This is a genomic window from Nocardia sp. NBC_01377, from assembly GCF_045040005.1.
GTDB classification, from domain to species: domain Bacteria; phylum Actinomycetota; class Actinomycetes; order Mycobacteriales; family Mycobacteriaceae; genus Nocardia; species Nocardia noduli.
The window spans coordinates 8,456,752-8,514,422 of sequence record NZ_CP109566.1 but is presented as its reverse complement, the minus strand read 5'-3'; the positions used below and the strand labels follow the sequence as shown (position 1 = coordinate 8,514,422).

The window sequence follows — 57,671 nt, the reverse complement described above, 5'->3', positions numbered from 1 at the left end:
GGGGTACTCCGTCGCGCGGCACTCTCCCCCCGAGCGGACATGGGACGAGTCGATGTGCTGTGTACACGCGAGTCCGTGGCGGCTGTCTCCGCGAGCGTGGTAGCCGGACTCAACGATCGGAACAGCGGCGATCAATGAACTCGTACCCGCCCTGCGGTGAAGTACGCGGCAGCGTGATCAACTGCCGAAACCGGCTGGTCCAAGTTTCGCAGAGCGAAGCGCAATCCCTTGGTGCCGAATATGTGTTTACGCAGAGCTCTCTGCACGTCGGGCGCCTCCAGCCCGATCACGCCAGGAGTCTTCGCGTCGACACCCGGGAAGATGTCGACAACGATGAAATGTTGACGCCTCCACTGGTGCGACCGAAACCCCTGAACGGTGCCCCACGGCAGGAAAACCGATTCCGAGTCGGCATCGCTGTTGATCTCCAGGCCGTGGCCGGACATTCGCATCGCCCATGGCGGAATGCCTCCGGCCCGCCACGTGTCACGCAACTGCCTGAACGCGCGCAGTCTGCGAATCGCGAAATAGGCGAAGAAGGCGGCGAGCACGAACGACGGGACAGCACTCAGTACAGCGATCGGTTGATTCAACGAAACGAGTAGCAGCCCGACCATTGCCGACGCAGCCACAACAAATACATCGCAGACAAAAGAGAACATACTCGCGGCGAGCGTCCAACTCCGAATGCGTTGTAGTGCTTCGGAATCTATGCCGACTACGAACTCTCCCCCAGTGTTCACGCAAACGAGGATACCCGTGGGTACCTCGACACGGTCACCTCGATCACTCCCATACGCGCGACCAACCGGCAGAGCACTCGCCCACACCCGACAAGATCGAAGCTACGGCCACCCGACCTCGTGTACACAAAATGTGTACACTGGAGATATGGCAGACGAAGCGCTGACAATTCGAGAGTTCCGCGCAGGCCTGGCAAAGGCAGTGGACAGCGCTGTCGAAGACGGCGCTGTCACCGTGGTGACCCGCGACGGCGTTCGCGTAGGTGCCTTCATCCCCCTTTTCATGCTGGAGAAACTCGAGGAATGGGAGGACGAGGAGCTCGGTCGGATGGCAGACGAAGCCCGGGCGACCGACGACGGTTCCGGCGTAAGCCTCACGGAAATGTATGCCCAGGTTCTTCAGGAGCCGAATGCCGGAGCAGCGTGAAATACGCGTTCGAGTTCCGTCCACTCGCGCAGCGGAACTTGCGTTCGATCCCCCCGCGCGACGCGATCGCTCTTTTGAATGCGTTAACCGCGTTGGGAGATGACCCGTACACCCCGAACCAGGCGGTAAAACCGATGTCGGGCGCGTCGGGACAGTTCAGACTCCGGTGTGGAAACCACCGTGCGTTCTATGAGATCGTCGGTGGTCGATTGATCATCCTGGACATCGACGTCGGCCATCGGAGCGCCATCTATCGTCGACGGACGTAATGGCCGCTGTCAGGTTCACACAAGCGAAATCCCCTCAACGTTGTTGTGGTCCAACGTATTCGACACCCGACCAACCGGTGCCGCACCTACTCCGAGGCTCATGGTGCACGCCCTGCTGTCCTTCGCGGTCGTCGCGGGTCTGCTCACTCTCGTTCCCGGTCTGGATACGGCACTCGTGCTGCGGGCGGCGGTGAGTCGTGGCCGCCGTTACGCGTTCGCCACCGCGATCGGGATCGGGAGCGGCACGCTGGTGTGGGGCGTGGCAGCGGCCGCCGGTGTCTCGGTGCTGTTGACCGCGTCGGAACTGGCCTACACGGTGTTGCGGATCGCGGGTGCGACGTATCTGGTGTGGATGGGTCTCGTCATGATCAGAGACGGACTCCACCGCCGGAAGGTGAATCCGGCGGACGCGGTGAGTGATTCGCCGCCGAGTGTGTTCGGCGCGTGGGCGCGTGGGCGCGGCACCAATCTGCTCAATCCGAAAGTCGGCGTCTTCTATGTGGCGATGCTGCCGCAGTTCCTGCCCGACGGTGTGCCACCGCTGCTGATGGGCTGCGCGCTCGCGGTGGTGCACAACATCGAGGGCATGCTGTGGTTCACCGCGATAATCACCGTCGCGGAGCTGGCGCGGACCTGGTTGAGTCGAGATTCGGTACGGCGTGCGATGGACGCGGTGACCGGAGTGGTCCTGGTCGGGTTCGGCGTGAAACTGGCATCCGGTCACCGGTGAGACCGGCGATCGAGACCGACCCCGGTGCTCGCAGTTCCGGACCGGTGGACGGGTCTCACGAAAACCAGTGGCGGCAATCGGTGTCTGTCGAGAATTGTTGTCCCCGTTGTGAGCAGCGATGTTCGGGATGACGCGACGGCCGAACGCTACGACCGGGATTCGGCTTTCATGTTCGCGCCCGAAGTGCTCGATCCGGCGGTGCGGTTCCTGGCGGACGCGGCGGGCGACGGTCCGGCGTCGGAGTTCGCCATCGGCACGGGTCGGGTCGCGATTCCGCTGATCGAGCGGGGTATCGATGTGAGCGGGATCGAACTTTCCGCGCCGATGGTCGACCGACTCCACAGGAAGCGCCCCGACGTACCGGTGGTCGTGGGCGACATGACATCGAGTCGGGTGCCGGGCGAGTTCTCACTGGTGTACCTGGTGTGGAACAGCATCGGCAACCTGCGAACGCAAGCCGAGCAGGTCGAGTGCTTTCGCAATGCCGCACGGCATCTCGCGCCGGGTGGTCGATTCGTCATCGAGCTGTGGGTTCCCGGCATTCGGCGATTTCCGCCGGGTCAGGCGGCCGTGCCGTTCCATGTGGGGCGCGATCACACCGGATTCGACACCTACGACCTCAGCACCCAGCAGGGCACATCACATCACTACCGGCACCACTCCGACGGCACAGTCACCTACGGGTTCAGCAACTTTCGATACATCTGGCCCGCGGAATGCGATCTGATGGCCCAGTTGGCCGGGATGTCGTTGGAACTGCGCAGCGAGGGCTGGCTCGGCGGCCCTTTCAGCAACGACAGCGAAAGTCACGTGTCGGTCTGGCGTAAACCGGCGAGGTAGAGGGTTCGCCGACCGATGCACTGCAACGGAGCACGTTGTGGCTGAGCGACGCCGAGGTCATGTCCGCTGCCACGAGTGCCCGAAACTGTGTGCGGACTTCGCAATCATCCAGGAAGACGGCATCCGGACGTTCGAGCAAGACTTCAACTCGCGATCACAGCAACCTCGAATTCGTGGCGCACTCGAATCGCACCTCACGAACCGTAACCACTAGGGCAACCCATTGGCACTAGACCCCACCCTCACGGACGTCCTCGATCTGTTCCAGCTGCCCCTTCTTTCCGGAGTTCGGAAGTTCGAGACAGTTACCCGGCTTCACATCGGATTCCACGTTCCCACAATGCACTCCGTGCCAGGCCCTCCGAATTTCGAAACTCCAGCGGCCCGCGCGCAAACCCTCGACCTTCGGTATCGGACCGTGACCTTTCACCCACGCGAATCCGTTAGGATCGCAACAGTTACCGACTGGCGTCGGTGACCGGGGAGGAAATTCGATGACCAGCCGACGGTATCCGCATCTCTACAGCATTCGATCCATCGCTGTGCGCGATCCGCTGTGGGCACTATCCCTCCGATATGTCGCCGGGACGACAATCCGTGAGCTACAGCCCATTCGGCATATCACCGGCTGAGCACATCACCCTTCTTCGAGGCCGTATATCTCGCGGCGAGCTCCGCGCTCGCCGCGCCACACGCCTCTGAATTCGCCCTGCGATAACCACGCTCACCCCACCGTCCGTTCGACGTCGGAATCGTCGAGCGGGCTGCTCAGTGCGCGTATCTCACCATCCACCGAAACCCGAGGAATCCAGCACAAATGAGTATGAAGAAGTATGCCGTCACCGCCCTGCTCGCCATCGCGGCGCTCGGCATCACCGACGGAACCGCTTCCGCCGCACCGGATCTGGCCGACACGGCACCGCACGTCGCGCAGGGAACAGATCAAGGCGTCGGCTTCACCTTCCAAGGAGGTAAGCGCACCACACTGGACGCGACGCTGACCGGCGGCTCCTTCCGTCAGGCACAGGACGCCGTGGAAATCGTCGCGGGCGACGGCACGGTGGTGGCGACACTGCCCCTCGCGGTCTCCGTGGAAGACCAGGTCGTCACCCTCGCTCCCCACATCTCCGCGGACGGAACGACCATGGTCGCGGACGTGTCCGCCCAGGACGTCGGCTACTGGCGCAAGACCTCCCCGCGTCAGCGCAGTATCGAGGCAGGCGCGGGCATCGGAGCCGCGTTCGGCACCATCGCGGGCTTGTTCGTCGGCATGGCGCTCGGCGTCGCCACCGCGGGCATGCTGCTGCCCATCACCCTTCCGGTAGGTCTCATCGCGGGCATGATCGGCGGTATGGCGCTCGGAGCCGCCGCGGGCGCGTCGATTCCCAACTCCGATATCCCCGACCAGTGGCACTACGAACTGGAATGCCGCGGCTCCGGCAATTACCGTTTCTGCTGGTAGTAGGCACGATTCGTTTCGCGAGGGCACGGAGTTCATCGGGCTCCGCACCCTCGGAGACAGGCCGACCTGCCGGATGTCGGTTCGCGTCGTCGGCACGACACACCCCGATTTGGTCTGACGAGGCCAGGTATCGACCCGCGAGAATGCGAAATCGGTGACCGAGCCACCCGAGTGGACATCTGGCAGGGTTCGCTCCGACATCAGGGTCACAACCTGCTCGACCAGCGTCGACAATGCTCCGGAGTGCCACGCCGTCGCCCGGACTGTTCAGCATCGTGGGATGACCGTGCGCCGAGCCAGCGATCCGAATGGCGCCGATGAGCATGATTTCCGGAACAGGCCAGACCGCTCGTCAGCTGCTCTACACGACACCGACGGTCGATTTCGGTAGTGGCTGCGGCGCAGCGGTTCTCGGCATGGAACGACGCAACTCCGATGCTCACACGACCATTCGCCGCCGAGGCCGCACCGGCTCGAACGGACAGACTGTCTCCGAGGGAACTCTGCGACCTGGCGTGGTTGGCAGAATTGGACGTCGATGATCGCGCCGAAGCGGCGGCGGATACGCTTCCAGGACCGTATTGCGGCCAGCGGACCCCGCTACTCCGCTCGCCGCACTCCGGTGTCGGAAATGGAGAGGTGATCACCTTGGATGCGTCCCGATGCGTCGTACTGGTCCCGACCACCGGAGACCTCGGGCTCGAGTTCTCTCGCACGCTGAGCGAACTGGAGAAGCGCGGCTATACGGTGCGCTGCGTGGCCGGTTACGCCGCGATAGATCAGGGCCGCAGTCAAATCGCGACCGACGCGCTGCGCGACGGCTTCGATGCCTTGATGTGGATCGACTCGGATATCGGCTTCGATCCCGATTCGGTGGACCGACTGCGCGAACACGACCTGCCGCTGGTATGCGGAATCTATCCGAAGAAAGGTCTCCGCGAACTCGCCTGCCATCTACTGCCAGGCACAGAACATGTGCTGTTCGGTGCGGGGGGCGGTCTGATGAATATCAAGTACGCGGCGGCCGGTTTCCTCTATACGCACCGCACCGTCTACGAGACGATGAGCGAACACGAGAAGCTGCCGGTGTGCAACGAACACTTCGGCCGCGCCACCGTGCCGTACTTCTTGCCGATGATCGTGTCCGATGGCGAGAACCCTTGGTACCTGGGCGAAGACTACGCCTTTTGCGAGCGCGCACGTCGCAGCGGCTTCGAGATCGTCGCCGATACGGGATTCCGGCTCGGCCATATCGGTCGGTACACCTACAGCTGGGAAGACGCCGGATCGGACTTCCCACGCTATGCCGACTACAAATTCACCGTCGAGCAATGACGACCGAGTAGAACGCACGACGCTGGACGCGACGCTGACCGGCGGATCCTTCCGTCGGACACAGGACGCCGTGGAGATCGTCGCGGGCGCGGCGATCCCCAACTCCGACATCCCCGATCAGTAGCAGTACGAGTGGAGTGCCGAGGCTCCGGCAACTACCGTTTCTGCTGGTAGCAGACGGAATCCGTTTCGCGAGGGTACGGAGTTCATCGGACTCCGCGCCCTCGGAGACAGGCTGACCTGTCGGATGTCGGTTCGCGTAGTCGGCACGACACACTTCGACCTGGCCCGGCAGAGCCAGGTATCGACCGGCGAGACTGCGCAGGTGATCGAGCCACCCGAGTGGCATCAGGCAGAGTTCGCTCTGACGTCAGGGGGCACAACTTGCCCTGACCAGCGTCGACAATGCTCCGGAGTACCGCGCGCCGCATCGCACTGTCTAGCATCGTGGGATGACCGAGCGCCGAGCCGACGATCTGAACGACCCCGATGAGCACGAGTTCCGGAGCAGGGCAGATCGCTCGTCGACGGCTGTACGCGACACTGACGGATCGATGTCGGTAACGCCAGCGGCGCAGCGGTTCTCGGTACTGGACGGCGCGATACCGATGCCCGCACAACTATTCGCCGCCGAGGCCGTGTCGGCTCGAACGGACACGCTGTCTCGGACGGAGCTCGGCGGACTGGCATGGTTGGCAGAATTGAGACGTCGATGACCGCGCCGAAGCGGTGGCTGAGATCCGCAATGCCCTCGCTATGGCGATGAACTCGAAAGATTCGGCCCCGCTGCGAAACATGCTCCACGCGTGGGCCACTACGGCGACCGTTGTGCGCGATCCTCTCCGTCGCGCGGTGCATACCCACCGCGCTGACGACAACGATTTCGTCGATGTCGAGATCCCACGACGGAGCGGCGATGTCCGACCATGATCCGTGCCAGGATCTCGGGTGGAACGGCGGGACGCGGTGATCGGGTGGAACCGATCATGGCCAGCGTGCGTCTAATTGGTTATTGGCAGAGTTGCTGTCGTGTCCGAGCGGGTAGGAGTGCTGTGCGTAGCGTTGTGGTGATACGGGCTGTAGTCTGCGGTGCGGTCGCGGCGGCGGCTCTCACCGGATGCGGGGAGTCGGTGGACGGGGCGGCTGGGGCGACGACGACGGTGCGGGATCCGGACACGATCGAGGTGTTCAATCCGTGCCGGGGGGCGTTATCGGATGATGCGCTGCGAGGGGCCGGCCTGGATCCGACGACCAAAGGCGTGCTGACGGATCCGCCGAGCGGCGTATCGGCTTGGCGGGTATGTGACTGGATGCCGCTCGATAACCGGTACGGGACCGGCACGCGAAGCGTCAGCATTTTCTCTACCAGCCACACGCTCGCGGATGCTCGTACGAAGGAAAGCGCGACCGTAATCGGCGAGACTACCGTCAATTCCCGACCAGGACTGGTTTCGAAAGAGAAGAGCGACACCGATAGCTGCTATGTCTCGTTCGAGGCGGACCAAGGCATGTTCGAAATCAACGTGCGGTGGCTCAGCACGGAGGGTCCGCGTATCGGCGACACGTGCGATATGGCCGCCAAATATGCAGCCGCCCTCGAACCGCATCTGCCGAAGTAGTCAGCGAGGAGGATCGACGATGATACAAGACCATTCTGGCTACTGGCGTGACATGAAGAGCAAGGCGATCAATGGCGAGTTCAAGATCGAGGCCGACGTCGGCGAGGCCATCGCTCAGGTTGTCAGCCAGTACATCACGGACCTGGAAAGGCAGAAGGGCTACGCACAAGGGCTCCAACGCTTGACGGGTTGGGGTGGCCTTCCCTCAGCTCAGGCGATCCGCCAGAAGCTCGAATTCAAAGCGGTCGCCGGTGGTTCCGACCCCGACGATTCCGCGGTAAAACGGCTGGAACAGCACATCTCCATCGCCCGCGACCAACGAGATACCTTCCTCGCGGCGATCGGAAAATTGCAGACTGTCGATCAGCAGAATGCGGGCGACCTCGGCACGAACGGGCAGGGCATCTGATGGGGTTGGGCGACTTCGGCGAGTTCTTGGGCCACGTGGGCACTCTCGGTGGTTTGAAGATCTATGACAACTACCAGACCTCCGGTGACGCGGACGATGATCGCGGCAGGCTCGATGACGCGGGCAAGCTGGCATGGGACGGCGACCGCACCATTATCGGCAACGAGTGGACGCGGTTGGACGGCGGCTCGGACGTGTCGATGGCCAAGCCCGCCGTGTCCGATCCCGAAGCGTTCAGCACGTGGTCGCACGAGCAGATCTGGAACGCGCTCAACGGCGGGAACGGTCAACCCGAAGTCAGATCTGGCGATGTCAACGCCGGTGCGGACGGGTGGCGACGACTCACGACCGGAACCGAGACGGCGGTGACCAACTACCGGAACAGTTTCGAACGTGTGCTGTCCGAGAAATGGTCGGGCACATCGGGAACCGCGGCGATCGACGCGGTGAAGAGTTACACCACCGAAGCCGCGGCACTTCCCACCTCGTTCCAGATGGTCGCCAACGGCATCGACTACATGGAAGGTCTTCTGGGACAGGCGAAGATGACCATTCCGAAGCCGGACAAACTGTCCGGGTTCGATGAATTCCTCGGCCATATTCCCGGCAATGGCCTGGTCAAGGCGGCCAAGCACCGGGCAAACGAGGCCGAGGCAGACGCTCAGCGTTTCATGATCGGCACCTATCAGCCCGGTTCGGTCACCGTCGACAACCAGACTCCCGTGCTTCCCGTTCCCCGCAATACCGTCGCCGACCCGGGCACCGTGCCGGGTGGCAACGGGAGCGGGAACGGCGGCAACGGTAATGGAACCGGCAACGGGGTCGGAAGCAATGGGAACGACAGCGGCGGCACACCGACTGCGAATCCCACCGGCACGCAGGAGAACCCCGCCACCGACCCGCAGTCGAACGGCACCGACGGCAGTCAGGGCAACAACGACGGCAGCACGAAACCCAGTAGCACCGACCCGTCCGGGTCCACACCCACGGGGACCACGCCCGCCGGGACCGACAAGCCGACCACGCCCGGCGACGGCAAACTCGGCGGTTCCGGATCTCCGGGAACAGGATCTCCAGGATCGGGATCGTCCGGGTCGGGTTCACCCGGTTCCGGCGGGCTCGGCGGGACAGGCACCCCCGGCGCGGGTCGCAGCGTCATGGGTACGCCGGGCAGCACGGGCGGTTCCGGGTCCGGCTCCGGCGGCTCACGGACGTCGGGTACCTCGGGCACGCGAGGGATGAACGGTATGCCGGGAATGGGCGGCCGCGGTGGCGGCGGCCGTGACGACGAGGACGAACACAAGACTCCCGACTACCTCATCCAGGATCGCGAGAACGAACTCATCGGACAGCTGCCCGCGACCCTTCCTCCAGGTGGGGTCATCGGCGGATGAATCGGTTCCACGATCCCTCGGGGAGCGAATACGCCGAGAATCGACAGCGATCTTCGGGCCGCTGGGAGCTCGACCCGCACGCGTTCACCCTCGCGCTGGAAGCGCACGGCCGTGATCGTCTGCCCTACCCGCTGACCTACCGGCACGAGTTCGCCGAATCCGTCGACGTCTACCGCGAACGTCGCGAAGCCGCCGTGCGGAGGCTGCTGGGTGTTTATGACGAAGAGTTGCACACGGCGTTCGGCGCGCTCCTGGAACCGCAGGTCCGCGTCGAGATCGAAGGCCTGCACGGTCCGGGGCAGACGGAGGTCGTCCGCGTATACGCGGGAATAGTCGGCGACCGGTGCACGCTCGTCGTCCAGGCCCCGGGTCCGACCCGCGAACACGGCGGCGCCGTCACGATCAGCACCGTGGCGCTGCACGCGCTCGCCGCGGAGATCGTCGCGCATCTGCCCCGCGCGCAGGGCGGAACCACGCCACGCTTCCAAGGCCGCCGCGGTGACCTGCGCTCCCCCACCTACGGCCGACATCCGACCCGACTCTCCCCCACCGAACAGGTGCAGCGGTTCTTCCTCCGCCCCCGCTCCGGCACCGGCGAAATCACCGTATTCCCCGGCTATCAACTGGACGCTCGGCCCACCTCGGACGGCAGGGCCTTCCTCTGGCTCGACTATCCCGACGACGGCCGCTACCTCCTTCAACACAATGGTGACGACGATTTCACCGTGATCCCCGGACCACCGGCGGAACTGCGACATCGCCTCACCAACCACATCGCGATGTTCACCGACCGGCGCCAATTGTCGAGGTGACAAACCCGGTTGCCGAGGCAGCGATCCGGATTACCATGGCGCCATGCCCGCCCCGCATGTCGAGCGACCCGATCTCCCGGAGCACATGACCTGGGAAGAACTCGAGCAACTGCCCGAGGAAGTCGCGGCACGAATCGAGCTCTGGGAGGGCCGTGTGGTGTGGTTGCGGCGCGGGCCCGCAGAACATCAGGCATTCACGTTCGCGTTGACCAGCGCGTTGAAACGCTGTGCGAAGTCGGCGATGTCCGAGGAACCGGGAGCCTGCTGGCGTGTCGACTTCGAGACGAACGTGTTCTTCGGCGATCACGGAAAGTCCGATTTCGTCACCCCGGATTTCCTGGCCTACCGCTGCCTCGACGAGCCGTATCAGGATATTCGTGCCGATGATGCACTCCTGGTAGGCGAAGTCCTCTCACCCTCGAATAAACAAACAGATATCGAAGCCAAGAAAGCGCGTTACGCGGGCGGCGGCATTCCCTGGTATTGGGAAATCGAACTCGCTCCGCATCGCAGTGAGATCGCGTTCGTGCACGCCTATGCGCTGGAGACCACGCACGGCACGCTGCCGCCGGGCGTGACTCCCCTGCACCAGGCCAACTACATTCTGGCGGGCAAATGGTCTCCTGACGATTCCGAGGTCATCGCTATCGACTTCCCGTTCCCGATCACTATTCCGTGGGCAGAACTCGAATTCTGAGCCCGGCGCCCGGCGACGCGGGCAGCGCTGCCGGGAGCGGGACAGGCTCGCATGCCCCCGCTACCCCCACCGGTCGACGGGCGTGAAGAACCCTCCGCGATCGCTGCTCACCTTGCCGTCCTTCATCACCAGCAGGATGTCGTCGGGGCGGCCGACGGATTCGATGTCGTGCAGTGGATCGCCTCGGACCACCACGATGTCGGCGAGTTTGCCGGATTCGAGGGTGCCGAGACGGTCGTCCACCCCGCACAGGGCGGCGCTGTCGCGGGTGGCGGCGACAATCGCCTCCATCGGGGTGAGGCCCCCGAATTTCACGAGTAGTCCCAGTTCACGCAGGTTCGTGCCGTGATCGGGTGACAGGCCCGCGTCGGTGCCGACGGCGATACGAACACCCGCGGCGGCGGAGCGGCCGACGGCTTCCTGGGCGAGGCGGTGCCAGGTGACGCTCTTGGCGTGCGCGGCGGGTGAGGTCTTGTGCGGGTCGAGGTCCTCCATGGTTTCCAGCAGTGTCGGCACCAGGAATATGTCCCGGTCGACCATGCGGCGGCGGAGTTCGTCGTCGAGTTGGTAGCCGTGTTCGACGCTGCGGACACCACCTTCGACGGCGGCCTCGATACCCGCGTAGCCGATGGCGTGCGCGGCGACGGGCTTATTGCCGTAGGCGCGGCATTCCTCGACCACCGCACGCACCAATTCCGTGCGCAGGCCGAGCCATTCGGGTTGATCGTTCGGCGAGGCGACCCCGCCGCTTGAGGCGACTTTGATCAGATCCGCGCCGAGCCCCAACAGTTGGCGCGTGCGTTTGCGCGCCTCGTCGACACTGTCGATCAACGGCGACGGGGTCTCCGGGCCGTGTAGATACGACATCGGGTCGAATCCGGACAGCTGGGTCAGGTCCGCGTGCCCCGCGGTCTGGCTCAGCATGGTGATCGCCACCTGTAGACGCGGACCTTCGACGAGGCCCTGCGCGACGGCCATCCGGACGCCCGCGTCGATCCCCATCAGGTCGCGCGCGCTGGTCACCCCGTTGTGCAGGGTGACGCGCAGCCGTTCCAATACGGCCAACGTCCGGTACGAGGTGGGCACCGACACCGCTTCGTACGGATTCCCCGACCCACCCGGCAGCGCGAAATGCACGTGGCAGTCGAAGAATCCGGGGCACACCGTGTTGTCCCGCAGATCGACGACCGTCGCTTCTCCGATATCGGGGGCCGTCGAACGTTCCCCCACCCACGAAATGGTATTGCCCGAAATCAATAGAGCACCGTCACGAAGTGGATTCCGCCCGCTCCCGTCCACCACCCGCACGTTCGTCAAGAACAACTCGGCCATGCAAACCCCCTTCTCGTCAGGGTCACGCCTGTGCGCGAACAGCGTAACCATCGCCCCGGCAACATTCGCGCGACTTGCGCCGTGCCGCGGGACTTCGTCGAATCCGACCGGTTCGTGTGTCACGACAGCACCGGCCCGCACGGAGACGACCGTGGTGATACTGCCCGTTCATCGATGGTCGCGGTACTTCCCCCTGGCGATCCGGCGAGAACGGTTGCGGCACAGGCTCGGTCGGCGCGGGGCGCAACGAATCACCATCGGCAGCGCGCATCGCATCGACTACAGGTAGAGAACCTGCGTGAGGAACGACGAGCTCACAGCGAAATTGGTTGAGGCAGAGGCTATCCGAGTATCCGAGGGGCGACCATCAGATGCCGACCGCGCCGTGTCGCTGCTGGAAGCGACGCTCGAACTCGATGACGAAGACCGACGGAGCCACCGAGGACGACGACTGTTCGAGCACACCGTCGTCAGCGATGTAGAAGATCGCGCGGGCGATGGCGATCTCGTCCGGGCGGGTCGGCGCGTAGACCATCCAGCCCACATCGATGCGATCGGCGCGCAGGTCGGAGACCGGGTATCCGGCGGCGTCCAGATTTCGCTCGGTGATGAAACGCCGCACCTTCGCCAGCGCGTCCTCCCGCGGCATCGGCTCGGGGATCGAGACCGCGACACCTGCCATCGTCAGCTGGTAGTACGCGCTGTCGACGTCCGAGTCGTCATCGAAGACCGCGGCGAGGGTGTCGCGGGTGACCACGCCGATTTCTGCCGCGGAAACGAGAGTCAGCACGGCTGCGCGCCGCGGATCGGTCGGAGACTCGGCGAGCAGACCGCAGATCACGTCGGCGACGGTATCGGTGGTCCACATTCCCGGCACGGCGTCCACGAGCCGCTCCGCCGTCGGGGATTCGCCGCGATACCAGTCCCCCGCCTCCCACCAGTAGCAGAACGACAGCAGACCATTGGCGGCACGCGGATTCAGCACCGGATTGGCCACCCATTCCGGCGCACTCGCGTACAGCCGCGGGGTGGGCGCGCCGCCGTTGTAGGTCGCGTCCAGTTCAGCGGCATTCCAGACGCCGCCCGACAGTACGGCGCGACCGCCGGGCAACATGTACAGCGTCGCGCCGCTGCGACGCGATCCCTCGAAAACACCCAGCGCGGGCAGGATGCGCGGACCTCGCTGAGAACCCGTCGCCACGAAGGCCGCGGCCATCACGGCCCAGCGCCCCCACATCACCGCAAGCGCGGGGAAATCGTCGCCGCTGCGTATCGGGCGCACATCGGCCTGCCGATCCGCACGCGCGTGAACGGCGGCGACACGTGCCGGACGGTTCTGCCTGCCGCCGTGATGGATGTAGGCGGCCAGCCAGACCGGTAGCGCGGAGCGCGGATACACCTCGAGGTCGGCGGCGTAGGCCTCGGGCGGGAAGAGTTGGTCGCCGGGGAACGGGTCGTCGCCGTAATCGAAGTCGACCTCGATGGCGCCCTCACGATTCAAGGTGAGAATGAGACGCCACCACGGTCCGTCACCGAGTTCCGCGGAAAGGCGACGATGCTCACGCACCGTGGACAGCACATCGGGTCCCGGATGCACGCGCAGTGAACGGTCGTGCTCGTCCGAGAAGAACACCTGCACCATCTCGGTGAGGGTGGTCAGCGTGAAGACCGCGTCCAATCGCGTCCAGCCGTGCGGTCCGGTGGCGGCGAGGTCACGGGCGAGCTTGTGGCACAACCGTTTCGCACGCTCCTGCACGTCGTCGGATTCCTCCGCGACCGTGAAGCCGACATCGGGGGCATCGTTTTCGGCGGGCTCGGTTGTCGCGGCGGACCTCCGATCGGGCCCGTCCGAATCGACCTCCGGCACATCGCCGGATGCGGATTCGATATCGGGCAACTCGCCGCCCCTGTAGTTGCTGTTGTCGTCCGGCGTGTTCACGTCGCCGCCCTCTCCTCGATCGCGTGTCCGCGTCTCCGTTCGACACCGAAGTCCCCGTACAGCGCTGCCACTGGGGAGCGCGGCGATGACGAGCCGATCACGGCTGCCGAATCCCGCCGCATCACGTGAAGACCTCCGGGCGTCGTGCCGTGTCCGCCCAGAGATCCCGGATGTAGCGGCCGATATCCAGTTCCTCGGGCAACGTGCGATAGATCAGTCGGCACAGGACCGAGGCACCGTCGGTGACAACGAATTCCGTCTGCCGCTGCGGGCCCTGGACCCACTCCACCCTGATCGGCCCGTCGAGGTCGAACCAGAATCCGCCGATCCGCGCTACCAACCTGGAGTCGTGTCGATACAGCACGACCATCACGTCCGCGAGTTCGCAATAGACGCCCGACTCCTGCCGGTAGCGGATCGCGGTCGCTTGCAGCGCACCGGTGTTCGGATCGAATTCGGCGGAGACGCCGTAGCCCGCGAACGGGCGGACCAGCAGGGGCGCGTCGGTGTCGTTGTGCCCGTCCGAGACTCGGCTGTTGTCGGGCTGCCTTCGTCGGTCGTCTCGACCGGATGGGGGCAGGCCGGGCATCACCGGCGGCGGTGGGACCGTCGGTGTGGATCCCTCTTGCGACCACTCGCCCTGCGCCGGGTTTGATGTGGGCGGGATGCCGTTGCCCGGCACAGGATTTCCCGGCTGAGTCGGGGTGTGGGGTTGCGATGCATGTGGGGGCGGGATGTCTGAGGACGTCCATGAAGTCGGCGCGGCAACCGGATTCGACGGAACGGGGCTGCTGGGGTTCCACCCGTTCGGTGGGGTGTGGGCAGTGCCGCCCGGTGGAACTTGTGTGCCCGGCGCGAACTGTCCATCGGTGTTGGGCAGCCGGGCGGGGGGAGCCTGGTCGCCGGGGAATGTCGGGGATGTCGGCCAACCGGACGGCGTTTGTCCTCCGGGCTGAGGTTGTCCCGTCGGCTGGGCCTGATCTGCGGACGGCAGTGTCAGCCGGTCCGGTGGAGTATGCGCGTCGGGTAGGACCGGTGTGCCGGAAGGCGGCGTCATCCATTCCGGAGGAACCTGCTGATCGGGTGGGGTTGACCAATCCGGCGGAGTCGACCCGGCGGGCGGCGGCGTCAGCCAATCCGGCGGTATCTGTTCAGGCAGGGTAGGCCCGGCAGGCGGAGTCGGCCAATTCGGCGGCCCCTCGACAGGTGGGACACCGGGCCACGAGCCGGGAGGGATCGGGGTCGACGGCGGCAGAGGTAAGCCCGGGGGGACCGACTGACCTGGTGGAACAGTGCCGGGCGGGCACGGTTCGGTAGGTGGCGGGTCGGTGCACGGCGGCGGGATTTGATCACCGGGAGGTGGAGTCGGGATCAGGTCGGGTGGGCACGACGGGTCCGGCAGCCCCGGTACCGGTGGCGGGTTTTCCGATGGCGGAGGTGTGGGCTGCGTTGGAGGGAGGGGCAATTCCGGTCGCGGCAACCCCGGTCCCGGCGGAGTCGACGGAGGCGGGTCGGACTGGTCCGACGGAGGATCGGGTAGGGGCCAGGGTCCTGGATCGATCACCCGGATGTCGAGCGGCGGCGGGAATTCGACGTCGAAATCCTTGGGCGGATGCGGAATATGCGAGCGCAGTGAGGAGCCGGGCAACCGATGCGGTTGGCGGCTGCCGGTGGGATCCGCACCGTTCGAGGACGGCTCGTCACCGTCGTTGTCGCCACGGCGACCGTTCCCGTCCGATGCGCCTGACGGTTCGACGCTCGCGGCGTCTCCAGCGGGCTCAGCGGGCTCAGCGGGCTCAGCGGGCTCAGCGGGCTCAGCGGGCTCAGCGGGCTCAGCGGGCTCAGCGGGCTCAGCGGGCTCAGCGGGCTCAGCGGGCTCAGCGGGCTCAGCGGGCTCAGCGGGCTCAGCGGGCTCAGCGGGCTCAGCGGGCTCAGCGGGCTCAGCGGGCTCAGCGGGCTCAGCGGGCTCAGCGGGCTCAGCGGGCTCAGCGGGCTCAGCGGGCTCAGCGGGCTCAGCGGGCTCAGCGGGCTCAGCGGGCTCAGCGGGCTCAGGAGGATGGTCGGCGAAGTGGCGGTGCGCTTCTTCGGCGTCGAGGTAGCGTTCGGCGGCCTCGCGCAGGGTTTCGATCCTGCGGACCGTCTCTGCCATCTCGTCCACGCGCATCGTGCGCGACAACATGCCTTCGATGGCCTCGTCCACGGACTCGCGCGATGCCAGATCTTCCGGGTTGACCGGCAATCCACGCATCGCCTCGGCGCGCGCGGCTCGCGCGGCCTCCAACTCTGCGGCCGCGGCCTCCGCCGCGCGCTGCCTGTCGGGATCGGACAGAACGGGCTCTGGGTCGGAGTCGGTGCGGGCGACAGCCTCTGACGGCGACGGCGACGCGAGGTCGGCCTCCGCCGCACCGTTCGGGGTCGAGGCGCCTGGGTCTCGTTCGGAATCCCCCGGATCGAGGTCGCGAGCGCTCGCCTGTCCCTCGTCGCCGGTTTCCGGCGGCCACACGCGACGATCCGGTGACCGGTCGGTGTTCGTCGGCGCCTCACCGTCACTGGTCGGTGCTGCGTTCGTCTCGCCGGGCAACGCGGGCGGCGAACTCGACGGGCCCGGGGGCAGTGGTGCAGGGCCGCCGTCATCCGGGTGGCTCGAAGGCCCGTCAGGACCCGGCGGGATCGGGCGCGGTGGTGTCTCACCGGCGCTTTCCGGCGGACTCCAGCCGGGCGCGATCGGGACCGGCGGGGGCGCGTACGGGATTCCGGCACGCCAGTCGGTGAGCGGTGGGCGATCGGCGTCCCAATGGAAGCCGAGGCCGACCGCGTGCACATTCGCGTCGCGCCATCCGGCGTCGGGACGCCGACGCAGGTAGTCGGATTCGGCGAGTGCGTCGCCGAGCAGGACGAGGTCCTGCGGCAGTGGTTCGCCCGCGATGAGACGATTCCACGCTTCGGCCACGTCGGCCAAGCGGTCCATCGGCCTGCGCGCGTACACGGCGTGCGGATCGGCGTGATCGCGCACCCGGTGCCCGTCGCGCATCAGGTGATCCTTGATCTGCTGGATCTGTTCGCGCGTGTAGACGGCGGTGTCGTCGCGAGCGTAGGTGGCGAGCGCTCGGGCGATGGCGTCCTCGGGGGTTTCACCGGGCAGGCGATCACCCGCGAGATTGTCCGGGAAATCGTGCGCGAGCATCAGATCCGCGATGTCGGCGACGGTGTCGCGCACCGCCACCTCGTCGTCACTGGCGAATCGGTCCGCGAGTTCTGCTGCGACACGGTCGATTTCATCGTTGATGCGGGCGATCTGCGCATCGACGTCCCCGGTCGGATCGATACCGCGATGCCGCAGGACCAATTGCTCACGAATCGCGTCGACGATCTCGCGGGCCGCCGCTTCCTGGCGCGCCCTGCGGTGGGCTTCCAGACCGTCGGCGATCGTGTCGACGTCGGAGTCGTCGGCGAGGAAACGATCGTATTCGGCGTCGGCCCAGTCCTGCACCCGCTGCCAGGCGGCGACGTCGCGATCCCACTCGGCTCGCAGCGCGGGCGGGATGTCGACCCGTCCCGCGGGCGGCGCGTGATCGGCAGGATCCCACGGACGGAACATCGGCTGCACATTCCGTTGCGGCGGAGCGAACCACTCGTAGTTCGCGAAAACCGTTCCGAACGGCGGAATATGCTCGAGCCAGGGACGTTGCTGAACCCATCGGCCGATCTCCGGGTGGCGCTGGATCCACGCTTTCACGGCCGGATGATTCGGCACCTGTGCCGCCATGAGGATCAGGCGCACCACATTGTAGGAATCGGCACCCCAGTGCTGGCCGAATACTTCGACACCCGCGGGGACCCCGGAGGTGTCGTACTGCGACGGCGCCTGCGGGGCGTGGACCGGTAGCGTGCTCTCCGGAATCTGACCCGCCGGAACGTCATCCGTCGGCAGGGTGATGTCGTTGACGACATCCTCCATCGCCCAGCCGCTCACGCCGTCCGGGGGATCCTTCGGGGTGAATTTCTTGGGCAGCGTCGCGCCGTCGCGTCCGGTCGTCCAGTCGGGCCGGGTCGGATCGACCGGGTGCCACTGGCCTTCGGAATCACGCCACCTGGTCATGTCCAGGCGATTGCCGTCGCGCCAGCCCGAACTCAGTCGCTCGACCTCGGGCGGGGTCATCGGTTCCGCGCGGACCCCGCCATTGCGATCGGCGAGGACACTGCGGTATTCGACCGTCGTCTCCGCGCGCACCACGGCCTGAGCGACCGCCGCATCCGTGCGCACCGCGTGGTCGAAAGCTTCATCATATTGGGCGCGTGGGGCATACGGGTCCGGCCTGGTGCCGAAAACGACGATACGAGGTCGCTCGCCTTCGATGATCCCGACGCGATCGGTGACCATCCTTCCGCCCTCCGCCTCGATCTGGCGACGCCACTCGCCCGCGAGTCCCGCCATCTCGTCCTGGAGTCGGCCGACGAGGTTGTGCGCGTGGGCGACGTCGGCGGCAGCGTCGGCCAGCGCGTCGACAGCGCGCAGCCGTGCCGGGAGCTCATCGACACGCAGAGCACCGGAACGCAAGCCGTCATCGATACGATCGCGCAGGTCGGCGATCGTATCCTCGAGATCGCGGGTGAGGGCCGTCTCGTCGGGAGCGCCGGATTCGTCGACGACGCCGAGGCGGATCGCGAGATCGTCGCGCATCGTCCGGCGCGGCTTGATGCGCTGGAGTTCGGCGGCGCGCTGCCTGGCCAACTCGTCGATCCGCGCGGCCGCCTCGGCACTCGGAGGACGATGCACGGCGATACCGGCGTGCTCCAGTTCCGAGAGGCGCTGCTCCAATCGCCGTACCTGTTCATCGAGTTCGTCGAAGCGGTCGGTGGCCTCGATGAGTTTCTCGATCGCCTCGCGGCGCGACCGCTGCGCATCGGCGTCGGCGAGTCTGCGGTCCTGCCTGCTCAACTCGTCGATACCGCCGGCGATATCGACTCTGTCGGTGCCTGTTTCGGCGTGCATCGCACGGATGGCGTCCTCGCGACCCTCGGAATCGCGCGCCGTCCACGGAACCGAATCGTCGGGACCGAGTCCGACTCTGTGAATCAGATCGTCCGCGCGCCGATCGGCCTTGGCCCGCACGAACTCTCGTTCCCTGACCAACTCCTTGTGCTCGGCGAGCAGGCGGTCGTATTCCTGGATCAGCCCGATCCGGTCGGCGAGTGCGGCCACCTCCGCGTGCGCGGCGAGGTAATCGGGCACCAACCGGCCGAATTCGGCGAGGGCGACGGTCTGTTCGTCGGACAGCCGCCAACCGGACAATTCCCGGAGAGTGGCGGCGATCCGTTCGGGCGCGAGGGATTCCGGATCTCGGATGGGGAGTTGGTCGGCCAGTTCGCGTAGACGCTCGGCCAGTGCGTCGCGGCGTGCGACGGCCTCGGCGTGCTCGCGGACGGCGTCGGCGGAGTCGTCACCGCTGTCCCGGGACGGCGGTGCCGGGTCGGAATCGGCCTCCGACACCGTGGGATCGTCGGGTCGCGTGTTGCTGGGATGGTCATCGCGGCCGTGGGCCGGGGGCGTGGAATCTGTCTCCGACACTGCCGGACCGTCGGGTTGCCCGCTGTCGGCACCCGCGTCACGACCATGAACCTGGGATCCGGATTCGGAATCCACGTCCGATACTTCCGGGCCGTCAGGTCTCCGACCGTCGGACGGCTCATCGCGATCGTGGATCGGACTCGCGGACTCGGAATCCGGCGGATTACCTTGTCGAGGCGCACCGGAGGTCGAGTCGGTGGCACGATCCTGTGCCGAAGCATTGGATTCGGCGTCACTATCGGAGCGGGCCGAATCGTCTCGTCGTTGCTCGCCGGGGGTGGGATCCGTACTGCGGTCGTGGGGAATCGACGCAGAGTCCGTAGGGACTTCGGCGCTGTTCTCGGCGTCGTGCGGTCGAAGTGATTCGGTTTCGCCGGTCGGCGTGCGGTCGCGAGATGGCGTTTCCGCGCTGGCCGACGTGCTATCCCCGGCCGACCGACCCGCTTCGATGGCGTGGACGGTGATCGCACCGTTCTCGTCCATCACCAATCGCAGTTCGTGGATCTCCACGCCGGGCATACGCAACAGGTCGGCGAGGCCGGGGTCGGCGGTGAGCGCTTCGGCCAGAACCGAGGCCGCGTCGGCGGGGCTCCAACCCGCGACGAGGTAGCGGGGTGGGTCGCCGTCGAGCACACCGAGTCGGTGGTCGCCGATGAGATGCGCGCCGGCGTCGAGCAGTGCGTAGCGTTCCACAGCACGCAGGAGCGCGGCGTCCAGAAGATCGCGGCGCGCGGTCGCCTCGGCTGCGGCCTGCTCGTCCCCGGCTTGCCTGGCCGCGTCCGCTTCTCTGGCCGCAGCGGTGGCGTCGGCAGCCAAACGGTTCAGGACCGCCTGCCGGAATTCACGCTCGGAGGAATCCTCCGAGCGTTCCGGACCCCCGTCGGCTCGTCCGACCTCCTCGGTTCGACTTTCCACGGGGGTGCTTTCGCGCCGCGTGCGATCGCTGGAATCGGAGTCGCCGGGATCGTCCGGTTGCGCCGCGCCCGCCGGTGGGTCGGGCGGCTGGGAGGGCGGTCCGGAGGGGGGTGACGCGGATGCGGGGTCGGGAGGGTCGTCGCCGTCGTCGTCGTCGGGGTGGATGTTCCCCCGGTTCTCGTCGCCGTCCGGCCGTGATTCCGTCTCGGAGTGTGAGCCGTCGGGGTCGATGCCCTGATCTGCGGGGAGCGGTTGTGTCGCTTCGCTGTCCGGAAGCAGGGTGTTCGGGCGAACCGTGGGCCGCGTCGCCGGTTCGTCGCTCGATGTCGAAGGCCCGGCATCTTCCCGCGAATCAAGTTCGCGCGCAGGGTTTTCCGGGTGACGCGCGGTCGCACCGTCGGGCTCGGCCGAGGGCAGACCCGCTCTGCGGGCGAGATCGGCGAAGAACTCCTGATTTCGACGACGTTCCTGCGCGGCCTGATCCGCGATATCCCGATCCAACTCGTCGAAGGCGTCGTTCACTCGACGACGAAGTGCCTCGAATTCCGCGTCGGTCGACTCGGACCGCATCCGAGCGACCCACGCCTCCAACTCCGCGCGGCGATCGGCACTCCACTCGTCGATCTCGGCACGACTGCGAGTGAACCATTCCGACTCGCCGCGCCCCGGATCGTCGGGATCCCGGGGCGCCCGTGACGGCGGATCGGCGGGTGGCTCGTCCGAGCCCCCGTCCGATCGGACAGTGGGGGTTTCGGATTCATCGAGCGGTGCCACATCCGGCAGGGTCTCACCGTCGGCGAGTGGTCGCGGACGCGTCGACTCGTCATCGGTGAGTATCGGGGGCGGTCGATTCCGGTCGGGGGTGGTCCGCTCCGCGTCGGGATCGCCGACCCGCCCGTCGGGCGCTGTCGGATCGATGACTGTGTCGTCACTGCCGGGCAACGGCCGGGTCGATTCAACGACCGTGTCATCACCACCGGGCAACGGCCGGGTCGATTCAACGACCGTGTCATCACCACCCGGCAACGGCCGAGTCGGATCCGACCCACCCGGCGGCAGCCCGGGTCGAACCGGCGGCGTCTGCGGCCCCACGGGCCGCGGGGCGTAGGGAATATCCGCGCGCCAATCCGTCAGAGGTGGGCGGTTCGCGTTCCAATCCAGGCCGAGGCGGATCGCATGCTGATTCGCGTCACGCCATGTGGCGATCGGGTTGTCCCGCAGGAAATCCGATTCGGCCAACGCGTCTCGCAGCAACAAGATGTCTTGGGGCAACGGGGTACCGGCCACCAACCGATTCCAGGCTTCCGCCACGTCGGCGACCGTGTCCAGCGGCCTTCGTACCAGCACTCCTTCGACGGGATCCCGGACCAGATGATGGTCGTTCATCAGGTGGTTCTTGATTCGTTCGAGGTCGCTCTCGCTGAACGCGGGCTGATCGTTTGCCAATTGGTCGGCGACCAACCGCACGATCTCGGCGCGGTCGGCCCCGTCCAGCGGGGTCCCCAGCACGTCGCGCAGGTCGGCGACCAGCCGCGCCGCGTCGCCCGGTTCCTCGTCCACCAGGCGGCCGGTGAGTTCCTCGACTATCGCGTCGACCTCGGCGCTGACGTCATCACGGCCCGCCAGGCCGCGCAGCCGTTCGAGCAGCGCGTCCGCGCGCGCGAGCCGCTCGGCCTCGTTCAAACGCGCGAGGTGCTCCGCGATGATCGGAATATCGCTGTCGTCCGCGCGGATTCGCGCGTATTCCGCGTCGGCCCAGGCCTGGACCCGCGCCCACTGTTCCTGCGCGGCACGCTGACGCTCGCGGAACGGCTCGGAAAGATTGCCGTCGTCGGCGAACTGGTCGGCGGGATTCCATTCCCGGGCCATCGGCTGCACATCCGGGCGGGGCGCACGGAACCAGGGATGGCCCTTGAATCCGGGGCGAACTCGACCGGGGTTGTCGGGATCGGCGTACCAGGTGAAGCCGGAGAGTTTCGCGGTCTCCAGGATGATGCGCATGGTGTGGTAGAAAGCGTCGGCGAACGGCAGTGAGTAGCTCGGCACATCCTGATTCGGGCCACCGCCCGGAATCTCCGGCAGGAAGCCCTCGTTCACCGCGTTCGGCGCGGGATTGTCCGACGGGTCGATGAACGGATCGGCCACCGCCGCCTGGAACGGATTGACCGCCCAGCCGCTGACCCCTTCGGGAAGATCGCGCGGGGTGAACTTCTTCGGCACGGTTCCGCCGTCGCGCCCGGTATTCCATTCGGGTAGAGCGGGATTGACGTTGTTCCACTGGCCGTCGCCGTCACGCCAACGGGTCAGGTGTATGCCGGGATCACCGCGTCCCGGTGGGGCGGTGACGAATTCACGCATGGGAGCGGTGGTGTCCTCCACGCGCCAGTTACCTTCGCGATCGGAGACGATCTGCCGGTACTCGATGGTGGTCTCGGGCCGGACCATCGCTTGGGCCAGCGCGCCACTGCGGCGCAGCGCGTCCCGGAGCGCGGCGTCGTGGTCGGCCAGCGGCGCGTCGATATGCCCGCGCGGCGCGACGACGATGATGCGCGGATGCTCGCCGTCGATCAGACCGACCCGATCGGTGATCCGTCGCGCGCCCGCGGCGTCGAAGATGTCCCGATTCGCACCCGCCAGTTCGGCCATCCGATCCTGGATGCGGCCGATCTCGTTCTCCGCCCGGTTGACCCGGTCGGCGGCTTCGGCCAGCAGCTCCAGATTCCTTTGGTGCAGCAGGGTTTCGTCACCGGAGACCGGTCGGCGGGCCAGCTCGTCCAGTGTCGCGGGAAGTTCGTCCGGGCCCAGGCGATCCAGTGGAACATCCAGTCGGCCCGCGACGTCGTCACGCATCGCCCGCAGCGGCGAAAGGCGCAGCACCTCGGCGGCGCGTTGACGACCGAGTCGATCCAGTTCGGCCGCCACTTCCGCACTCGGCCGCCGACCTCCGATCGCGCCTTCGGCTTCGAGCGCCGCGATGCGCCTGTCCAATTCGGTCAGCGCGTCGTTGGCCGCGATGAAGCGTTCGGCCGCCTCCTGCAAACGGAAGATCGCCTCGCGTCGCATCGCCAGGATCTCCGGACCGACCAATTCCGGTGTCTGCCTGGCACTCTCCTCGCCGGTTCCCGGAACATCGCGGACGCCGACCACGGAGTCCAGCAGTCGCTGCAATGTGGGTTCGAGCCGGTCGGGGCCGAGTTCCCGGTCCATGGGGTCGCGGCCGTCACGTCGGTCCTCCCCGTGCAGGCCCTGCCGTTCGGCCCTGTCGTTGCGCTTGGCGCGCCAGAACTCGCGTTCGCTCGCCAGTGCGGCCCGCTCGCGAATGAGTGCGGCGTACTCGGATTCCGGCGTGCTGTCAGGCGGTTCGCGAACCCCGTCCTCGTCGGCGCTCGGCTCTCCCACGGGATCGGACTCGGGCTGGTCGGCGGGCCGGGTCTCGTCGGCCGAGCGGGGCTGTCGCTCACCATCCGGAACGGTCTCTTCCGAAGTCGGCCGCTGCCGATCGGCGTCGGAACGTGCCTCGTCGACCGGACGCACCCGCTCATTCGCGGCATCGCCGATCTGCGCCGGAGGCCGCTGCTCACCGTCGGGACGGGTGTCCACCGGCCGCTGACGCTCACCATCCGGGCGAGTCTCACCATCGGACCGTTCAGGCCGCGATTCCGCACTCGTGCCCTGCCCCTCGGGACGAGCACGCTCCCCGGTGGCCGCGTCCGGACCGGCGGTCGGAAGGTCACGCACGGTGATCCTGCCCGCGCTGTCCACTTCGACCACCCGGTAGTCGATCCGCACGCCGCGGTCGTGCAGCATGCGACGGGTGTCGGCGGAGATGACCGCGTCGGGATCGGTCAGTGGGGAGGCGACGACGACTCGGCGGCCGTCCGGCGACAAGCCGACGCCCTCGCTGATCATGTGCGCGCCCTCGGCGGCGATCACGTCCCGTGCGGCGAGCACCCCGGCGACCATCCGGGCTTCGCGCTCGGCGCGGAAGGCCTCGTACAACCGTGACAGTTCCGGGCGAATCCGGTTGACCGCCCTGACCGTGTCGTTGAGCGCGGCCTGCGCGGCACGCAGGTCGTCGAAATGCGCGACCATCCGCTCCGGCGGAACGTGGGCGGTGTCGCGCAGCCGCTCGACGCGCTGTTCGGCCTCGTGCATCCGTTCGTCGACGGCGCGCGAGATCTCACCGGGCGTCGAACCGTCGGGGTCGATGCCCAATCCGCGCGCGAGTTCGCCGACCCTCGCCTCGGCGACTCGCCGGGCCACGACGGCGTCGGCGATCTGTTCCCCGGCCCGCGTGATCTCCCGGCGAACCGCATCCGTTGTCGGCTCGTGCACGGTGGCTTCGGGGCGTGCCGGGGTGTCGCCGCGGTCCGGAACCGTCACATCGGGGTTCCCGGCATTCTGATCGCCACCGGGCGGGGGTGTGCGGTTATCGGATCCGTCGCCACCGGATGAATCGGGTTCCTCGGGCAACGGCGCGGCCGACGAAGGGGGTTTCGTCGGCGGATTGCCGACGCCACCACCGGATTGCGGCTCGGGGACGACCTCGTCGTCCGCCCGCGGTGACCTGTCGGTCACCGGTTCCGTGCGCCGGGAGACCGGGTCGTCCGGTCCCCGTGTGGGAACCATGTCGGCGGGTTCGACGCCCTCGACGGGGCGAGTGGGCGTATCGCCCGGATCGACCAGCGGTGTCGCGTCCGGCCGACTGAAGCGGACGGTCGCGCTGGTGTGCTCCCCCGGCGGCCCTTCGAGCGCGCCCGGACCGAATTCCACGCGGGTGAAACCCATCTCGGCCGCGATCCGTCCGGTGAAGGTGGTCAGCGCCGCCTCTTCCGGGGTGTCGAGGAACATGTCCTGGATCGCGGCGTTGAACGCCGTCAGGTTGTCGTCGAGTCCGCCCTCGCTGAACCATTGGGCCTCGATGACGCGCACCCGATGACCGAGTTCCCGCATCATGTCGGCGAACATCACCCGGCCGGAGGGAGTCGCGGGGCCGCTTCTGACCACGACGTGGAGCACACCGTCCGCGTCGACGACACCGGAGATTCCGTAGCGCTGCGCGCCGCCGTAGCGATTCACGTAGGCCGTGTCGCCCTCGCCGATCTCCACCTCGGGTGCGGGGGACGGGGCGGGCCTCGCGTGCTCGCCGATGGCATCGAGTCGTCCGAGTACGTCGTCGAGCCAGTGGGGGCGCAGCATTCGCTCGAAATCGGGCCGAAGCGCCTCGACCCGATTCCTGATGTCGGCGACCTCGGTCTCGGTCAGGTGGTGGTCGACGACTTCGATCGTGCCGTCGTCACCGGCGCGCAGGAAGTGGGAGGCGAAGGGGCTCAACGTGTCCGGGGTCAGCGTTCCGTCGAACGCGCGATGGTTGCCGATTCCGACGACACCGTCGTCGGGACCGATCATCCAGGTGCCCGCGTCGCGGTCGGGGATCTGCGCGAGCGCGTCGACCAGGCCGAGCGCGCGGCCGCCGCCGGTGTCGTGGAAGCCGAGTTCGTGCGCGTCGACGAACATCGGGAATCGTTGTCGCGCCGTGGTTCCGGGCAGATTCTGGTGATAGACGACATTCGGCGCGGCGCGGAACGCCTCCGGCACCGGCGCGCCGACCGCGCGGGCCAGGGCGGAGAACAACTGTTCGGCGTCGGCGTGACGCGAGCTGATCATCGTCCGGCGAATCAGCTGGGTGCCGTCGTTGTAGGTGACCAGTTCGACCCTGCGTGGTGCGTGCACCGAATTTCCCGCGTCGATCAGCCGCGCCGATTGTTCACCGGAGGCCATCGCGTTCCGGACCGTGGCATCGAAGGAATGGATGCCGTGGGCGCGGTCCCAGTCCGCTCCGTATGCCTCGCCGTAGGTGAGACCCGTCGGATCCGCCGCGAGTCCCTCGACCAGTGGCCGAAGCGCGCGCATACCCGCCTCGTTCGCGTGCCGATCGAGTTCGGCGGCACTCGCGTCGGGATCGAGGCGCGCGGCCTCGGCCCTGGCCCGGTCGAACGCGTTGCGGTACGCCGATTCCTCCGAAGTGACGGGGAGGTCGTGACCCGCCGCGCGCAACTGCGTGCGCGCGACGATCTCCATGGCGTGGGCCCGGGTCTCCTCGTCCAGCATCGCGTCGACGTAGTCGCGCCGTGGCAGCAGCATGCGGTCCCTGGCACCGCCGGGGGTGTCACGTGCTTGCGCGGTGTCGGCGTGGATGGCGCCGTGCACCAGCGCGGCCAACTGCTCGGCATCGGTGGCCCCGGCGTCGAGACGCAGTGTGCGCTGCGACGGCAGGTACCGGTTCTCACCGTCTGAACCGTGGACGACGCGCACACCGTGACTGTCGAGCACCCCCTCGGCCCATCGGCCGACCTCGGTCGTGGCCAGTTCGGCGCGGATCCGGGCCACACTCGCGTCGGCGGATGTCGGGCCGGGATCGTGCGGGACCGGCGCGGGACGGGCGGACGGCTCCGGACCGGCATGCGGATCGGCGGTGCTCACGAGTACACGCCCGTCGGAGTCGACACGCACATCGAGACGGACGGGGTCGGCGTCGGCGCGGTCGATGATCGCGGCGACCTCGGGGTCGGTCCGCGCCCGATCGAGCACGCCCTGATGTTCACCGGGTGGCGCGACGACCAATACGCGGTCCGACACCAGCAGCAGTTGCTCGGCGATGGGCCTGGCATCGGGGTCCGATTCCGCGCGGATGGCCGTGTACTCGCGCGCGCCACGGGTGGCGAGCTCGCTCTCGCGTCGGTCGACCGTGTGCTCCGCCGCGTCCCGCTGATCGGCGAGATCGGACAGGGTGCGCAGATCGTGTTCGGTCCGGCGCAACGCGGCGGCTTGGTCGGCGGACAGGTCGGGCGATCGGAGTGCCGCGGCCACGTCGGCGCGCCGGTCTGCGATACCGCGATCGAATACCGGGCGCGCGGCGGTCGGATCGACCCCTACCGACGTCGCGAGCGTCGCCACTCGGCCCGAGATCTCGTCCAGCGCCAGCAGATCCGCGCGAACTGCCAGGGCGTCGGCGCGCAACCGCCGGGCGGCGTCGGGGTCGGCAGGCCGGTGGACTTCGTCCGGTAGGAGCGTGTCGGCACCCTGCGCGCGCGGCAGGCGCTGCTCGTTCCAGGCGTCGCCGTAGAACCGGGTGTAGGTCGCGCCGTTGTCGAACTCGAAGCGCGCCAGCGGTTCCCGCAGCGCGTCGACCGCCACCTCGTGCGCGATCGCGGCGATCTCGTCGGGCGGCAGATCCGGATCGGAGCGCAGGAGGCTGAGTTCGGCTCGCTCGTAGGCATCGGCGTAGACGGCTTCGAGTTGGTTGGAGCTCACTTCGTAACCGATGGCACGCAGGTCACGGGCGAGTTGGAAGCGGCGGCCGGTGGCCGCGGCCTCCTCCTCGATCATCGTCCGCACGTAGTCCTCGCGCGTCATCGACCGCACCACCTCGGCGCTGTGCGGTGTCAGACCGTCGACGAATCGCCGCGCGTGCACGGATTCGTGCGCCAGCGCCAGCACCTGCCCGATGTGGCTGTTTCCCTCGGTGAACACGACGGCCGCGAGGGCGCTGCGGCGGAACGAACCGACCCGGCCGTCGGCGGCCGGGTTGTGGTCGTAGAGATCGCGGACCGGTCCCGCGTCCAGCGCGGCCAGGATCTCGCGGCCGGTGGGAGTCTGGGCGAGCAGATCGCGGACCTGGTCGCGGTGGTCGTCGACCGAACGGCCGATGCGGGGCGAGGCATCGGTGTCGGCGAGCGGGTGCGAGGCGTCGTCGGGCAGGGCGTTGCCGTCGGCGTCGAAGAGCACGGCCGAGACACGGTTCAGTTCGGTCGGGATGTCGGGCGGGAAGCCGCGGCGCACACCGACACCGGGATCGCTGACCTGGACGGTGCGTTCACCGGTCACCGGGTCGACATGGGTCCGCATGGTGTAGGCGTGCGCGCCGACACCGTATTCGTCCAGCACACCGTGGTATTCGTCGACCACGAGCGCCCATTCGGCCGGATTGTTCGGGTCGAGCAGGGCCTCGGCGATCTCCTGGTGCCGGGCCACGACGGTGTCGCCCTCGGTATGCGGCGCGGGCACGTCGTGCAACCTGCCGCCGGTGTGGGCTTCCAGCTCCGCGCGCGACATACCGGCCGGACCGACGTCGTCGGGGACTCGGACGGTCGTGCTTCCGGTCTCGCCGACGATCTCCGCCAGCGAGAGAACCACACACTGGCCGCGGCGGGCATCGTCGTGGTGCGGGAGCGGGCGATCCGGCGTGGCGGCGTCGGCCGGGTCCGAGCCGGTCCTGTCGTCGGTGTCGCGGTAGGCGCTGTCCGGGCGGGCGGCGTCACGGGAAGCCGCGGGGCTATCGATCGTGGCCGCCGGGATCAGAGCGAGCAGGCTTTCCGGCGAGACATCGGTGGCGGTGTCGTCACCGCGATCCGAACGTGCGGGCTGGTTCGCCGAATCAGCGGGTGGCGCGGTGGATTCGACCCGTCTTCCCGGTGCTGCACCGTCGCGGCCCTGCTGGTTGGCCGCGCTGTCGCGGCCCTGCTGGTTGGCCGCGCTGTCGCGGCCCTGCTGGTTGGCCGCGCTGTCGCGGCCCTGTGGATTGGCCGCGCTGTCGGTGACACCTGCCCTGCCCGCGAAAGGGGTAGCGGGACGGCGTGAATCGGTCGCCGCGCCCGCCCGGTTGTCCGGTGATCCGGCGGTGGGACGGTCGCCGGTCTGCGCCGCGCCCGCCTGGGGCGCACCGCTGTGCGCGGTCTGCGCCGAGGTCGGCGCGGGATTCGTGGTCGGGCCCGGGTTCGCGGGGGCGGGGGAAGCCGCACCCGAGGTGGGGGTCGCCGCGGTGCCGAGCGGAGTCGGTGAACCGCCGGTGGCGGGGGCGGTCGCGCCCGGCATGCCGGGCGTCGCAGGTGGGGACTGTTGTGTCGTGTCCGCTCCGCGGTGGGCGTCCGAGGTAGGCGCGTCGTGAGCTGCCCGGTCCGGGCTCGCCGCGTCCGCGCCGGTTCGATCCGTGCCCGATGCCTCCGCTCCCGTCCGGTCCGGACTCGCCGCGTCCGTACCGGTTCGGTCTGTGCCTGACGCCTCTGCTCCAGTCCGTTCCGGACCCGAGGCTTCCGAGGTGCTTCGGTCCGGAGTCGCCGAGTCCGTCCGGTCCGAAGCCGACGGGTCGGGGGTGCCGTCTCGCGACGGGCTCGCGTCCTGCGTGGCGGGGGTATCGGCTGCGCGGGTTTCCGGGGCGGCCTCACGGGTGGGTGAGCCCGAACCTTCTCCGTCTGTATCCGGCGACGTCGCAGTGGGTTTCGCTTCGGAGGAGGTCGTCGGATCCGTGACGCCATCGCCTACCTGGTGCACCGGCGGCGTGTCGGCGTTCGGGCGGGGAGTGGAGCCGTCGACAGGCGGTGCGGGCGCGTCGTGGGTCGCCGTCTGCCCGTCGGCCGGAGCGAGATCGGCGGGCGAGAGCCCATCGGGCCGAGCACCGGGAAGATCGGATGCCGACTGAACGCCGTCCGGCCGAGCCTCCGGATCGGTCGCGCTCGGCTCGCCCTCGCGGCGGTCACCGTCGGAATTCGCCCCCGGCTCCTCACCGGGAGCTCCCCGGTTCGTCTCACCGGATTCGCCCGAATCCGTTCCACCCGTGAGCGTCTCGCCGTCGGGACCGAGAGCGTCCGGTCCGAGAGCGTCGGGACCGCGCCCGTCCGGCCCGAAGACGTCCGGCCCGAACCGATCACCGCCGAAAGCGTCCGCGTCGGCGGGATCTATATCGAGTCGTGGCGAGCCGCCGATGCGCGGGCTCGGGTCGGGGTCGGGGGTCGGCGCGGGATACCACTCGGGATGTCTGTTGTGGTAGAAGCCGTCCGCCATCGCCCTGTTACCACCGGCGAGTCCGCCGTTGGACACACCCGCGGTGAGCATGCGCGGATCGAATTCGGTATTTCGCGCGTTCTCCCACGCGGCACCCCACCCGTCCTGGTAGGCGTCGATACCGAACTGGGTCGCCACGCTCGCACCGAAACCGGCACCGGCGCCGACCGCGCCCGCGCCCGCGCCGGTCACCACGCCACGGACGACGTTCGGCATCGCGTCCGGCAGCCTGCGCCCGAGCCAGTCGCCGAACGGGCTGGCCGCGCCCGCGCCCGCGGCGGAACTGACCGCCGTCACGGCGACCTGCTCCCAGTTGATCCCGTTACGGTGATTCTGGGTGACCTGGTAGCCCTGGATGCCGACTTCCTGGAAGGTGCCGATGAGGGTGTCCAGCGCCATGTGCCGAACGATGAAGGTCGCCACCTTCTGCCCGACCAGTTTGGCGAGATGCTGGATGATCCGGTTCATCAACCGCTGGGCCAGAATTCGGATGCCGACCCGGGTCAAGCCGACCGCCGCCGCCTGCACCGCGGGCGCGGTCGGCGGGAAGGCCCATGCCGCGGCGAGTTCGATGGCGAGCAGCGCCAGCGACGAGATCATCATCAGCTGGGCGTAATCCATCTCGGTGCCGACCGCGTCCGCCGAGGCGGCCATTCCCTCGAAGTACTCGATCAGCTTTTCCAGGGACTGGTCACCGCTGCGCAACTGATCGAACGCCGCGGTCATCGCCGCGAGACCTTCGCCCTGCGGGTAGGCGGCGATCGAGGCCGCCTTGGCATCGTCGATATCGTCGAGGATGGCGCGCAGCCCACCGGCGGCGGTGCGCCAGTCGTCGGCGATACCCCACATGCCCTCGGGTTCACCGGCGGGCCAATCCGAACCGGCCACCCACTCCAGCCAGCGCAGATACCCTGGCAACTCGGCCATCAGCGGCTACGCGTCCGTCGCGGCCGGTCAGTCGAACTGACCCTCGTTATCCTCTTCCAGTTCTCGTAACTGCCTGGCGGTGTCGTACTGGGTGGTGCTGAAATTGTCGAAGGATCCGGCGATCGCCGCGGCGCTCGTCTTCAGATTCCCCCGCGACGACAGGTAGCCCTCCGGACCGTCGGAGAATCGCCTACCCATCTCGTCATCCCCCCAGGGCGCGCCGCGTCCGGCCAGCGAGACATCCAGGGTGCCCATCACGGTATTGATGGCATCACGCACACGGCCGGTTTTACCCGCCGCGATATCCAGCAGATTCGGGTAGTTCTCGACAGTGCCCATGAGTGCCGCTCCTAGGACCGCGTGATGAGCACGGCCGCCACCTGTTATCTCGATGTTCGCGTCCGACGACCATGCCAGCGTCAGACGACAACCGAGTAGCGCCGACATGAACGAACAGTGCCACCGAACCGACATCCATTCCGAATGGTCCGATCCCGCAACGGCTCCCACCACCGCGTCGCGGTGCGGGCGCACCCCCGTGACGTGCGAGGATCGGACGATGCGGGTACTGCTGCAACGCGTCACCTCCGCCCGGGTCACCGTCGACGACGAAGTGACCGGGCGAATCGAGCCGAACCCGCAGGGCCTGGTAGCCCTGGTCGGCATCACCCACACCGACGACCTCGCGACGGTGAAAGCGCTGGCGGACAAGGCCTGGCGCTTACGAATCCTCGACGGTGAGCGTTCCGCCGCCGACCTGGACGCCCCGATCCTCGTGGTCAGTCAGTTCACCCTCTACGCCGACACCGCGAAGGGGCGCAGACCGTCGTGGAACTCCGCGGCCCCACGCCCGCACGCCGAAACTTTGGTCGACGCGTTCGTCGACGAACTGCGCGCATTGGGCGCCACCGTGGCGACGGGCCGCTTCGGCGCGGATATGCGCGTCGAACTCACCAATGACGGTCCGGTGACGGTCATGCTGGAGATCTAGGGCGGCCTCCGCCGACGAACTCGCCTCGGTCACGCGGGATCCCGCGATTCGGCGTCGGGTTCGACCGTTCAGACCGGGTCGGTTCCGAGGCGGACCACGGAATGTCACCCGCAGTCCACACGCGATTCACCTCCCCGGTTCCACGGGGTCGCACACCGTGGCGACCCTGGTCCGATATTCGGCGGACGTACCGGCCGATATCTGTTGTGGCGCAGAGGAGGAACGACGTGCCCGGTGGCCCGCGGACACTGACCGAACTGCTGGAATCCCTGCGCGACAGCGAGCAGACGATCACTTTCGCCGACACCTGGAGCACGCTCGCGCACCGCGACCTGCCCACCGCGGCGCGCGAGGTCGCGGGGCGGCTGCGCGCGCTCGGGGCCGGTCCCGGCGATATCGTCGGGCTGCTCATGCCGACCGGCCCGGCGTGGATCACCGGGTTCTTCGGCGTGATCACCGCGGGCGCCGCCGCCACCGGACTGCCGCTGCCGCCGGTGGCACCCGCGGCGGTCGTCACGCACCTGACGGCGATCGTGCGGGCAGGCGGGGTCCGGTATCTGCTCGCCGCGGGCATCGGCGTCACGGTGGCCACCGCACTCGCCGAGCAGATTCCCGAGCTGCGGTTCATCGATATGGACACCCCGGGCGCCCAGCCCGACGACTCCGACTCGACACCTCCCTCCGCCGCGCCGGACACGCTCGCGGTCGTGCAGTTCAGCTCCGGCAGCACCGCCCGACCCAAAGGTGTGCTGCTGACCCACGACCAGTTCGTCCACGGCGCGACAGCGCTGATCGACCATGCCGGACTCACCGCCGACGACGTTCTCGTGCAATGGGTTCCGCTGTTCCACGACATGGGGCTGGTCTCGCTCATGACGTCGCTGTTCACCCCGTACAGCGCCCACCTGTTCGGGGCGAAGACCTTCATCACCGATGCCGCGGAGGTGCTGCGGTACACGGCGCGGGTGGGCGGCACCATCGTCTGCGGCCCCAACTTCTCCTATGACAGATTCATCGGCGCCGCGGCCGAGGCGTTCGGAGATGACGCCGCCGACAAGCCCCTGGCCGCTTGGCGGTTGGCGATCAACGGGGCCGAGCCGGTGCGTCCGCACACCGTGCGCGAATTCGCCCGTGTCTTCGGACCTCTCGGCGTGGCCGAAGCGGCGATGTCACCCTGCTACGGCATGGCGGAGGCGACGCTCGCAGTCACCATTCCGCGCCCGGAGAGTCCGCCGCGCGTCCTGACCGTCGACCGCGACGCGCTGGCACCGGGCGACCTGTACCGGGTCGTGGCGGCCGACGCGCCGAACGCGCGGGAAATCGTCGCCGTCGGTGTACCGGTGCCGGGAATCTCACTGCGCGTCACCGATTCGGACGGCACACCGCTGTCCGATGGGCATGTGGGCGAGATCCGTGTCCAGGGACCGGCGGTGACGTCGGGCTATCTCGGCGACGACGTGATCACCGGGAAAACCCTCGTCGACGGGTGGTTGCGCACCGGCGATCTGGGCTTGGTCGATGACGGCGAACTCGTCGTCGTCGGCCGGACCAAGGAGATGATCGTCGTCGCGGGCCGCAACTTCTTCCCCGACGATGTCGAGGAAGCCGTCCGCGCGGTGCCCGGTGTCTACAAGGGCCACTGCGTCGCGGTCGCAGACAGCGACACCGAACGCATGATCGTCGTCGCCGAGACCGAGGCAGGCATCCGCGAAGCCGACGCCGTCGCCACGGCGATCCGTCGTGCGGTGTCCGGCGCGCTCGCGTTGTCGGCGGTGACAATACTGGTCGTGCCCGCCAAAGCGCTGCCACGTACGACAAGCGGCAAGTGGCAGCGCGCGCTGATCGCCGAACTCGCCCGCGCCCACCTGGCCGAACGTTCTCCGGCCGAGATCACCCGGGTGTTGCGCGAGGAGATGGCGCGACGGTTCCGGTGCCGGATCGAGCACATCGACCTCGCCGCACCCATCACCGAACTGCCCGGCGCCGACTCGCTGCTGATCCTGGAGACGATCGTCGCCTGTGAGCGGCGCTGGAAGACCCGGCTCGACGAGGACGCGCTGGCCTACGTGCGGACAGGCGCGGATCTGCGCGATCTCTTCGAGCGCGCGATGGCCGATACCTCGTCAGCGCTGATGTGAGTGGCGAATCCGGGTCGTCGCACCACAGGCCCCGTTGCACACTGTCGAACTGGACCTCATGTCATTGGACTCGGTGCGTGCGGCGGCGCGGCAGATGCGCGCCGAGTACGACCGGATCGATCTGCTGGTCAACAACGCCGTCAGCAGTGCGGCCCCACAAGAAGGCCACGCTCGCACTGGACGACCTGGACTACACGCGCCGCGACTACCGCTACATGTCGGTATACGGGCAGTCGAAACTGGCGAATCTGATGTTCGCCTACGAATTGCAACGTCGACTCTCGGTGACGGGGGCCGCGGCGATCTCGGTTGCCGCGCATCCGGGTTCGGCCCTGACCTCCTTCGGTGACCATATGAGAGTGCCGTTGCTCGCGCGCAGAGGTCCGGTGGCCTGGGCACTGAATCGCTACATGCCCACCGCCGCGAACGGGGCATTGTCACTACTGCTCGCGGCGACCGATCCGGCGGTGTCGGGTGGCGAATACTACGGTCCGACAGGGCTGTTCGCGATGTCAGGTTCTCCGGCCGTCGCCCGATCCGCGCAGGCTTCGCACGACATGGAGACACAACGTCGGCTCTGGGGTGAATCGGAACGGCTCACCGGCGTCGAGTACGCCATCGAGAAGATCGCCGAAGACAGCGCGCGATAGCGAAGGTCGTCGGATACCTGCATTCCGACAGGTAGCGCACGACACGAAAGGACGAATTCGCCACGGGGATGCGAGATCCCGCATCCTTCGGAACGAGTGCGCCGACCCCGTGCCGGGGCCGACCCGAATTCCCCCGCGCTTCACCAACTATTCATCCATGCACGTTGTAATTCCCTTGATCGATTTCGGAGGAGGTTGCGGTGGTGGGTAGGCACCGACCGTGAGCATCGAACTCCCCGAACAGCTGCACTGGCTGGGCTGGATCGCCGGTGCGCCGTGGCCCAAGGGCGACGAGGATATGGCATGGGCGGTCGCCGACGCGTGGAAAGACGCGAGCGCAGAACTCGAAGCACTACTGAGCCAGATCGATGTGGCGAAACGCGCCACCATGGCCGCTTACCTCGATGGTGCGGCGAGCGCACAGATGGGCTCTCGATTCGACGAATTGCGTTCCGGGGATCAGTCTTTGGAAGCCCTCGCCGCCAACATCGAGAAACTCTCCGATTCCGCCTTCGGTATGGGCACCGAGATCCAGGCGATAAAGCTGACGGTCATCGTCACCCTCGCCTGGCTCGCCATGGAAATCGCCATGGCCTGGCTGTTCCCGCCGACCGCACCCGCCGTCGAAGCCGCCGCCGTAGGCGGGACTCGGGTATTTCTCGCCGGTGCGTCCCAGGCGGCGCAGAAGGCCATCGCCAATCTCGCCCTCCGGCTCGGCGCACCCGCCGCCAAGAAGTACGTGTGGAAGGGCATCAGGATCGCGCCCACCGCCAAGGGTTGGGGCGTCATCGGTGTCACCGTCGCCAAGGGCGCGGCTATTCCGGCCATCATCGACGGATCCATCCAGGTCGGACAGATCGCCGACGGCAAGCGAAAAGAGTTCAACGGCAAGCAGTTCGGCATCCAGATCCTCGGTGGCGCGGCCGGAGCGATACCGGCTCGCGCGGTCGGCAAGAATCTGGACAGGGCCATCGGCAAGGGTTTCGGCGTCACACCGAATCTCGGCAATCAGCTCAACACCGCGTGGGGTAGACCGCTGCGCGCCGCGACGGTCGGCGCGTTCTCCGACGGGATCGGCGGAATCGTCGGCTCTTTCGCGGGCGGGCTGGCCAGCGGCGGCAGCCTGAAGGACGCGTTCGAGGCCGAGGGTATCGCGGGCGGATTCATACAGGGCGCGCTCGTCGGTGGTCTCGGCCGTGGGCTCAGGGGCGGATTCTCGGGGCCTCCGATGAATTTCGGCACCTTCGGCGGAATCAACGACAGCGGCGGCGGGTGGTTGACCGGTGGTGTGGCTCCCGCGTCGGTCCCCAGCGGTAGTGAGGATCTGAAGGATCTCGCTTCCACGGAGAACCAACATGGTTCGGAGACCTCCGGTGGTGAGAAGCCGCCCATCGTCGATGGAGAACAGACCACCCCCGAAGGAAAGGGCGCGGGCTCGCCCGAGGGAGGTAGGACAATCCCCAGCGGGGCCACCGGCTCGTCCACGGGGAATGGTTCGGTGCCCAACGGGATCACCGGATCCGGCGCAACACCGGAGGGAAGCAGCACCGCGGCAGCCACAACCAATGGCTCACCCGGCGGCACGGATCGTTCGCCGGGCGGGCTCGGCGGCGCACCCGACGGGAACGGCGCTGGGATATCCGGTTCGTCCGATCGCACCACGGACACACCCGGCCAGACCGGGGGTGGGCAGTCCGAAGCCAACTCCCACGGCGGCGCTCCACCCATCGGTGACGGGAACGGCGGAACGCAATCGAGCGGATCGACCCAACGCCCCGGTGTCGATCCGGCCGGTTCCGCACCGGTCGTCACATCGCCCGGCGATACGAACGGCGCCGCACCGAACCACGATTCGAACGGCGGCGTCCAGGTGGCCGGCTCGGCGCCGGAGTCGCAGCACACCGGCGGCTCGCCCACCGCGACGCACCAATCCGGTGGCGAACCCGCACCGCAGACGCACACATCCAGCACCGACGTCCGGGATGCTCCGGGAGATTCGCAGACCCGCACCGATTCCACGGGCGCATCACAGAACACTCAGAGCACGCCACCACCGCCCCTCCAGCAGTCCGGCGGCGAAATCGCGACTCCCCAAGGTGATTCGAGCCAGTCGACTCAGCATGGCACCAGCGAACCGGGGCAGCAGCCCCCACCGAGCGCGAAGGACTCGACCCCACCGACACTCCTGGCAGAGCAGGGTCATGTCGGAGATCCGCCACCGCTCGGCACCACGGACAAGAACGCCATCGGAGGGCAGCAGACGCCGGGCGCGACTCCCGTGCACGCCGACACCGCCGCCGACGGGAACACGAATACACCCGCGAACACGGCCCCACAGGTGCTGCCCACCCCCATCACCGGCACACCCACGCCCGTTGCCGCCGGGCCGCTCGCCAACGCACCAGCCACCGCGGCCCCCACCACAGCGACCGATTCCGCGAATTCCGCCCAACGCGGACCGGCACCGACCAACCAGCCGACGCCGCCGCCCTCACGTCCGGATTCACCGGCGTCGACGAATTCGAACAGCGGCACACCCCAGCGCGCGGGCGCGCCGTCGACCTCGACCGCACAGCATCCCAATCCTCTGGTTGCGGGGCATTCCGACAGCGCGGCGAGCAGTCAGGCGCCAGGTCGCACAGGTGCGGCGGCGGATCCGTCGACTCCGCCGCCGTCACGCCCCGGCTCACCCCTGCTGCAATCGATACCGGAATACGATTCACAGCCGGGCGGCTCCGAACGGCCCCTTTCGCTGAAATCGCGCTTCCCACTCAGCTTTCCGACGCCGTCGGGAGCGAGTACCGCCTTCGGGTTCGACGCGCCGATCTCGACGGACGGCACCACCGACCGGGCCGGTGCGCCGAAACGATCAGGTGCGCCACAGCGTCCGATCCTCGCCCCACAGCCGATCCACGCGACGATCGAGTGGCCGTCGGGCCTTTCGGAGGGCTCATCGGAGGGTTCACCCCAGAGTTCACCGCAGAGCGCATCGCCGGAGAGCGATATCGCGTACACCGCCGCGGCTGCCTACGCGCTCGCTCCCAGCCCGGCGCGGAGTGCGAATTCGGCACCGTCATCACGCGACTCGACACCGTTCCCATCGGATACCGAATCCGAAGCGGGATCGGATTTCTCGGCCGATCCACCCGTGCACGGGCACCCGGTTCCCGCCACGCACCTGCCGAATCCGGCGCGTGCGCAGATCTACGGCCCGGGCCTCCTCGGAACCGTCGAGAACAGCAGATACCAAAGCGATCTGGAGGCCGCGCTCAGCGATGGGCAGGGCGGGTACGTCCGCTACGCGGACCCGAGGTATTTCTCGGCACAATCCGATCAGTCCATGGCCGAGACTCCGTACGGGGTCCTGATCAATGGGCCGGGATCGACGGCTCCCGGACGCAATCACAATTGCGCGGAGACATCGATCGCGGCATTGTCGACCTTCCTCGGCAAACCCCTTGTCGCCCCGCCGCTGTACAACACTCTGCACGGGCTGACTGCACCCGGCGAGGTTCCGAGCAACAAGGATTCGCACCGGGTGGTGGAATGGCTCGAGACCGGTCGCAGCGATTTCGACGACGGTCGGTCGATACCTGAGCAGTTCGACGCGATCCACGCGTGGATGACCGCCCTCGGCCCCGGTTCCGCGGCGTACGTGGGTTATTCGTGGAAGGCGACCGACGCCGATGGTCAGCCGATCATCGAGAACAACGAATACAAGATCGCGGGCGGACACGCCAATGTCATCGTCTTCCCCGAGGGTGCGACCCGCCCGGTCTGGTGGGATCCGCAGACCGGTGAGATGTCGACCCGTCCGTTCCCCCATCAGGTCGAGGACGCCGCGGCCGTCAATTTCATTCCGATCCCACCGGGCAGGTCGATAGACGAAACGATCGGCGACCTCACCCCGGCGACTCCGGATTCCCAGGATTCGACAGCGCAGATATACCCGGAACCGGCCCATCCGATTTCGGAAGCGCCACTGACCCTCGCGAATCTGTCGGAGAGCCGAAAATTCGGTCCCGGCCATCTGGCTCCCCTCGAAAACCCGGCCTACCAGCGAAATCTCGAGGACTCGCTCAGAGATGACACGGGCGGCTATACCAAGTACGCGGATCCGCGAAACCATCCCTACGGGCGGCTCGTCAATGGCGACGGGCCCACGATCCGTGGCCGCAACAACAACGGCACCGATGCCGTCGCGGCGGCGATTTCCTCATTCCTGGGCACTCCCACCGTCGCCGCTCCGCGCTATCCGGACATCGTCGACGGCCAGGTCGCGGTCAACACCCCGGAAATCGATGGGGATGGCCGGTTGGAGCAGTGGCTGGGCACCGAACTGAACAATTTCGCGAATTCGGCCGAGTCGATGCCGGAACAGTTCGCCGCGATACACGGGTGGGTGAAGGATCAAGGCTGGGGCGCCGCGGCAGCCGTCACCATCATGAACGGTGTCATCGATCCGGCGACCGGCCGATTCCTGACCAATGACGACGGGACGCCCCTGGTCACGAATGTCTCGACCATGGCGGTCGTATTCCCCACCGGCGCCGACGAACCGGTCTGGTGGCAGCCGGTCGCTGCCGTGATGACCGACGGCCCACACCCGAGCCAATTGAAGAACACGGTCTGGATCGATTTCATTCCGATCCCCGTCGGCAGCACCGTCGCGGAAACCCCCGTCATATCGCCCGCACCGGAGCCGACAGTTCTGCCACCGACCGATGACCCGAATACTCAGCCGCAGGGCAATAAGCGCTCCGGGAGTCCGCTGGAACAGCCGGGGTCATCGAAGCGGCAGAATCTCGGCGAGACAACGCATCCGGCGTCGACCTCGGCACCGGAACAACCGCGACGTCCGCCGGTCGCGCTGAATCCCGAACCGGTCACCACCGCCGCCGCGCCCCCGGATCGACTACCGCCGGTGTCGGAGACCCGCACCTACGGACCGAGACATTCCGCGCCCGTGGAGAATCCGGCCTACCAGAACAACCTGGAGAATTCACTGCGCCAGGGTGGCGAGTTCGTCGCCCACGCCCACCCGGGCACCTTCCCGTCGGCCGAAGCGCCCTACGGAAAACTCGTCAACCCCGACCATTCCACGGTCCGCGGGCGCTCCAACAACGAAATCGACGCCACCATGGCGGGCCTGTCCAGCTTCCTCGGCAAACCCGAAGTCGCCGCACCCCGGTACCCCGACATCACCCCCGATGGAAAGTTCGATCGCAGTTCGGGCGAACTCGGCGGCCTGGACCGGGCGAAGAACTGGCTCGGGAGCGATCTCCATCGTTATCGTGACGGTACAAGAACCATTGCCCAGCAATTCGATGCCGTTTTCGATGCCGTCACGAACATGGGCGAGGGGTCGGCCGCATTCCTGGCGCACACCCACACACAGCCATCCGCGAGCGGTTCGAACCAACCGCCGCGAGTGGTTTCCACCAACTACTCCCTCGTCGTGTTCCCCGAAGGCGCGCAGCGGTCGGTGTGGTGGCATCCTCGCAGCGGATTCGTCGCCGACCGCCCACCGCCGGGGCTGGTGGCGAGTACCGCCGCACTCGGTTTCATTCCGGTCCCGGCCGGGCACGACATCGACACCGGCTCGATCGGCACACCGCTGTCCGATGTGAGTACGCCACACTCGGCGTTACCGGTGGAGGGGCACTCCCCCCGCGATCGAACGCCCAGCGCGCCGCCCGAAAGTTCCACGGCACCAGCACGATCCGACGCTCCGGTACAGGTCGCGGCCGGACCCTCCGGTTCGCGAACCGCGCCCACCTCCGCACAGGACAACCTCGGCGGCGATGACCAAGCATCGAGTAGGCAATCGGGACAATCGCCCGACCTCGCCGAGACGACATCAACCGTCCGACAGCGCTTCCGGCAGTGGCGCCGGCAACTTTCGTGGTTGAGCACCACCGGGACCGTCCCATCGGGGGCCTCGCCCGCTCCCGCATCGCCGTTCACACCGGCCCCGAATACCGGGGGCGAGCGGTCCAGGCCCGCATCCCCGGCCGTGTCCGGCCCCACGTCCGCTTCGGTCCCCACCTCCACGCCCGCGTCCACGCCTGTCCTCGCGGCCGCGCTGACATCCTCGGATCCGCCGCCCGCCGCGGTGACCACCGTGTCCATGCCCGCCGCGCCGAGCAAGCCCGCCCCACCGGTGGTGGATCTCCCGGATCCGCCGATGCGGCTGGGCAACCCCACACACGGGCGTCTGTACGGGCCGCAACAGTTCGCTCCCGAACAGGACACCCGCTATCAAAAAGATCTCGAACTGGCGCTCAGCGACGGTAAGGGCGGATTCGTTCGCTACGCGGATCCGCGCACCTTCTCATCGAACGGCACGAAACCCTACGGACAGCTCATCAACGGCCCGGGCCGCAATGCCCCTGGCAGGCAACACAACTGCCCTGAGACCGCGATGGCGGCGCTGGCGACCTTCCTCGGCAAACCCGAGGTCGCCGCACTTCGATATCGGACACTGCATTCGTTGCCCGAGACGGTCCGAAGTGGGAATTCCAGAGGGCGAGTCGCGGATTGGTCCGCCATCGGTTTGACCCATTATAACGATGGCGTTCGATCCATTCCCGAACAGATCGACGCGATTCACCAATGGATGACCGGCCTCGGTCCGGGCTCAGCGGCGTACGTGCGATACAGCTGGAAATTGATCGACCCGGTGACCGGCTTGCCTGTCATCGAGAACGGCGTATTCAAGACCTCGTCGGGACACGCTTCCGTCATCGTCTACCCCGAAGGCGCGACCGGCCCGGTCTGGTGGGATCCACAAACAGGCGAGATGAATTCCCGCATGCCCGCCGATGACATCGCGCTGGTGGCCGATATCGACTTCACACCGATACCACCCGGTCGAACCATCGTCGACGAGATCGCTCCACAGGTCCAACCGCACGTCGGACCACCGCCTTCGACGCCGCTGACCAACCTGTCGGCTAATCGCAAATACGGCCCCGGATATCTCGCGCCACTGGAGAACCCCGGCTACCGACAAGCCGTGGAAAAGGCCCTCGGTGACGGCAAAGGAGGCTACCTCAAATACGCCGACCCCCGCGTCAACCCCTACGGGCGACTCATCAACGGCGACGGCCTCGCACTTCCCGGCCGCACCAACAACGGGATAGATGCCGTACTCGCCGCCGTGTCCTCATTCGCCGGAACCCCCGAGGTCGCACTTCCGCGTTACCCCGATATCAGCGACGGGCAGATCGACACTCGCACGAACGAGCTCGGCGGCACCCGGCGGATTCAGCAGTGGTTCGGTAGCGGCCTCAGCGAGTTCAGCAAATCGGGATTGTCGGTGCGGGACCAGTTCGACGCGTTACACCACTGGATGCGCGCCCTCGGTCCTGGATCCGCCGCGGCCGTCATCATCCATTACGGTGCGACGGATCCCGGAACCGGACGATTCGTGACGGACGCGGCCGGGAATCCGAAGGTCACCAGGGGTGCTGTCCGGGCGATCGTCTACCCGCCGACGGCAAGCGGTCCGGTCTGGTGGGACCCGCTCAATTCGATCATGTCCGACCGCCCGGTGCCGCGAGATTTCAAGAACGCGCTCGAGGTCCAGTTCATCGAGGTCGCACCCGGCCGGACCGTCGCAGACGGCCCGGTCCTACCGGTCATACCCGCGACGGCGGCACAACCGATCGATCCACAACCGGCACCGCGGCAAACCCCGCAAGCGTCACCACTTCCGCCGCCACCGCTGCTTCCGGCGCCCGTGTCTTCGCATCCACAACCTCCCATGCGGCTGCCGTCACTCGCGAACAGTCGCAGTTACGGCCCGAATCACCTCGCCCCGGTGGAGAATCCCGCGTACCAGCGCGACATCGAGAATGCGCTCGGCGACGGCAATGGCGGATACATCGCCTACGCCCACCCGCAGGTCACCCCATCGATCCGGAATCCGTACTGGAAACTTGTCAACCCCGGCCGAACCACAGTCCCCGGCCGCGGCAACAACGCGCTCGACACCGCGCTGGCCGCGTTGTCCACATTCCTCGGCAAACCCGAAGTCGCCGCGCCCAGATACCCGGATATCGCGCAGGGCGAATTCGATACCGTCACACCGGAACGGGGTGGCGGCCGCAGAGCGGCGGAATGGTTGGGTACCCAGCCGAGTAGCTACGACGACGGCACGCGATCGATAGCGCGGCAGTACGACGCCATATTCGAATCGGTCACGAATATGGGCAAGGGATCGGCGGCGTTGCTCATCCACACGCGGCCCGCAGCGCTTCCGAACGGCGCCGCAACGGAATCCGGGCCGGATCACACACCCCAACCGGTCGACGACTTCTCGTTGATCATCTTTCCCGACGCCGCCACGGCCACCCCGCTGTGGTGGAATCCCCACACCGGCACCATCAGCAATCGGCCACCGCTGTCGATGATGGGCGACACCACCACATTGCGTTTCATCCCCATTCCCCCGGGACGGGGCGTAGAAGGCGGTGCGGTGCCGGTCGTCGCCGACGCCGAGCCGTCACCCGACCGAGCCGGTGACACAGAGACCACGAACGAGATCCCGACCGACGCGCATCCCACGGGGCCGCGGTCCGCCGATACCAGCACCGCAGAAGGAGTAGCACATGACGACGCCACTGGAGACCGAGGACCAGGTCAAGCAGTACCTACAGCAGGTCCTGCCGAATCACCGCTCGTTCTATATCGGCCGGATGCCGGTGGGCGCGTGGTTGCTCCAGCCGGAAACGACGCGGGAGGAAGTGGAATCGGGCGCGGCGATCGGACTGACCTGCCTGGTGATAGTCGCGGAGACCGGGATAGTGCTGGAGTACCCGAGCTGGTCGGGGGCCATGGTGATGGACGACTACACCGAAGCGGTGGAGACCGGCCGGGAACCGAGCGCGCGACAGATCTACCCGCCGCAGAACCGAGTCGACCTGAACCGGGTGCGCGAGGATCAGAACACGGTCGAGTACCAGGTCGACGCGACCTCGGAACTGCATCCCCCCACCCGAGTGCACCTGGTGATCAACAAACAAACGATGGAGTACAACCCGACGGACACGGACTCGACAATGGCCGTGGCATGGGCACATTGGCGAACCGGGCAGGACGGGGCCTGGCCGGCGACGGGGACGACCTGGTACTGACCTCACCGTCGATCCAGCCCCCGGACACACAGACCGCACGCGCCGATCGTCCCGTCCCTGGCGCGCCACCGGCGGATTCACCGAATTCGGCACCGGCGACTCCGACCATCGCGGCCGCGACCCCCGCGGTCACACCTGTCGCACCGGTGGTCGACCTGCCCGAATTGCCGATGCGGCTGTCGAATCCCGCACACGGCCGCATCTACGGTCCGCACCATCTCGCGGGTGTCGAGAACCGCGTCCACCAGCAAGCCCTCGAACAGGCGTTGACCGACGGCACAGGCGAATTCGTCCCCTACGCCGACCCGCGCGCCACCCCGCCCGGCGGTGGAAAACCCTACGGCCTCCTCGTCAACGGCCCCGGCATGACCGCCCCCGGACGCGGTAACAACTGCTCCGACGCCTCGCTGGCCGCCCTGTCGACCTTTCTCGGCAAACCTCTTGTCGCCGCACCGGTCTACGACCGGTTCCATTCGCTCCCCAACCCCGGCATGAGCCAAGCGTTCAACGCCCGCGAGACCCGTTTCTTCGGGGACGAGACCCATTTCGACGACGGCGTCCGAACGATGGCCGAACAGTACGACGCGCTGCACAATTGGATCACCGCGCTCGGTCCTGGATCGGCGGCGTACGTGGGCTACAGCTGGAAGGTTTTCGACCCCGACACCGGGGCGCCGATCACGGAGAACGGCGAGTTCAAGCTCGGTGGCGGGCACGCCACCGTCATCGTCTACCCGCAGGGCGCGGACGGGCCGGTCTGGTGGGATCCGCAAAGCGGAGTGATGTCCGCGCGCCCATCCCAGGAGGTCATCGATGACACGGCGGTCCTCAGTTTCGTCCCCATTCCCTCCGGACGCACCATCACCGACGCACCTCTCGATATCGGCGAATCCGCTCCGACACCCGGACAACCGCTTCCGATACCGACCACGGCGATACCCACCCCGCCGAGGCAACTGGCCAACCTCTCGACCAACCGGCTGTTCGGCCCGGGTCACCTCGCTCCCGTGGAGAACATCGCACACCAGCACGCCGTCCAGAACGCCCTCGCCGACGGCAACGGCGGCTACCTGAAGCACGCCGACCCACGCACCAACTCCTACGGACGGCTCATCAACGGCGAAGGCCCCAAGGTCCGTGGTCGCGGCAACAACCGGGTCGACACCGCGTTGGCCGCCGTGTCCTCCTTCCTCGGCGATCCCCAGGTCGCCGCGCCGCGCTTTCCCGACCTGGTCAACGGCACGATCGACAACCGTGGCGGCGAAGCGAGCGGCCTGAACCGAATCTTTTCGTGGACCAACAGTCTGCCGACAGATTTCGCCGCACCGGGACGATCGGTAGCCGATCAATTTCACGCTGTACACAACTGGATGAAGGATCTCGGTCCCGGATCGGCGGCTTTCGTCATCGTCGGCAATGGGCAGGTCGATCCGCAGACCGGCGGATTCGTCAACGACGTGAACGGCAACCCGAAAACGGCGAGCCGGTCGCTCTCGGTGATCGTCTACCCGGCGGGTGCGGACGGTCCGGTGTGGTGGGATCCGCACGGTTCCGTCATGACCGACGGACCTTCGCCGACGATGGTCGATCGGGCGACCCGAATCGAATTCATCCCCATCCCCGTCGGCCACACCGTCGACACCGGCAACGTCGTGCCCGTGCGGCCGATCCCGACCGCACCACAACCGCAGCCCCAACCACCGCCGCGGCCACAGCCCCAACAACCGAAGCGTCCGGCATCCCCGATCGAGCAGCCGGACGTCAAGCGCACACACTTCGACCCCGCACAGCCCGCTACGGCGAGCACCTCACAACCGAGCACTTCTCAACCCGCGCCGGGGCCGGCCCAGCCCACGGCGACAACGGCGGCACCACCGCAGGCCCGTCCGCTGATGAACCTCGTCCCCGCCCCGACACAGGCCATCCCGCAACCACCCGGGCCGTTCGCCCCGCTGTCACAGACCCGCGTCTACGGGCCCGGCCACCTCGCACCGGTGGAAAACCCGATCTATCAAGCGACGCTCGAGCAGGCACTCGACGACGGCAACGGCGGGTACATCGCCCACGCCGACCCCCGCACCCACCCCTCGTTCGCCGCGCTCGTCAACCCGAATCCCGACCCCGCGACGACCAACGGCCGAGGCAACAACGAATTCGACAGCGCGCTCGCCGGACTCTCCACCTTCCTCGGCCGCCCCGAGGTCGCCGCACCCCGCTACCCCGACATCAATCCAGCCCGACAGGAATTCGATTTCCGCACCCCCGAACGGAACGCGGCGCAGCGGATGGCCCGATGGCTCGGCATCCCGCTCGGTAGCTACGACAACGGCGCGCGGTCGATGACCCAGCAATTCGAGGCCATCCACACCGCGGTCCAGAACATGGGCGAGGGGTCCGCCGCGGTGATCAGCCACCTGACCCAGGCCAGAGACCAGAACGGCACCCCGCTGTTCGGCCCGGACAACAGGCCGAGAATCGGCGGTGCGCACTTCTCGCTGATCGTCTTCCCGAAAGGCGCGAGCGGCCCGCTGTGGTGGAACCCGCACACCGGCGACACCGCCCAGCACACCCCGCAGGGAGTGATCGACGGCGCGATCGCGGCGCGCTTCGTCCCCATTCCCCCCGGGCACGGTGTCGTGGCCGATCCGAATCCGAGCTCGTGGGATTCGGTGCTGCGACCGCGGAATGTGTGGTCGGACCCGCCCGCGGAAGGTGACGCCGGCGCGGGGCGTCGCGTTCCCGGCGCGCCTTCGTCGCAGCCGCCGAATCCCGGACCGGCGACGGTCACGGCCGCCCCGCCGGTCGTCACCCTGCCCGAATTGCCCTCGCCCCAGGAAGCCGGCCGAGCACCGGACCGAAGCGACCCGAATTCACCGACGCCCGCGCGCGATCAACTGCCGGATCCGGCGGGTCAGTTCACCCCCACGCCCAGCCCCGCCCCGGAAGACGGCGCACTCTCACCCAGCCGCGACCCCGAAGACGGCCCCCTCTCACCAACATCCGGCCCGCATCCGGAAAATCCGGGAACCTCGTCGATACCGAGTCCAGACCCCGAAGGCGCGGCACTCTCACCGTCCCCCGAACCGCGACCGCAGCCAGAGACGCGCGCGCAAGCGCCGAGTCGAGTGGTGGATTCCGAGACCAACCAGCAGGGGAAACGTCCTCGGTCGGTGACACCCGAGGACTCCTCGCCGCCGCCGAAGCGAGCACGACACACCACACCCACACAGGATTCCAGCCTCGCCGCGACCCCACCGGACGCCCGAGCGGCCCAGCACGCGAACTCGCAATCACCACGGTTCGCCCGCACGCCCAGCGCCGACCCGGAAGACGCCGCACTCTCACCGACACCCGGTCCGAACCCGGACGACGCGGGACTCTCATCGACACCGAGTCCCGACCCCGAAGACGGCGCCCTCTCACCGACACCCGGCCCCGAACCGCAACCGCTGGGTCGGGTGATCGGCCAAGGGACGCTCGCCCCGCTCGAGAACCCGGCTTATCAGAACGATGTCGAGAACGCACTCCGCTCAGGCGAGGGATACCTCGTCGGCGCCGACCCGAGGACCAACCCCTTCGGTCGGCTGGTCAACGACGGTGGGCCGGGACAGCCCGGCAGGGCACACAACTGCGCGGATTGTGTCCTCGCGGGTTCGGCGTCGTTCCACGGCTATCCGACGGTATCCCTTCCGATCAGCCCTGTGATATCCCCGGACGGAAGGTTCGACTACTCGCGGGGAGAAGCGGGCGGTGCTCGACGGGTCGAGCGAATCTTGGGGCAGCCGCTCAACCGCCTCGCAGACTCGGGCGAGTCGGTGCCGAATCAGTTCGAAACCATCTACAACGACGTACGCCGACTGGGGGAGGGTTCGTCGGCGGTGGTCGTCGTCTGGTGGCTGGCGACCGACGCCGCCGGAATGCCTCGATACAACTCCGACGGCTCGCCCATTTACAGCGGTACCCACATCATCAACATCGTCTATCCCGTCGGCGCGACACACCCGGTGTGGTGGGATCCGCAGAACGGCCGGACACACGACGAGATTCCGGCCTCGATTGCCGACTACACGGCGGAGACCGCGTACATAGCCATCCCGGCAGGGCAGTGGCCGACCGACGATCTCACCACCGCGAGTTCGCGGCAATCACACATGTTCCCGCCCCCTTCGCAACCGGACCCGCTGGGAATCCACCTCACCGGACCGCCGGACGCGAACACACAAACCCGGTTCGACGACACCACATCCGACACCGACCAACAGACCTGGTTCGACGACACCACCACCGACTCACCCCGACAAACCTGGTTCGACGACACGCCCGACTCCCCCCGACAGACTTGGCTCGACACCACACCCGACTCGCCCCAGCCACTTCCGCACTGGTTGGACGACCTCTACGAGCCCGGCCCCCCACCACCCGCCACGCCGCCGGCGCAGTCCCTTCCTACCGAGCATCTGCCCGACCAGGTCACCGCCACAACCGGTCTCGAACCGGAGACGGTGCCCGCGAGCCACCCGGTCCAAGCCCCGGAGACCTCGAACCCCGAGCGACAGGAGGTCGATTCGAACTCTGAACCGGACTCGGATCGGTTCGGTCCCTCGCGCCCGCAGACACCGACCGACGCCGAATTCTTCGGCGACGAATCGGCCCGCCCCGCGGAAGAACAACTGCGCTGGGCGTCCTACCTTCCCTCCACACCGCCGCCCCAACTCGTAACCACCGCCGCGTCGCCCACGCCCGACTTCGACGCTATCGCCGCACTGGATCCCGACAACGGCTTCGACATGACCGACCACTCCGACACCCAGTCGGTCAGCAGCGACGCAAGCCAATCCGTCGCCAGCGAACCGCTGCCGGTACTGGGCGAGGTCAACGACACCAGGATCATCGCCCCGGGATATCACGCGCCGGTCAATTGGGAAAACCAGCAAACCCTCGAAGACGCAATGCTCGGCCCCAACGGCCACTTCCGGGCCTACGCCGACCCACGCGGGAACCCACCCCGGAGCGCCCCTTTCGCGCACCTCGTCAACCCCGACGCCGCCACCGCTATCGACACCTTCAACACCGAGCACCCCGCCGACCCCGACGACCCGACAGCCGTCACCATCGCCGGAATCCAGTACTTCCCCAACAACAGTGACGACGCAGCCATCTCCGCCATCTCCACCTTCCACGGTAATCCCCGGGCCGCCGCGCCACTCTGGGGCGCTGTCAACGAGGGGGGCTACACCGGCGACCGCGTCGAGGCATGGACCGGCAGTCACTGGCAGGACCCCGACACCGGCGGCCTCGACGTTCCCAGCCAGTACGACGCCATCCACACCCATGTCACCCGTCTCGGTCCCGGCGGGTCCGCGCTGGTCCGCACCCACCCCGACGCGACCGTCTACGCGCCCGATGCCACCAACCCAATGCCCTACACAGGCCATCGAACAACCGTCGTGGTCTTCCCCCTCGACAGCCAAACCCCTGTCTGGTGGGATCCGATGACCGGTCATACCAGCACCTCGGCTCCGGGATACCTCACCGACCAGACCAGCTTCGTCCAATACATATCCATTCCCGCCCACACCGCCGCCCTCGGACCCGCCGCGCCATCGGACCGATCCGACGACTCCAGCACCAGGTCCTCGACACCCACCGGGAACGCGCCCGAAGGACCGGCCCCCCGTTTCTCGCCCGGTGACAGTCCCTCACCACCCGCCACTCCACAGCAGCAATCGCCACCGCTGTCACCCACGTCATCTCAACCGGACTGGGAAGACCTGTACGCGCCCGGCCCGCCACCCCCCGACACCAACCAAGGCGTCTGGGACGAGCCCTACGTACCCGCGGGCTCCCAAATCCACGCCATCCCCACCGCCGTCCCATCTGGGAATCCCGCCGTCGGGCAACTGCCCGACCAGGACCAGACCACGGTCGGCCCGTCCCTGAACGCCGCCGACGACGACCCGGTCGATACTGCGCAAGCGTCCCCCGGCGACAATTCGCCGTCTTCGGAATCGTCGGCGGAATCCGACCGGGATTCCCGCCCCGGGGAGCATCCGCAATCGGATCCCGCCTCCTCGGACAGCTCGTCCTCGGATTCGTCTTCCTCGTCGGGATCGGTGTCGCCGGCGCATACCCCGCCGATGACACTGCGCGACATCACCACCCTGCGCATCGAGGGGCCCGGCTACCACCACCCCCCGGACCCCACCGCGCAAGGCGAACTCGACGAGTCCATGCGCACCCCCGACGGCAGAATCGTCGTCGGCGCGAACCCGCGCACCTTCCCCACACCGGTGAACTCGTACGCCACCCGCGTGAACCCGGTGGCCGCTTCAGGACACGCCTTCAACCATGTCGACGCCACGATGGCGGGCGCGTCCACCTTCCGGGGGCTGCCGCGTGTCGCCGCACCGCTGTGGGGTGCGGACAACGAGCACAACTACGGCTTCAACCACGATGAGTTCCGGGATCGCAGCCGCGTCGAAGTGTGGTTGCAGGACAGCTACCGCGATGTCGAATCCGGTGACGAGAGCATCGCAGGACAATTCCGAGCCATCCACGACCACGTCGCCGACATGGGGCCCGGCTCATTCGCCTTGGTACACAACGGATTCGGATACAACCGCTACGACGACTTCATCTACGACTCGAGCGAAGGCGGCACCGATCCCGGTAATCCGAATATCGATTCCCTCGCCGACGTCCTCGCCAACGCGCATGAGTACACCAGTCTCGTCGTATACCCCCTCGGCGCGGACGGCCCGGTCTGGTGGGACCCCCTCACCGGATACACCGATTACGGTCCACCACAGCATCTGGTCCGACAGGCCAGCTACGTAGAGTTCCTGCCGGTCCCGCCCGGCCGGACCATCGCACCACTCTCCGGGCCAGCTCCCGCGACGGTCCCCGCCGACCAACTACCCGCAGGCGGGCACACCGACTTCACGCAGACCGGACCGGCGGCACTGATCTCCCCGTTGTCCGGGCGACCTGTGATGGAACTGACGGAACTGGCGAATATCGCCGATACTCGTGGCGAGCATGCCCCGCCCGTCGACCCGGTCGTTCAAGAAAGACTCGCGCAGTCCCTCCGCAATCACGACGGCAGTTACGCGATCGGCGCCGACCCCCGGTCGTTCCCCTCACCGGAAAACCCGTACGGCGCCGACATCAGCCCGGCCACACACAACATCCCCGCGCACGGCGAGCACGATCCCGACGCCGCTATCGCCGCGATCTCGTCCTTCCTCGGTGACCCTCGGACAGCCACACCGCCGCACGACGCGAGCACCACGGAGGAGCCCGGCGAAACCGCGCCCCACCACACCGACACCAGATCCCACGATCGGATCGAAGCCTGGACCAACGACAGCTGGCACCGGGGCGACCCGACACAGAGCATCACCGAACAATTCGCGACCATCCACGCCCACATCACCGAACTCGGCGCGGGTTCATCGGCTTTCATCCGCACCGACTTCCCCGACGGCAGTCGACGGACCACCGTCGTCGTCTTCCCGCACGACGTCGACGGCCCGGTGTGGTGGGATCCGCGAACCGATCACACCGCCCCTGACCCACCCGATCACCTCATCCAGAATTCCGAGGGAGTCGAATACATACCCCTCCCCGCCGATGTCACCATCAATCCGCATCCGACAATCTCGGCACAACCGGTGGAACGCCCCACCGGCGCGAGGATGCGCCCGCATCCGTCGGTGCCCACGACCTCCGACGGATCCACCTCGTTCCCCCCGAGACCGGACACCGACTCCGAATCGTCGGCACCCTCGCAACCACGATCCGACACGGGCACCGAATCGTCCGGTCCCTTCCAACCTCGGTCCGTCGCGGGTTTCCCCGGCAACGCACCGCAGACCACACACCAGCCCACAGCCCATTCGGACGAGCCCTACATCCCCGCCACCGCACGACCCATCCCGGATCCCTCGCCCACCGGTGCAGCGCGTACGCCACCGGGGGCCGGGCCAGCCACGCGTTCGAACCTCCCCACCTCCCCGACCACGCCGACGCTCGCCACCGATCGTTCGATGCCGAATCCTGACGGTCCTCCCCTGCGGATGCGAGAACGGCTGCGGCATTGGCTGGGCGGGTCCTCGCCGTCGCAGTCCTCGCCGCCGACTGCGGGTTCCGGATCCGCGACCCCGCGGCCCATCCGGGTTCATCCCGAACCGCCCACGGAGCTCGCCGATCCGACAGCGAGCCGACGGTACGGGCCTTCATGGCTCAGCGCGGTCGAGAATCGTTCTTACCAGCGTGATCTCGAGCGGGCGCTCAGCGACGGCAAAGGCGGCTTCCGCCGCTACGCCGACCCGCGCGCGATTCCACCGAATGGTGGCAGACCGTACGGGCACCTGGTCAATGGGCCCGTCCCCAACGCCCCCGGCAGACAAACCAATTGCCTCGATCTCGCGATGGCCGCGCTGTCGACCTTCCTGGGCAGACCGGTGGTCGCCGCACCCGTGTACGACCAGGTGCATTCGGTGTACGGCTCGGGTTCCGCCAATCACAACCTGCTGACCCGAGCCAAGAACTGGCTCGGCACCGAACTCAGCAGTTTCGACGACGGCGCGCGGACGATACCCGAGCAGTTCGACGCCATCCACCGGTCGGTCGCCGATCTCGGGCCCGGCGCGGCGGCGCTCGTGGCCTACGAATGGATCGCCACCGACCCCACGACGGGGCAGCCGATCACCGAGAACGGAAAGACCAAGGTCGCGGGCGGGCATGTGAATGTGATCGTCTACCCGGAAAACGCCAACGCCCCGGTGTGGTGGGAGCCGCAGAGTGGCGGCGAGATGGATACCCGTCCGTTGTCCCGGCATGTCACCTACGCCCGCCAGGTGCGATACATCCCGATTCCACCCGGCCGGTCGATCCTCGACGCGAACAGCACCAACCGGAACGATTCGCCGTCGCAGACACTCGCGCCGACTGTGCCGCGGTCGGAACCGCGGATGGAGTTGCCCGATCTCTCCACGAACCGGAAATACGGTCCGGGACACCTCGCTCCTGTGGAGGATCCGGGTCATCAACAGGCTGTCGAGCGCGCACTCGATGACGGCGACGGCGGATATCGTGTCCACGCCGACCCCCGTGTCAATCCCTACGGCAGACTCGTCAACGACGGCGGTCCAACGGTCTTCGGACGCATCGGCAATGGTGTCGACGCGGCCATCGCGGCGGTGTCCTCATTCCTCGGCCACCCACACGTCGCCGCACCACGGTTTCCCGATATCGTCAACGGCAGAATCGACACCCGCGGTAGTGAACGCGACGATATCCAGCGCCTCGTCGATTGGGCCGGAACGACTCCGACGGATTTCGCCGCGCCGGGACGCACGATTCGAGATCAGTTCGACGCCGCACACAACTGGATTCGCGATCTCGGTGCGGGCTCTTCGGCGATCGTGATAACCAGGGGCTCCATGATCGACCCCGAGACCCAGGCCCTCGTGCCCAAGTACTCCGGTTACACCATCTCGACGATCGTCTACCCGAAGGGCGCCGACGGTCCAGTGTGGTGGGATCCGATCAATTCCGTGATGGCTGACGGTCCCGAACTGCTGGCCGGACACTCACGCTCGATCCAGGTGATTCCGATCCCACCGGGCCGCACCATCGCGGCCGCGTCGGCAGTCGCGCCGCACGCGGTGGCCACGACGCCATCTCCGACTCCGCAGGCACCGCTGGTCCATCCTGCCGCGACACCGACCGCGCCCGCGGTGACGCTGCCGCCACTGACATTGATTCCCGCACCGGTCAGCCCGACCACACAACCTCCACGACGCTTCGCCCCACTGCCCAACAGTCGCGTCTACGGCCCACGTCACCTCTCACCGGTAGAGGATCCCCGACACCAGCGCCGACTCGAACAAGCACTCGCCGATGGCAAGGGCGGATTCCGCCGCTACGCCGACCCGCGCACCTTTCCGTCGTCCGCCAAGTCCTACCGAAGGCTGATCAACCCTAACTTCAACACGATCCGCGGACGCCTCAACAACGACCTCGACGCGGCCCTGGCGGGACTGTCCACTTTCTTCGGCAAACCCGAAGTCGCCGCGCCCCGCTACCCCGACCCCCATCCGGGTGGATTCGACTCGACCACGGGGGAAGCACGTGGCGGCCCTCGAGCCGAGAAGTGGTTGGGTAGCCGATTCAACAGCTACGACGACGGAACACGATCGATATCACAGCAATACGACGCCGTGTTCCGCGCAGTGGAGGAACTCGGCCCCGGATCGGCCGCCCTTCTCGCCCGGACCTATCAGGCGATCGACCCCGACACCGGTCGGCCCGCGCTCACCAGGGACAACAAGCCCGACCTTGTCGTCCACTATTCGTTGGCCGCGGTCCCGGAAGGCGCGTCCGACGCGCTCTGGTGGAACCCGCATACCGGCTTCGTCGCCGAGCGCCCACCGACCGGGATGGTCGCCGACACCGTCGGGCTGGAATTCATCCCGATCCCCCCCGGGCGCTCGATCAATGCCCCGGGACACCCGAATCCGACTCCGCTCGCGGGCAACGCACAACGTGCGGACGGCGATACCGTCGGCGTGCCCCAGACGAACTCCCTGAACGGCGGAGCCCAGCCTGTCGCGGCGACTGTTCGCCCCTCGGCGGTGTTGAATCCGCGGCCGGTGACCGTGATCGCACCGCCTCCCGCACACCTGGTTCCGCTGTCGCACAACCGCGTCTACGGACCGGGCCGACTCGTCCCCGTGGAGGATCCCGCGTACCAGCGGGCACTCGAGAGAGCGCTCGACGACGGCGGCAACGGATACCGCGCTTACGCCCACCCCGGTACGGTGCCAAGTCCCACCGAACCCTATGGCGCGCGGATCAATCCCGGTGCCAACACGATCCGAGGCCGGGGCAACAACAATCTCGACAGCACACTCGCCGGACTGTCCACGTTCCTCGGCAAACCCGAAGTCGCCGCACCCCGATACCCGGACGCGTCGCCGAAGGCATCCGACTCGGGCACCCCGGAACACGACGGCGACACTCGAGCACTGAATTGGCTCGACACCGGCACGAGCCACTACAACGACGGCAGGCGGACCATGGCGCAGCAGTACGACGCCCTGTTCGAAGCCGTCACGAATATGGGCGAGGGATCCGCCGCCTTCCTCGCCGTCGAGCACCAGGCCTCGGACCCGCGGACCGGTATGCCCGTCGTCGAGCCGGACGGAACGCCCGCGCGGGGAGGCGTCCACTATTCCCTGATCGTCTATCCGAAGGGCGCGGACGCTCCGGTGTGGTGGAATCCCCACCACGGCAACGTCGCCACTCGTCCTCCGACCCGAATGGTCAACGAGACGATCGCGCTGCGGTTCGTCCCCGTCCCCCCAGGCCATGGAGTCGTCACAGCACCACCGAGTCTCGTATCGACCACACCCGAATCGACCGACGACGCCACCGCGGTGTCCGCGACGGTGGGCGCACCAGCACCGACGGGGCCATCGAGTGGGCTACGCGAACGCCTCAACACACTGCTGACACCAAACCTTCCGGAACACACTTCGCCCTACCACCCCATTCACCTTTCCCCCGACCTCGTGGACAACCCTCCGCAGCCCCGCAGCGCGACAGCACCGTATTCGTCTGCCACACCACCGATCTCGAGCGATCCGGCCACGACACGGTTCTACGGACCGAACGGACTCGCGCGGGTCGAGAACCCCGCCTACCAGCAAGCGGTGGGGGACGCCTTGCGCGGTCCCGACGGCAGGCCGCTGCTGTACGCGGATCCGAGCCGAAACGAGTACGGCAGGCGCGTGAACGACGGTGGCATAACGAAATCCGGCCGCGCCGCGAACTGTATGGACTGCGCGTTGTCCGGGCTCGCGTCGTTCTTCGGACGTCCGCTGGTCGCCGCTCCGCTACACAATCGCCTGCGCCACGGTTACTTCGGCACGCAGCGCAGCGAGACCAACAACCACGAGCGGTCAACCGCATGGTTGAACCGGGGACTTCTGCAGTACCGGAACGACTACTCGATCCCGCAGCAGTTCGACCTCATCCACCAGACGGTCGCCGATCTCGGCGAGGGGTCGGCGGCACTCGTGGTGAACCAATGGGCGTCCAAGAACCCGTTCACCGGCCGGCCACGGTTGAACGAGGATGGTTCCCCGATGATCTCGGGTGCGCACGCCATCGTCGTCGTCTACCCCCTGGGCGCGGCCGGGCCCGTATGGTGGGACCCCCAGAACGGCCAAACCTCCAACGCGCCGTTCCCTTACATGGTCAGGGATTCGGCCGTGGTCCAGTTCACCCCGATTCCGCCCGGTAACGACCTGAGAGACCTCTCCAGCGCCGGACCGGTAGCCGAACGTCCGACTTCCGCGGGTTTCACCACACCGCGAGTCGGCCGGTCGCCCGATCCGACCGGGACACAGTGGCGACCGCGCGACTGGCTGCCTCCGAGGCGGATCGGTCCCTGGGCGGTTCCGCCCGAACCGCCGACGACAACGAAGGCCGCAGCACAAGGCCCTGCCGACCCGGCTCCCGACACTCCGGAGCCGACCGCTTCCGGACCGAGGGCCGAGCAGACCGAAGAAGTCGGCGATACGCCGGACCGGAATACACCGGACCGGGAATCACCTGATCCGCAGGACCGGACAGCTGAGCACACGGATTCGACGACGACCGATGGCGAAGTGCGCACGGAACCGAAGAATCTGAGCGGCAAACCTCGCCCACCGCGCTGGTATCCCGAGGAACCTCAGTCGCTTCCCGCGGACTTCCACGCACCCGTCTCCTCGGGCGAGTCGTGGCTGCCGGGGGCACCGAAGCCCCCGGGTGGTCAGTAGCCCGAATACCGCTGGACCGACCACACCGCCGCCGAGGCGCGCGTGGCGGCGCGCTCGGCCGCACAGCAGCCGCGACGGGAATCCCCGCGCTCCCCCTGATCTCTCCTGAGCAACCGGAGTGGTGAGTGTGCGCCCACCACCATCCCCCCGCCCGGACCGTTGAAACTGTCTCGCCATAGGGCTGGTAGCACCGGCTGCCAGGCCTGCCGACGCCCCCGGGATCTCCGTCGGTGTCTCCACCGGATACCCCGGCAGCCCCTTTCCGCAGCGGTGACGCCCGGTATGTGGCAAACTCTGCGAGCAGCGAGCGCGTCCTGATGACGTTGCGTGTGCGGAAGGTGATGCGCGGGTTGGAGATCGCGATGGAATTGAATGCGATCGAGCGTCGAGTGGCGGTGGAACGCAGTACGGCACGGGACAGGACGGCCGAGAGCGAGCTGGCTCTCGCGGCCGCGCTGTGCGAACTGGCCAAGGCGCTGCTGGCGACCAGAACCAACGGCGCGCCGCGCGACCGCACCGCCGATGCGATCGCCCCGGCCCAGGAAGCTGTCGGTATCCGGCTGCATTGGCTCGCCGGTGGTCGGGTCACCGCACGGCATGCCGGTGATGTCCAGGAAGCGCTGCGCGTCTTCGAGCAAGCCACCCGCCAGACCGGGCACC

General features: G+C 67.5%; 21 protein-coding genes (1 of these 21 running past the window's edge). 16 read left to right on the top strand and 5 right to left on the bottom strand.

Features of this window, described 5'->3' with window-relative positions:
- Positions 1–131: 131 nt before the first annotated feature.
- A complete protein-coding gene (locus OG225_RS38875) occupies positions 132–743 on the bottom strand; it encodes a hypothetical protein (protein WP_405179622.1) in 612 nt (203 codons plus the stop codon).
- Positions 744–891: 148 nt separating this feature from the next.
- On the opposite strand from OG225_RS38875, the gene OG225_RS38870 reads away from it, so the two are divergent.
- The 11 genes from OG225_RS38870 to OG225_RS38820 all read left to right on the top strand — a co-directional run bounded on the left by OG225_RS38870 (position 892) and on the right by OG225_RS38820 (position 10,737).
- Positions 892–1,170, top strand: a complete 279-nt coding sequence (locus tag OG225_RS38870) for a hypothetical protein (protein WP_405179621.1) — start codon at positions 892–894, stop codon at positions 1,168–1,170.
- Positions 1,167–1,439, top strand: a complete 273-nt coding sequence (locus OG225_RS38865) for a type II toxin-antitoxin system RelE/ParE family toxin (RefSeq protein ID WP_405179620.1) — start codon at positions 1,167–1,169, stop codon at positions 1,437–1,439. Before OG225_RS38870 ends, OG225_RS38865 begins: the two co-directional genes overlap by 4 nt.
- Before the next feature lie 100 nt (positions 1,440–1,539).
- Positions 1,540–2,169, top strand: a complete 630-nt coding sequence (locus OG225_RS38860) for a LysE family translocator (protein WP_405179619.1) — start codon at positions 1,540–1,542, stop codon at positions 2,167–2,169.
- Positions 2,170–2,277: 108 nt separating this feature from the next.
- Complete coding sequence (locus OG225_RS38855) at positions 2,278–3,009, top strand: class I SAM-dependent DNA methyltransferase (RefSeq protein ID WP_405179618.1); 732 nt, start codon at positions 2,278–2,280, stop codon at positions 3,007–3,009.
- An 817-nt stretch (positions 3,010–3,826) separates the two neighbouring features.
- The gene (locus OG225_RS38850; RefSeq protein WP_405179617.1) at positions 3,827–4,471 is read left to right on the top strand and encodes a hypothetical protein; all 645 of its coding nucleotides are present in this window, start codon (positions 3,827–3,829) and stop codon (positions 4,469–4,471) included.
- 639 nt (positions 4,472–5,110) lie between these two features.
- Entirely contained in the window at positions 5,111–5,806 is a 696-nt protein-coding gene (locus OG225_RS38845) for a hypothetical protein (protein ID WP_405179616.1), read from the top strand.
- Between the two features lie 1,052 nt (positions 5,807–6,858).
- Positions 6,859–7,425, top strand: coding sequence for a DUF3558 domain-containing protein (locus OG225_RS38840; protein WP_405179615.1), 567 nt, complete (start codon positions 6,859–6,861; stop codon positions 7,423–7,425).
- Positions 7,426–7,477: 52 nt separating this feature from the next.
- Positions 7,478–7,834, top strand: a complete 357-nt coding sequence (locus OG225_RS38835) for a hypothetical protein (RefSeq protein ID WP_405179614.1) — start codon at positions 7,478–7,480, stop codon at positions 7,832–7,834.
- Between the two features lie 53 nt (positions 7,835–7,887).
- Complete coding sequence (locus OG225_RS38830; RefSeq protein WP_405179613.1) at positions 7,888–9,228, top strand: hypothetical protein; 1,341 nt, start codon at positions 7,888–7,890, stop codon at positions 9,226–9,228.
- Positions 9,225–10,040 (top strand): ESX secretion-associated protein EspG, encoded by an 816-nt coding sequence (locus OG225_RS38825; protein WP_405179612.1) that lies wholly within the window; start codon positions 9,225–9,227, stop codon positions 10,038–10,040. Before OG225_RS38830 ends, OG225_RS38825 begins: the two co-directional genes overlap by 4 nt.
- Positions 10,041–10,083: 43 nt before the next feature.
- Complete coding sequence (locus tag OG225_RS38820; RefSeq protein ID WP_216917833.1) at positions 10,084–10,737, top strand: Uma2 family endonuclease; 654 nt, start codon at positions 10,084–10,086, stop codon at positions 10,735–10,737.
- A 60-nt stretch (positions 10,738–10,797) separates the two neighbouring features.
- Here OG225_RS38820 and OG225_RS38815 read toward each other — a convergent pair whose 3' ends face one another.
- From OG225_RS38815 to OG225_RS38800, 4 genes are all read right to left on the bottom strand, one after another.
- Complete coding sequence (locus tag OG225_RS38815) at positions 10,798–12,069, bottom strand: amidohydrolase family protein (protein WP_216917834.1); 1,272 nt, start codon at positions 12,067–12,069, stop codon at positions 10,798–10,800.
- Between the two features lie 367 nt (positions 12,070–12,436).
- Entirely contained in the window at positions 12,437–14,008 is a 1,572-nt protein-coding gene (locus OG225_RS38810; RefSeq protein WP_405179611.1) for a hypothetical protein, read from the bottom strand.
- Between the two features lie 121 nt (positions 14,009–14,129).
- Complete coding sequence (locus OG225_RS38805; protein WP_405179610.1) at positions 14,130–31,259, bottom strand: hypothetical protein; 17,130 nt, start codon at positions 31,257–31,259, stop codon at positions 14,130–14,132.
- Positions 31,260–31,286: 27 nt separating this feature from the next.
- Positions 31,287–31,598, bottom strand: coding sequence for a hypothetical protein (locus tag OG225_RS38800; RefSeq protein WP_216912400.1), 312 nt, complete (start codon positions 31,596–31,598; stop codon positions 31,287–31,289).
- Positions 31,599–31,818: 220 nt separating this feature from the next.
- Between OG225_RS38800 and dtd the strand changes: the two genes are divergently transcribed.
- The 5 genes from dtd to OG225_RS38775 form a co-directional block, all read left to right on the top strand.
- Positions 31,819–32,250, top strand: coding sequence for a D-aminoacyl-tRNA deacylase (dtd, locus tag OG225_RS38795; protein ID WP_405179609.1), 432 nt, complete (start codon positions 31,819–31,821; stop codon positions 32,248–32,250).
- A 227-nt stretch (positions 32,251–32,477) separates the two neighbouring features.
- Positions 32,478–34,388 carry a non-ribosomal peptide synthetase gene (locus tag OG225_RS38790; RefSeq protein ID WP_405179608.1) on the top strand — a complete coding sequence of 637 codons (1,911 nt, stop codon included), beginning with the start codon at positions 32,478–32,480 and terminating at the stop codon, positions 34,386–34,388.
- Between the two features lie 146 nt (positions 34,389–34,534).
- Positions 34,535–35,038: a hypothetical protein gene (locus OG225_RS38785; protein ID WP_405179607.1), complete on the top strand. Its 504-nt coding sequence runs from the start codon at positions 34,535–34,537 to the stop codon at positions 35,036–35,038.
- 220 nt (positions 35,039–35,258) lie between these two features.
- Entirely contained in the window at positions 35,259–57,011 is a 21,753-nt protein-coding gene (locus OG225_RS38780; RefSeq protein ID WP_405179606.1) for a toxin glutamine deamidase domain-containing protein, read from the top strand.
- 317 nt (positions 57,012–57,328) lie between these two features.
- Positions 57,329–57,671 carry the 5' end (the start) of a hypothetical protein gene (locus tag OG225_RS38775; protein WP_405179605.1) on the top strand. 1,199 nt of this gene lie beyond the right edge of the window, so 343 of the gene's 1,542 nt are visible here — the first part of the coding sequence; it begins with the start codon at positions 57,329–57,331; its stop codon lies off the right edge, out of view.

What these genes read in the sequence shown, in the direction of transcription:
- OG225_RS38870 (WP_405179621.1), top strand. Translation starts at nt 892, where the DNA reads ATGGCAGACGAAGCGCTGACAATTCGAGAGTTCCGCGCAGGCCTGGCA.
- OG225_RS38860 (WP_405179619.1), top strand. Translation starts at nt 1,540, where the DNA reads ATGGTGCACGCCCTGCTGTCCTTCGCGGTCGTCGCGGGTCTGCTCACT.
- OG225_RS38850 (WP_405179617.1), top strand. Translation starts at nt 3,827, where the DNA reads ATGAGTATGAAGAAGTATGCCGTCACCGCCCTGCTCGCCATCGCGGCG.
- OG225_RS38835 (WP_405179614.1), top strand. Translation starts at nt 7,478, where the DNA reads ATGAAGAGCAAGGCGATCAATGGCGAGTTCAAGATCGAGGCCGACGTC.
- OG225_RS38825 (WP_405179612.1), top strand. Translation starts at nt 9,225, where the DNA reads ATGAATCGGTTCCACGATCCCTCGGGGAGCGAATACGCCGAGAATCGA.
- OG225_RS38820 (WP_216917833.1), top strand. Translation starts at nt 10,084, where the DNA reads ATGCCCGCCCCGCATGTCGAGCGACCCGATCTCCCGGAGCACATGACC.
- OG225_RS38815 (WP_216917834.1), bottom strand. Translation starts at nt 12,069, where the DNA reads ATGGCCGAGTTGTTCTTGACGAACGTGCGGGTGGTGGACGGGAGCGGG.
- OG225_RS38805 (WP_405179610.1), bottom strand. Translation starts at nt 31,259, where the DNA reads ATGGCCGAGTTGCCAGGGTATCTGCGCTGGCTGGAGTGGGTGGCCGGT.
- OG225_RS38800 (WP_216912400.1), bottom strand. Translation starts at nt 31,598, where the DNA reads ATGGGCACTGTCGAGAACTACCCGAATCTGCTGGATATCGCGGCGGGT.
- dtd (WP_405179609.1), top strand. Translation starts at nt 31,819, where the DNA reads ATGCGGGTACTGCTGCAACGCGTCACCTCCGCCCGGGTCACCGTCGAC.